The sequence below is a fragment of the Globicatella sulfidifaciens DSM 15739 genome (genome assembly GCF_900167405.1).
In the GTDB taxonomy this organism is placed as follows: Bacteria; Bacillota; Bacilli; order Lactobacillales; family Aerococcaceae; genus Globicatella; species Globicatella sulfidifaciens.
Genome location: NZ_FUWO01000008.1, coordinates 1 through 57,671 on the forward strand (window position 1 = coordinate 1; position 57,671 = coordinate 57,671).

Here is a 57,671-nt window from a genome sequence, read left to right on the forward strand (position 1 = left end):
GTTAAAAAATATATTGAAAATCAATTAACAGAATACAATGACGGTCGCCCTAGAACTTGATTCATCCATGTAATGAATGACACGGTTTTCTCAAGGGGCGACTGTAAATAAAAAATCATCTACCCTACTCAAAATATTCTTGAATAGCAAGTAGATGACATTGTATTATAATTTTTCTTTTTTATTAAAGATTACTAATAACAATCCCAGAACCAGTAGCGGTACCACTATCATCATAATAGCTCCTGATTTTTCACCCGTCAAAGGTAATTTACGACGATTATTATCTTGATTAGGAACAACAGCTTGTAAGTCCTCAATAGTTGTTTGTCTAGTCGTAACTGTATTTTCAGTACTGTATTGCGATTGAGTCAACTCAGTAGTTTCATTGGATGTTGCCATCTCAGGAATCGTTGGTTGTTCATCAACGCTAGGTGTTGTTGCCTCATGACTCATTTCAGTGACAGTATCGCTTTGCATATTCTCGTCCTGTACGGTAGTAGTTGTCATTGGCGCATTATCGGTTATGGTATTTTCTTGAAGAGTCTTTTCTCTATCCAAAGCAGTTTTAAGCTTATTTGTTAAGCGTCGATTATTTTCTTTCTCTTTTGGTGCTTCTGTTTTGGGAACGATATTTAAATGTAAATTATAAGGTGACTCTGTTAATGTAAAAGCACCTAAATAAATTGTATTAGTCTCATCTAAAACGTCTCCGTTAACTCCTACTTTATAAGGCATGGTTGCCCAATATTCTTGATTTTCCAACGAAATCGTTAGGATTTCAGCCGTCATATTACTAGGCTGATTAACAACCCAGCCACTAATATCAGGCTGTTCAATTGTAACGGTCTCTATTACAGGGTCACTTGCATCACTAATAATCATTCCCGAATTGGTAACAACCCCTTCATGGAAGACAGCTGAATAACCTATGACATCATCATAAATAAAAGTCAAGGTTTGATTCACTAATCTAAGTGACGCAACAGGTAAAGCATATTGACCATCACCAAGATCTATGTAGAGATGACTTGAAGTTTTCAATATTGCTTGTAATTTTTCTAAATCACTTTGAAGAAAAATCGCATCATCTTTTTGATAAACTACTTCGTCGGCAGTATTTTTAATAATGATTTGATAAAACTGATCCGCTACTAAATAATCGGCGACTTGTGCCCCTATTAGCCCTTCCGGTACCTCAACCATTGTACTGACGGTGGTCGACTCTTCAGTTGTAACCGTCGTTTCGCTATTAGTTGTTTCGGTACTAGTTTCATGGCGTACCGTGGTTGTTTCATTTGCTTTTACGGATATGTTCGGAAGACACATTACTTGGAAAAGGCAAATTAATCCAATGACTAATTTTTTCATAATTTTATCCTCCTAAAGTTATTACATTTATTATAACATGTTTGACATATTTTAAACAATAAAGAAATATTCGCAATGATTCGTCAGACTTTTTCGGCGCGATACTATTATCCTATATTAATGCCACTGACTGGCCAATATGCATAACCGTCTAGTAAGTCACTCACATAAAATAGTCTCTCTTCATAAGTGCGAGGTCTTCAATGGATGTAATATCAAAATATCGAAAATTATACTTAAGGTTCACCAAGATACATTCGTTGATTTAGGTTCTAAGGTAGCAATAAAAGTAGGTGTCACCTTTACAATTTCAGCTAGCTCTTTAGCAATTATTTTTTGGTCTTAACTCATTCACGCATTGTGCTACATCCCGTTTTTATCTCTATTTCAAATCTAGTCTATCACTTATATTACTACTTTTCAAACACCACTTAACCCTTAACAATTCTTGCATTTATAATGAACCAATAATTATTAAGTCGAAAACATATTTTTAAGCACAAAGCTACAACTGAACCATCAGCTGTAGCCTTGTAATTTATGCATTATTTAGGAGTAATACTCTCTATTATTTCCTCAAATTGTCATTAACTTTATTCTCTGTATCTTCTACAATATCTTACAACTCTTCAAAATTTTCTTAGCATCATTGGCTAAACTTTCATTATTCTAGCAAGATTTCTCGTCTTATCTTCAGCTACTCATTGGTGATTATTGACCGTTTCATTTAAAACTTCTTTTGCTTTTCCAGCCAATTGATCTTTTTTAGCATCTAATTTCCCTTCTGACATCATTATCTTCCTATCAAAATCAGTTACGGAGTGGACAACAAGTAGAAAATCAAATGATTTTCGTTTTGTCTGTCCACTCCCTGAAAAGTCGATTAAGTCTCAAACAAATCATTACAACACAGATTGAGACCACTAACCACAGCACTATTAATTAAAGTGTTGGATTCAAACATAATTATTATAGTTTTTGCCCACACCTTAATATAAACAACGAATCTTTCTGAAAAAAATTAGTTTGTTCTTAATTTATGAATACTAAATAAAGAATACTTCCGTGTAAGTTGTTTAATTCTCCTGATACAAGCCATAAGCCCCATGTACTGGAATTGTTAAATAGACTCCTTTATGCGCTTCATTCATTTTAGCTGACGATAAAATATCATGATAGGCTGCTTCAATCTTTTTCGTCGTATCGATAGTAAAGAGAATTTTCTTTTGTGGATTCACTGTAATATTAAAAATCTTCTCCATCATTTCTGGTGAAACCGATCCATGACCTTTCAAGCTAGTTCCACCATTCATGCGATGTTTTTTCATAATCTTAATATACTCTTCTTCTAATTCTTCACTGACAATCGATATTAGAATTTCTCTTTCAGAATCGGTCTTTAATGGTGTTAATGAGCGATTACGTGAAAAATTATGGATATCAATACTCAATACGGACATACCTTTAGTTTGAGTGCATTGATATGATTTTTCCATCACAGTGAAAACATCTGGTACTTGATCACTTTCAACCACACTTAAAATAACATCTTTTTGTGGTGCAAATACTAGGCCCATCATTTGTTGACGTTCCAGAATACTCTCACCTTTTCCAGTAAAAATCGTTGCGCCTGCAGTTGAAACTTGATTAATTTTTTGCACAATTTCTGAGGCACGACCGTGTTTAAAACTTAATACCATTAATTGATAATCAGCCTCTGTCTCATTCCAATCATTATTTTCTAGCATGTAGTCACGACTTAATTGGAAACCAGTTTTTAAAACAAAAACAATTCCATGATTCGGTAAATCCATTTTAAACGTATTTACCAAAGACTTTAAGGCTGGAATTAACACACTTTCTCTTTCAAAAATCATCACAAAATCACGACGGTCATGACGAATAGATAATAGATTCAATAATGGTGAGCCAATTAATCCCGTTGCAGGACTAACCACTCCTCCATTTAATCCTAATTTAATCGCTTCATTAATAAAGCGGGCACCTTCATTATGGTTCAGAACCGCTATTGCTAATAAAACAGGATCTTTTTTAATCGTTTTAGTCATATATACATTACTCCTCAAATTATTCCTGTTGGTTTTGTTCAATCTTAAGATAAACCCAACCTAATATTTCTATAAATAAAATAGGCACCATGGCCACTACCGCAATCATACCGAAACCATCAATAATGGGATCAGAGACCGGGCTAGCAATGGCGATTCCTTGAACATATGCAAAGATAAAGGTACCGGTCATTGGGCCACTGGCTACTCCACCAGAATCAAACCCCATCCCTACAAATAACTTTGGTACTTTATGTGACAGCAATATAATTAGTAGAAAACCTGGTAATAAAATATGCCATAATCTCATAGAAGGATTTAATATTCTTAAAACTGTTAAGGCAATGGCAACACCTACTCCTGAAGAAATAAGCACTAATACTAAATTCTTTGAAATAGAGCCCCCGGTTTCATCTTCGATTTGGTTAATTAAAACATAAATGGCTGGTTCTGCTAATATCGCCATCACACCCAATATAAAGCCAATTAACACTAGAACCCATTGTGCTTGCGTTTCATACAAAGCTCCGCCTAAATATTGACTTATAGGCATGAATCCTGCCGAAACCCCAGTTAAAAATAGTACGAGACCAAACATTAAATAACCTAATCCAACCATAATATCTTTAAAGGTTTGAGGTGTTTGCTTTTCAATAAAATAGTGGTAAATAAGAAAAATAACTAATAAGGGAATAACTCCGACTACAATTTGACCAATACTAGATTTTAAGGATTCCCATACAATTAGGGCAATCGATTGGTCTAATGGTTCTTGTTCAATAAACTGGCCTGCTAAAGACTGTCTCGAAAACAAACCCAAAATCAGCATTGCTAAAATCGGTCCAATGGAAGCAATCCCAACTAAACCAAAACTCATATCATCTTGTTCAATTTCTTCATTTGATAATGAAGAAATACCAGCACTTAATGCCAGTACGAAAGGAACCGTTAGAGCACCTGTCGTCGCTCCTGATGAGTCAAAGGCAAAAGTCACCATTGCTTCATCCACAAAAATAGCAAGAACAAAAATAAGTACATAAAAAATCGTCACTATTTTTGAAATATTCCAAGCAAAAACAATTCTAAGCATCCCTAAAGCCAGCAAAAACGCCACACCTAAAGATACGACGACGACGACTAATATCTGACTTAAACTTTGATTGGACATTGTCGCTATTTGATCCCCTAATATTGTCAGAGAAGGTTCGGCAATCGAGACAATAAAGCCAATCAAAATTCCACCTGCAACTAATAATTTGATATTTCCTGTTTTAGTTAAACCATGTCCTAAAATATGTCCCATTCTGGAAATACTAATATCAACACCAAGTAAAAATATGGCTAATCCGAACAGCACTAATACGACACCAATAGCAAATAGTGTAAATTGTTTTTGCGTTAATGGGGTTAAAAACAAATGAATAATAACAACTAAAATTGCGATGGGGATTACTGCCATCATAACCTCTTTTAACTTCTGAAGCATTCACATTCCTCCTTTTTTAAAAAAATTTACTAATAATATTATACCATCAATTTTATTCTATTCAAACAAACGGAAATATCCTTAAATACACACTGTTATAGATAATAGACTTTAACTGAGACTAAAATCGTAAATATCTATAGCAACATTTATTGACTCAAATGCTCTGCACCTTCATCGGTGTCTATCTTGATGGGTGCCATACAAATCCCGTTCGCAATATATTCTACTCGGTGCTATTCAATTTCAATGAATAGTTCGCTTACTACTTTTCCTAGTTTATTCATCGCTTTCAATTGTTGTTCTTTTTGGCCTTCTTGAGATAAGAAAACTAAGATGAAGGCACCATTTGGCGTCTCAATAATGGCCGCATCATTTTGCACACCATAGTCTTCAAAATTCCCTGTTTTTCCATAATAAGTAACGTCACTCGGCAGATTTCGCGCGAGCATTTGTCGATCTGTTTGCTGCTTTAAAACAGCTAACATTTTTTGTGAAGCTGACTTTGATACCAATTTTTCTTGATAAATATCTGCTAAAATTCGACCAACATCTTCTACCGTCACATAATTATCTTCCCCGGCTTTTAATGACTCAAGGTCAACCATCAACCGCTTTAATTGCACATCAGAATATCCCAGTTCCACAATTATGTTTTGAACTTTCTCTATACCACCTATTAAATTAATCAGAATATTAGTGGCGGTATTATCACTAATGATAATCATTTTCTCAGCTAAGGTTAATAAGGTTAATTCCGTACCATCTTGCATGTTTTGAATGTCCCCTGTTCCCGAGACCTTATCTTCTGCTTTTAAGACATATTGTTCTGTTAAATCCATTTCCCCTTTTTCTACTTGCTCAAATAGCGCCGCAAGGACAAAAAGTTTAATGATACTAGCTGATCGCATCGGTTGATTATTTAAGATTAAAGGTTGTGAACTAGTCTTATGATCAAGCGCTTGGTAATAGAGACTATATTCTCCGTCTAATGAATAAATTAACGGATTAAAAATACCTTCTACTTTAATATTCGGTAACCATTGTTGTTTATTTTTGTTTTCGACAATTTTAGGTTTTTCTTCATGTGAATCCCTAATAGTTGTTTGCGCAGATGTCGTTGTTAATATTGATTCTTCCGATTGAGTAGCTTCTTCAATAGAATGCTTAACCTCCTCTTCTGATTCTGCTAATGCTTCAGACTGGTGACTTTCAACTTGAGACTGAGAATTTTCTGCTTTCTTTGGTTCACTTTCACTCAAGGATGACATGTTGTAAGACTTTAATGGGTCATAATTAGTTTCTTCTGTATTGCTCGATTTATTAACCACTGATTCACTGATAGAAGTTTGCTTCTCTGAAAATAATTGCTTTATAGGGTTTTTCCCACTTGAATTCACTACTTGCATCGCCACTAATAGTACCGCAAGAAGCAATCCTGTCCCTAATAGAGGACTAAAGGACATTCGTAAATGTAACTTTTTTCGATTATGTTCTGATTTTTTATTCTGTTTCATTCTTCAATCCTCCTTGTAATACAATTATAAGTGAATTAGGAAATGGTATTCAATTAGAAACCATTATCTTCACACTATTTTCTTTCACTCATTTTTTATCAGTTGATCGAACGGATTAAATAAGCACGATAGACTGTTAAAAATATAATGCCAAACGTGTTACCCTAACTCTTTGATAACCAAGGTAATTCGCAGTTTTATTTTAACAATCTTAGAAGACATGTAGATTTCCCAGATGAATTTTGATTGCTAAGGTCAGTCGCACTCTTATTTTAACGGCCAGTGCTTCACTCTATTGAATAAAGTCAAAAAAAGAAAGATAGAACCATTAAAGTTGCTATCTTTCTTTTTATCTTCAATGTCTATTATTGTTTTACTATTCAACAGAGTGCGTCACCGCAAAGGTTGACGGCTTCAACTAAGCCAAACTCTATTCTGTCTCTATTTGTTTTAAATATTCAGATAACACACCACTAACAAAGCGACGCGATTTTTCATCACTGAATAATTTACTTAAGTCAATTGCCTCATTGACTGCCACTTTAGCTGGTACCGTTTCACGACTCACATACATTAATTCATATAGTGCGACTCTTAAGACTACTAAGTCAATCCGATTTAAACGATCAATTGTCCAATCAGATAAGTATTTTTCAATCGTTTGATCAATCTCATCACGATTTTCTTGGACCCCTTTGATTAACTCAAATAAGTATTGGTCTTCGACTTCGTCAAAACCCGCTTCTGGATCATTACCAGCTTCCAATGCAAATTCAGTTGCAACTTCTTCAGTTAAATAATCAGGCGCATCTACTAATTGAAATAAAATTTGGACCGCTTTTTCACGGACTTGGCGTCTTTTATTTAACTTATTCGTCAACTGTGTCACCATTTTCTTCATCTAAATGAAATAATTCAGATCCTGTTGTTTCAGCTTCTACTGAAATTACATGGACATTCACTTCATCAATCACTAAATCCGTCATAAATAAAATTTGTTCTTTAACACTTTCTTGAACATTCATCGCTACATCAGGTACCGAATAACCATATTTTACACGAATATCAATATCGACGGCAATATGATTGTCTTGACGCTTAATCTTTGCACCCGTTTTTTCACGTTCTAAACTAAAGAAACTCCCTGAAACCTTTTGGAAAGATTGTTTACTAACATAAACACCAGCTACTTTTTTAGTTGCTTGAGCGGCAATAGTTTCCAGTACCGATGTTGTAATGTTAATTTCACCCAATTGAGGGGTTCCGTGAGTATTCATTGAAGTATTTTCATGAGTTGTCATATGCTTTCCTCCTCTTTTTCTTTCTGCTATCCCCATTTTAACGGATATAACATCGAAATGCTATAAAATTATCAAGTTCTTAGGACTACGATTCAAACCATAGGCGCCATCTTCAGTGATAACCAAGTCATCTTCAATCCGAACACCGCCCAAACCTTCTACATATATTCCTGGTTCATTAGTAATCACTTGATTCACTAATAATGGTTGTTCATTACGGAAGTTTATACCTGGTTGTTCATGCACATCAAGCCCTAGTCCATGTCCGGTACTATGGCCAAATGCTGGTCCATATCCTTTTTCAGTAATATAATCGCGTGCTACGGCATCTAATTCTTTACCTGTCATCCCCGCTTTAGCTGCTCTATTGACACGTTCATGTGCTTCTAGGACGATATGATAAATTTCTTCCATTTTAGGCTCGATATGTCCGACCGCAATCGTTCTAGTCATATCGGAACTATAGCCGTGATAGTAACAACCAAAGTCTAATGTTACCACATCACCCTCTTCAATTACTTTATCACTCGCGACTCCATGTGGCATGGCTGAACGTAATCCGCTGGCAACAATCGTATCAAATGACATCGCAGAAGCTCCTTTAGATTTTAAGAAACGCTCCAATTCATTAGCTACTTCAATTTCTGTTACACCTGGTTTGATGAAGGTTAAAATATGCTCGAATGCTTGGTCCGTTATTTCACAAGCTTCTTTGATGATTTTAATTTCATCTTCTGATTTTACTGAACGAATTGTTTCTAATAATAATTCTGTTTCAATCATCTCAGCGTCAAATAAATCTTTTAATTTCAAGTAAGTTGCGACATTCATTTCATCTGCTTCAATAGCAACTGATTGAATATTTTCTTGCTCAATAATTTCTGCAACAGCATTAAACGCACCGTTTTTATGGATAATAATTTCGAAGCCTTTTGCTTGTTCGGCTGCTTGAGTATTATAACGAAAGTCTGTAATAAAATATTGTTGGGTAGGAGTAACGAATACCACTCCTGCTGAACCGGTGAAATTAGCTAAATAACGAACGTTTTTTAAATTCGTTACCAATATACTTTCGGCATTGTATTTCGTTAATTTTTGTCTTAATTGTTCAACTCTAGACATCTGAACACCCCTCTAAATAATTTAATTATATTGTATCAAAGAATTACCATTTTGTCGCTAATTAGATTATATCGTAATTCTATGACTTTTTGCATTGCTTAAAAAAAGATGTGAATGAACAGAGCAATTTCTGTTCACCCACACCCAAAAGTATAGAATCATAAAAAGCATCATCATCGATCTATTTTACTAAAAACTTTTAACATCTTATCACTTTTTTTTCGATGATTATACATTATTTAATAATGATATTATGGAGCTATCGCTTCTTCCAATATTATCACTTCCGATAGTATTAAAAAGCCTACTTTTTCATTTAATTGTTGTTGTTGATAAAGCTGATGTCCAGCTTGATCATAAACCGTAACTTGTCGACCATCCGCATTGTTTTTGACCTTAACTTGTCCGATATTAAAGTCAAACTGGGTATAAGGCGCTGGTTGAATGTTCAGTTGTCCTTGAAAATTACGTCTCTTGTTAGATTGTTGCTCCCACCCTAGTTCACTCAAAGAATGCAATAGTTCTTGCACTTGATTTTGAATCGGCGCTTCATCAAATACTTGGGGTAATTTATTAGATAGCACCACCCCTTCTACTAATAATTCATCTAATCCTCCATCATTTTCTATCTTTTGCATAGCTTGTTCTTCGATATAAATTTGATGAGAGATAATGTGGATTTGTTGCAGGTCTTGTTCTTCAACTTGAATCATTGTCAATTGTGAATAAAAGTTGGCTTCATCCATAACGACCCCGTGTCTAGGTAATAAATAAGTGGTTTGATGTTCGATTACTTCGTTTAACCGCTGAATTAATTGTTGAATACCATCCTTTTCTTTCAGGAAAGTATTACTAATCGTCAACATACTTTGTCCTTGATAGTAACCCGCAATATCTCGGTAACGCAATGATTGAATTTGGTTATAGTTCAATAAACTAATATAGGTTAAGTGAGATAAAAACATAAAGACTATCACAATGGGCAACGCCAATGCTTTATTATTCTTCATATTTTACTATTCCGAAAAATTTTTGTTGATTTTGATAGGTGACCATCACTTCAATCCAACTTCCCTTTTGATTTAGTTCCCATGATTGTACTTGATAAGCATAGGGATGATGTCCTGGCTTTTTATAAATTTTATTGTTTTCTAACACAATCTGATAATAGCCAGCCTCATTTTTCATCTTAATCGTATTATGCTTCACCTCTTCCACTTGATATTGTCGCAACTCTGCTTCCAATAATGATAAAAACTGGTGTCCATCGGCCGATAATTCTTGTGATTGAGCGAAACGAACCCTTTGATAACTGTTCATAATTTGATAGATACCATGCATCATTAGACTAATCACCATCAAACTAATTAATGCTTCAATCAAAATCATTCCTCGATTATTGTAAATTGAGCAATTGGACTTCATATTGATTGCCTCCATCAAATACAATTTGATAAACCCCATTATTGGCTTGCCATGTGACTCCTTCTTCATATAAAAGAGTGTAAGCCTCTATGCGCGTATCTAAATCCAACGATGTTTGTTGTTGCGACATTTGGATTAAATCATCAAATAGTTGCCATTGATTGGCAACTAACTTTAACTCCTCTAGTCGCTGTAATTCTCTATGATAAGCTGGTAAATACAACATCAACATTAAACTAAAGATAATAAAAGCAACCATACTATCAACTAAGGCGAATCCTTGATTATTCTGTTTGTACCACAAATTTACCACTTCCTAATTGAAAGACAATTTTAACATGGGGGCCTTCGTTAGTATATAATGTAACCGTTCGAAATTGATTGACTCGCCCATTTGCTAAATAATCAAAAATAAAAGTTTGATTAAAATATAATGTTTCGGGTAGTTGCAGGTTGCGATCATTAAAGCGAACCTCCTGTCGGGATTGATCAAAGGTTACCGTATAACGTTTATTATGAAAGAGTGCTTTCTGCTGGGTATAATTCAATTGTGCGACTAATTGATCCACAAACAGACGATTTTCAATTTGATTAGCTATTTGACAATGAGGGATTTTTATCATAAGTAATATTAGAAAGCTAATAATAATTAAATGAATCAACATCTCAACTAAAGTAAAACCCCTATTATTGTCCACTATCACTACTAATCGGAACGGTAATAACGGTGTCTGGACTTAAACCTAATAAACGTTCTGCTTCATCAGCTTGTTTTTGTGTCAAATAACCTTCACTAACTAATAGCGTTAAGGTCGCATCATCACTCTTTTCAACTAACTGATAGGTATTCACTTGTGTCTCCACAATTTCAGCAATATTCTCAGTTGCTTGGGTCTCAATCCGCTCTTTTTGTCCGGAAACATTTGGAATAATAATCGCCATCAATAATCCAACGATAATTAAGACAATTAACATTTCCAAAAGCGTAAATCCCTTGCGATTGCTGAAATGTTTGATAATTTTTCTTTTCATTTTTCTACCTCTTTCTTTTATAAACCTTCCATTGTTAAGATTGGTAACATCATCATCAAATACATTCCCATGACTAAAAGCGCAATCAAAACAAATAAAATAGGTTGCAAATAATTAATTTTTTTGGCGACATCTTCCATTAATTCGGTCACTAATTTATTTGAAAACAGTAGACACTTCGTGGATAGTTGACTGGTCAATTCACCTTGATAAACAATCATCCCTAATTCCGGTTGAAATAGTCTTAAAGCGTTTAAACTATCACTTAGCGCTTCTCCTTTCTTTAAATTTTCTGTTAAATAGGCCGCCACTTCTGTTAAAAAAGGATCAATCGGATATTGTACAATAAAATCAAAAGTCTGCTGTAAAGAAAAACCTCCTTCTAAAAAATAACCTAAATTTTGGGCCACTTTATATGTACAATAATATCGAATCCATTTATTTAACAGAGGAATTTTTAGTAATAGCTTATAACGATGCATCGCACTTTTTCGGAGTAAATAGACATCAATAAAAAAATATCCCAAAATACTAATAGCAAATAGACTGATTAATATTTGAGGTAAATAAGAAAAAAATAAAACTAATAAACGAATAAGTGGCGTGTTTTGATACACTTCAACTGAAATAAAACTAAGAATATGGGGAAGTAGAAATATTCTCATGCCTAATAATAACGCAATTAAAAAGACAAACATAACGATCGGATAAGTCAATGTCTTCACTATTTTTTGACGATAATCAGCTCGAAGCTTTAAAGACTCCGAACATTTTTGTAAAGCCGGATGAAACCGTCCCTGTTTTTGTCCATAAAAAATTTGCGCGACAATATCCAAAGAAAATCCAATTTGTCTAAGTCCTCTTTCTAGTCCTGCACCTTGTTCTAGTGATTGCACTATAATTTTAATCAGCTCTCGATATTGAGGCATCAGTAATTCCATAAAGACTAGCGCTTGATTTAATGAAAAGCCTTCTGATAATAACTCAAATAAATTTTGTAAAAAGAGTGCCTGGTCCTTGGTTTTCACTTTTTTAGGTAAAGGACGTTTAAACCACTTCAAACTGATGGTAGCTTTTACTGGTGATGTATCCATATGACCATGCCTTTCTTAAATAATCATTAATCTCTGGAAAACTCGCCTCCCCTTGTGATAAAACCTCTTGCAATGTTGAACCAGCTAACACCTCAAAAATAGCGGCTCGCCCTCCTAATTTGGGCTTAAGGACAGATGTGCAAGGCACCAATCGTTGGGAAATAACCCCGATTAAAGTTTGACGAATTTGTTCATTACTGACTGATAATTCTTGTAATCGACCAATCACGCCTAAAGTATTTTTGGCGTGAATCGTCGCAATCATTAAGTGGCCCGTTAATGCTCCTCTAATTACCATTCTGGCGGTTATCTCATCACGAATTTCACCAATTAACAAAACATCAGGATGATGACGTAAAGAAGCTTTAATTAAGACATCATAATCTATATCCGCTCTTAAATTGACTTCTGTTTGTAAAAAGGTCTCTTCGATAATCTCGACAGGGTCCTCCATGGTAATCACTTGCAGTGGTTCTTCTTTCATTCGCTCACGTAGTAATTGATAAATAGTCGTTGTTTTTCCTGAACCGACAGGCCCAGAAAATAATAACAATCCACTTTTTCTTCTCACTAATTGTCTTAGGTGTGCTAGTTCATTCGGAAAATAAGTCATCAGTGCTTGTTGATGATGCGTTACTTGTCGAATTAAACGAATCACCAGTGATTCCCATAAGTTCACATTAGTGATGGTCGATAAACGCAATTCTACTGCACCACCTGCTAGCTGATAATGAATCGAACCAGACTGTGGCTTACGCTTCTCACCTACATCCAAATTAGCTAAAAATTTAAAATAACTAATTAATTTACGGCCCCAAACTTCACTTTCATCTCTTTGAAATAACATTTCACCATTTACTCTAAAGTAAATGGCATACACTTGATGTCTTGGCAATATATGAATGTCGGATGTGTTTTCAGTTAATGCTTCTTCAATCATTATTTTCGCTTGTTGTTCAATCATTTCTTACCACCTCTTTGACCGGTCATCATTAAATACGCAAAATATTATCAAACACTTTTTAAGTAAGCCTTTTATTAAATTAAAGTTTCTATACTTAATCCACTTTGTATGATAAAATATTGATAGCATAGACCGTTTAAACAGTTTTTACCATTAAGTTCGTGTTCTTATGCGATCAATTCGCAATAAAATTTCATTGCAATGCACGTTTTGAAAGCTTTTAAACCCAGTAATAAAAAATAAAAGGAGATTCATATGATTTTTAAAGCAACATATCAAGAAACTAAAAACCAAGTTCCATTAAGAGAGAACACTAAATCACTTTATATCGAAGCAGATAATATTGTGGAAGCTCGCGCTAAATTTGATGAGAATACACCATACAATATTGAATATTTACAGGAGTTATCAGAAGCTCATTTAGAATATGAGCGCGAACATAATCCTGATTTCAAAATAATGGAGTTTTAGAATGTCTACGACACTTAAAAATAACGAAACAGGCATTTTTGCTCTAGGTGGATTAGGTGAAGTTGGAAAAAATATGTATGGTGTCCAATTTCAAGATGAGATTATCCTACTAGACTGCGGTGTGATGTTTCCGGAAGATGAATTATTGGGAATTGATTATGTCATTCCTGATTTTCAATATATTTTACAAAATAAACATAAAGTATCGGCATTAATTATTTCCCATGGTCACGAAGACCATATCGGAGGCGTTCCTTATTTGTTACAACAAATAAATGTTCCTATTTATGCCGGTAAATTAGCTAGTGCATTAATCCGTAACAAATTACAAGAACGCGGTTTGTTGAAAGATGCGAATATCACTGAAATTGACGAAAATACCGTTTTACGCTTTAGAAAAACGACCGTTAGTTTTTACCTGACAACCCATAGTATTCCCGAAGCATATGGCGTAGTAGTTAAGACACCTCCTGGCAATATTGTCTTTACAGGGGATTATAAATTTGACTTTACTCCTGTTGGCAAACCAGCCGATTTGCATCGCATGGCTCGCATCGGTGAAGAAGGAGTTTTAGTGTTATTAGGTGATTCCACTAACGCAGAAATCCCAACTTTCACTAAATCAGAAAAAATTGTGGGTCAATCAATTAAGAATATTATCCAAGGAGTTCAAGGACGAGTCATCTTCGCTACTTTTGCTTCGAATGTTTCACGACTTCAACAAGTAGTCGAAGTCGCCAAAGAAACTGATCGTAAAATCGCAGTCTTTGGACGCAGTATGGAATCGGCGATTAAAACCGGTCGCGAATTAGGCTATATCGAAACGGATGGTCAAGATCTATTTGTTGATGGTCGAAACATTGATTCCGTAGACGGTAATAAACTGATTATATTATGTACCGGATCTCAAGGTGAGCCGATGGCTGCTTTAAGTCGTATTGCTAATGGTACCCATCGTCAAATTTCGATTCAACCGGAAGATACAGTAATTTTTTCTAGTTCACCTATTCCAGGCAATACCATCAGTGTCAATCGTGTCATTAACCGTTTAACTGAATTAGGTGCCAATGTGATCCATGGTAAAATTAATAATATTCATACCTCAGGACATGGTGGGCAACAAGAACAACTGTTAATGTTACGTCTAATGAAACCTAAATATTTCATGCCTGTCCATGGTGAATATCGCATGCAAAGTATTCAAGCAGAATTAGCACAAGAAACCGGTATTCCAAAAGAAAACTGTTTTATTTTAGCCAATGGTGATATGCTAGCTGTCACTCAAAATAGTGCTCGTGTGGCGGGTAATTTTCAAGCACAAGATGTTTACGTTGATGGTAGTGGTATTGGTGATATCGGAAGTATCGTCTTACGTGATCGTCATACCTTGTCAGAAGATGGTTTAATCATCGTCACTGCGACAATTGACTATCAAAACCATGCGTTAATTAGTGGTCCTGATATTATGTCTCGTGGCTTTATTTATATGCGTGAATCCATTGATTTAATCAATGAAATGCAAAATCAATTACGTTCAGCCATTAATCGTGGATTAAACGAAAATGGTGCTGTGGTAACTGAAAAAATGATTCGCGATGTGATTTTTGATACGATTTATCCTCTCATTCACGAGAAAACGGAACGTAAACCAATGGTCTTACCAATCTTATTAGACATTAATAAAGGTGTCCGTAAACGGGTAACTTCTAATAATCAATCACAAAATTAATCATTTAGCTAAACGCTTTGAAAGATATTTAATAAAATAGACTCCCCTTAAAAGTAGCTACCAAAAATGGATACTACTTTTAAGGGGGTTTTTATATGCACGTGAGTGGTAACGGATAACTATCTATACTCTTTAAGAGTCATTTTATCTCTTATAAAGAGGCTGAGCATCAACTTGATAAACTTGGTAGAGTGAGTGCTCGATAATTAACAGCGCAGGAGGAGGACAGACGAAGCGAAAATTATTCGATTTTCTACTTCTTGCCCAATCCCTAAACATTTTAGCAAAGTAATAAATTTTTATACTGCTTAACTTATTGGTCGATTGTTCGAAATATAAAAAAGCGGACAAAAACTCGTCCGCTTCTTATTACGATTAGTAACTATTTTATTCTTTTAAAGACCCATTGTTGACTCACAAAATCTCCAGGAGGAAAATTCAATGAAATCCCCGCATACATTAATTCTGCACCAGAATAAATAATGTGTTCTTTTCCGACTAATTGATAATCAGCATTTAATTCTAAGTGTTTCAGTTTAACAACGGGTTCCATTTTCTCCATGGTTGACAATACTTTAACAACTGTTAATACAACTGTTTCATCATTATAATGTTGAACCGCTGTATAGTTTTGTGGTTGATTGCTTGAATCTAAAGGATTCATTAGACGTACTTGTTTCCCCAATTGAATAACGGGGCGAATTGTTTTATAGGTTGCCACTTGTTGGCTCACTTTCATTAATTGCGCTTCGGTCATAGAGGTAATATCTAATTCATAACCTAGATTCCCCATCATCGCTACATGCCCTCTCGTATTCAAGCTAGTCATACGCTTCATTTGATGGTTAGGTGCAGCTGAGACATGCGCCCCCATATGAATAGCCGGAAACAGCATCGAGGATCCATATTGAATATTTAAGCGTTCAATCGCATCGGTATTATCACTGGTCCACGTCTGGTCAAAGTAAGCCATCATGCCTAAATCATTGCGGCCACCACCACCTGAACAAGACTCAAAAAGAATATTAGGATATTTATTCGTTAAATAAGATGCTAACTCATATAATCCTAAAACATACTGATGTGACTGCTTCATCGTATCTAAATAAGTGGAGCCATTTCCAACATCTGAAATATTACGATTGCTATCCCATTTTATATAATCAATCTTATGATTAGCAAGTAGTTCATCAAAGGTCGCTTTCAAATACGATACTACTTCAGGATTTGCTAAATTTAATACTAATTGGCTTCTTGAATATGTATGACTGCGTCCTGGAACTTGAATAACCCAATCAGGATGCTGACGGTATAAATCCGAATCTTCAGATATCATCTCCGGTTCAATCCAAAGTCCAAATTGAAGCCCCAAATCATGAACATAATCGATTAATTCCGATAGCTCTCCCCCAAGTTTCTCGGTATTGACGACCCAATCACCTAATGAACTGAGGTCATTTTGCCGCTTACCAAACCATCCATCGTCTAAAACAAACAATTCTATACCCACTTCAGCTGCTTGTTTGGCAATGGCTTTTAATTTTTTAGAATTGAAATCAAAGTAAGTCGCTTCCCAATTATTGATTAAGATAGGACGCAATTGATATTGGTGCGGTTGCGGTAAAACTTGCGCTTGTATAAATTGATGACTCAATTGTGTTAGTGCATTTAGACCTTGATAAGTATGCTGATAAATCACGAAAGGTGTATCAAAACTCGCTCCCGGTGCTAAATCATAACTAAATTGTGTTTCGTTAATCCCTATCCCTAATCGCAACTCGCCTAATTGATTGGTTTGCGCAAATGCTTCAAAATTTCCACTATACATTAATTGTAAACTTAAAGCTTCACCATATTCTTCTTGCGTTAGATGATCTAATAAAATTAACGCGGGTGTTTGACCATGACCAGATGATCCTCTAATAGAGCCGATTTCTATTAAACCTTGCTGAAGTGGTTGTCGAACAACTTTACGTTCCATGCCATAATACCCTTGTAAGGTCATTAAATCATATTGGCCATTTGGTAAATCAATCATAGCACTAAGTAATTTGTGCACATTAACCGTTTCATCACCGATGTTTTCGATTTTGGTAAACTGTCCGATAGTAGAATACTCTGGATACGTAACATAATAAAGATGCAATTTAAGACTGGCCACTTCATCGATTAACTGTAAATGTAAAATTTCACTTTCAGCCGTTAAACGTGGCATCGGTAAGCCTTTAGGTCCATCAAATTCCTTTAAAACTTCTGCTGATTCAAATTTGAAATCAGTCACTTGATTTTGATGATGCTCAATAATAACAGATGGTTGACGAAAATCACTACGACCTAATTGTCCTACGACATGACGCTGGGTATCAGGTGAATAAGTACGATCATCACTATAAGGTCCACCCGAAAACGCATGGTCTTTTTCAACTAAGGGATTCGATTGACGATACTCGTCAATCGCTCCTCCAAGATGTTTAACCGTCACATAACCATGATGTACGCCAAGTATTAATGAAAACTGACCAGCAATAATATTAAATAATTGGTCTTGTACTTTAATCAATGGTTTAACCTCATTTCACAAATAAATTAAACTTAAATTCAAAATCATCATCTAAGCGATAATGTTCGAATAATTCTGGTCCACAGGCATTCGTCCCAATACCAGATTGTTGTGGATCTAGTTGGAGATAAGTCATATCCTCCAATACTAATTTATCACGATGCATCACTTCTGTTAATTGTTTAATTGAATAATGAGAAGCATTAAAATGCATGCCGTTCACAGAATGAACCGTCAATGATTGTTGACCATTCGTTAGCACGAGTTGGTTAATACTTCGATTACCATTTTCTTGTGGTGTAACATAAGGTTCATACATCTCTGTTACCTTCGTCGTAAAGTTCCCTTTATAGGATGCATGGTGTTTGTCACGATAGTTTTCTTCCGGTCCATAACCATGATAGTTGACGTTTTCGAAGCTCGCTAGTAACGGCAAGGTCATACCAAAGCGAGGTAAAAATGGAATCACTGGATTTTTAGCCACTTTTCCTGCCACTTCAATCAAACCATTGGCAAAGATAGTATACTCAAGGGTCATCTCCAAGAAGTTTTGTCTTGCGACAGCATGCATGACCGCATCAAAGGACACTTTTACTTGATTATCTGCTTGCGTAATATGCGTCTCATGTACTCTTGTTTGATGACGATTAAAATTGGCTTGTAGCCATTCGCGCTTAATGTTACGATCATTATCAGTCGGTGCACGCCAGATACTCCACTCTCCCGGTTGGTTTAAAAGTGTTTGTTCATTCACTTTTAATTGCTCAATCGCTGCGTTTGCTTTACTTAATACGACCTCACCAAAAGTAGTTGTAATGGACACGGTTGCATTCGTTTCCGCATAAGTAATATTGGTAGAAGATTCTGGTAATTCTAAAGTTAACTCAAATTCATTGACTTCAACCCAATCAAAACCAACAAAATTATCCGATAAATCGTGATAAACAAAACGGATAATACTAATTGTGGTTAAATCCGTCAATGTGTCCTTTAAATCAACTGTCAAACTGGCTTGTGGTGCAATATCTAGCCTTGGTAATTCGTGAGTTGCCACTATTGCTCCTGTTAAATCCGCTACTTCTAAAGTCACTTTAAAACGGTCTTTTGCATTAACAAAATCGAGACGATTTTTAAACGTAAACTGCTTTGCATTTAAATCAAGGTCTTCTAACAAGAAAGGTTTAAATAAGTTTTGGTGTTCTTTTACCAGGACATGCGGTGTTCGATCCGGATACATTAAACCGTCCATACAGAAATTACCTGCATGCGGATATTCACCAAAATCGCCACCATAACGATAAACCGGTGTTTTATCAGGTTCAAAACGATTCAGATTGACCGCATGGTCAGCCCATTCCCAAACATAAAGACCGACAAATTCTGGGTATTGGTAGAAAAGTTCATAATATTCTGTCAAATCCCCCGAACTATTCCCCATAGCATGGGCGTATTCACATAACATAAACGCTTTTTCAATATTTTCAATGTCTAAATAATATTCTTTAATTTCCGTAGGTGAAGCATACATACGACTCCAACTATCAAAATATTGAGTATCATATTCTTTACTGCGGTCATAGTACCAATACGCTTCATAATGCAATGGACGAGAAGGATCTAACTGGCGTGCATGTTTTAACATCGCTTCAATATTAGGCCCATAACCGGTCTCATTACCAGCTGACCACATTACAATGGAACTATTATTAAAGTATGGGATAATCGAAGCATCCATTCGGTCGACAAAAGCTTTTTCAAAGGCTGGATCTTCTGGTAAAACATTGTAATTATCATTACCACCCATTCCATATAGGTCTACCACCCCATGACCTTCTAAGTCCGCTTCACTCATAACATATAACCCAATTACGTCTGTCAATTCATAAAATTGGCCATTTTTTGGATAATGGGCTGTTCTTAAAGCATTAAATCCATATTGTTTAATTAACGTTAAATCTTTCCATTGATCATCAAGTGTCACGGTCGCTCCAGTGTTTGCATTCGTATCATGATGATTAACCCCTATTAATTTTACCGAACGATTATTCACATAGAATTGATTATTTTTCATTTCTACTAAGCGAATTCCTACTAATTGTTGAATATGTTCACTGCCTACGGTTAACAATAAGCGGTATAATTGAGGTTCTTCCGCATTCCATAAAACTGGATTCATCACTTCAATCGTAAAATCACTGTCTGATGTCGTTCCCTCATGGACCACCTCATTATTCGGCGCTAATAATTGGTACTTAACGTCTAAATTTTCGCATGTTTTGTTAAGCTCAACGGATAAAGTAGCTAATGATAAATCATCATTGAAACTTTGACGAACAAAGAAACTTTCTACTCGGTCAACCTCACGCTCTAAAACATACACATCACGGAAAATGCCACTATAACGGAATTTATCTTGATCCTCAAGATAAGTCGCATCCGACCATTTTAACACTAACACATGCAATGTATTCTCGCCATCTTGAAGAAATTGCGTAATGTCAAATTCTGAACTGGCATGAGAAATTTGGCTATAACCTACAAATTGATGATTGACCCAAACATAATAAGCAGAATCGACCCCTTCAAAGGTTAATTGATATTCTTTTTGTTCTTTTTTATTGATTTTAAAATGACGTCGATATAAACCAGCCGGATTTTCAAATGGGACATAAGGCGGATCAAACGGAATCGGATATTCAGTATTGGTATACATGATTTGGTCATAGCCATATAATTGCCAACAACTTGGCACAGGAATTTGGTCATAACTTAAATCAGTATCGTCTTCCCAATATGCTTTCTCAATTCGATTGACACTCGTAAAGTATTTAAAATCCCAATCGCTATTTAAATTATGGAAGTACTCACTTTTCGTACGATCGGTTAAGGTCTCAAACAATTCATCTGTATGGAATGGGACATAATAATTTTTCCTAGGCAAAGTATTTACATGAAATACCTCTAAATTTTCAAAATAATTAGGTAATAACACTTTTTTCTTCATCCTTTCTTATTTAACAGCACCTAACATACCCGCTACAAAATATTTTTGTAATACAAAGAAGATAATTAATGTCGGGATGGTGGCGATTAAAATCGCAATCATCATTAAGCCATAGTCCGGTGCATAACTTGATCCTAAATTAGATAATAGTAACGGTACTGTACGCATTTCATTAGTTTGTAAAGTAACCAATGGCCATAAGTAATTATTCCAAGCATTCATAAAAGTAATAATCGCTGCTGCTGCGTAGGTGTTTTTCATCGTCGGCATGTAAATTCTAAAGAATAAACCAATTTCAGATAAACCGTCAATCCGCCCAGCTTCTAACAATTCTTGTTGGAACATTTTAGTATTTTGACGGAAATAAAAGATTAAGAACGCCGTTGCAATATAAGGTAAATAAGCTGATGCATAAGTATTGAATCCAATCATAGGATTAATGGTTGATAAACGGCCAAAGAATTTAAATAATGGAATCATTAAGGCGGCAAATGGAATCATCATTGACATCAAAATAATATTAAAGACAATATCCGTCCATTTGGAACGATAGACTTCAAAAGCATAACCGGCAATAGAACTGATTATTAATGCTAAAACAGTTTGTGAGACAGCAATAATGGCAGAGTTTTTTAAAGCCGTAACCATATCTGTTTGCTCAAACACGTTTTTCAAATTGTTTAATAATTCTTTTCCTGGCAATAAAGAGCCGCTCGTTACATCGACACTGGCATTCGTCGCTGAAATAATCATGAAGTAAAACGGAAAGACAAATACAATCGACATCATCAATAAAAAGATATATATAAAAATATTATTTTTATTTTTCATCGCGATTACCTACTTTCAATTGAATAATAGAGAATATAATGACTAAAATAACTATCGCATAAGAAACCGCAGCGGCATAGCCAAAGTCTGGTGTATACTTAAACGAAAGATTATAGATATATTGTGAGATGGTCATCGTTGCATTACCCGGTCCACCTTGAGTAATGTTCATTGGTTCATCGAATAATTGCAAGGTCCCAATCGTTGAGGTAATTGATGTAAATAAAATAACTGGTTTTAATAATGGCAGCGTAATTTTAAAGAACTTATCAATAGGTGACGCACCATCTACATCCGCCGCTTCATAAATTTGGTCATCAATATTCTGTAAAGCGGAAAGGAAGAAAATCATATTATAACCTGTCCAACGCCAAGTAATAGCAATAATAATGACCACCTTTGCCCAAAATGGATGTGATAACCACATTATTGGCTTATCCAAAACATTGATTGCCATTAGTATTTGGTTTAAAACACCATTGTTTGCGAAAATATATTTAAAAATTAAAGAATACGCAACTAATGAAGTGACAGACGGTAAGAACACAATCGTTCTAAAAATCCCTTTGAACTTCAACGTTTTATTATTTAATAAAACCGAGAAGAAAATAGCTAGAACAACCATAATCGGCACTTGGAAAATCAAGAATATTAAGGTGTTTTTTAAAGATTGAATAAAGACTGGATCAGATAATAAACGCTTATAGTTAGTTAATCCTACAAAAGATAAATTCGCACCTTTTCCAGACTGCAATGACATGATAAAGGCTGATAGCATTGGATAAAAATAGAACAAAATGATTAAGGCCACTGGTGCAGCAATAAAAGCCCAACCTAATAATTTTCGCCTTTGAAAGACATTCATAATTCTCACTCCTATTTATAAAGGCTGTAGAAGTTTGACATTCTACAGCCCTTAATTTATTTTTTACACTGATATTAGTTATTTAATTGGTTTTCTGCTTGGGTTTGAGCATCTTGGAAGATTTGATCAATGTCGCCACCAGCTAAATACTGTTGTAAAGCTGCCACCATAATATCTTCAATTGCATAAGTATGAATACCATAGTTTAATGAAGGAATTTCAGCAGACCATTCAGCAAAATCTTTATAAATTTTTTGTCCGCCAAAAAATTCAACTTCAGTATCATAGGCATCTGATTCTAGTGCAGGTAAATACGTACCTAAAGCACCCATTTCCGTAATCAAATCACCATAAAATTCAACATTAGAACCAAATGTATTAGCTAAGAAATCAGCTGCCGCTTCTGAACCTTCCTTATTAATCACATAGAATGAAGAACCACCTAAGTTAGAAGAATGAGTTGCTCCTTCCACTTCTTGTTTAGGCCAAGGCACAACCGCCCACTTACCAGCTTGATCTGCTGCTTGAACAACTGATGGTGTAATCCAGTTTCCTTGCGGAACAGTCCAAACGACACCGGTGTTGAACGCTTCTAACATTTGAGCCCAGTCACTATGAACGTTCACTAAATCTTTTTCATACATTGATTTGAAAGTAGCAAAAGCTTCTTTTAAAGCAGCATTTTCAGCAATGTTTGGTGTGACTCCGTCTTCTGTCGTATACCAAGAACCAGATCCGTTAATCATCGCACGTAATAATCCAAGATCATTTAAATCCATTGATAAAGTTTTTAATCCAGTAGTTTCTTGCACTTTTAAGCCGATTTCTTCTAATTCTGTCCAAGTAATGTCTTGTAAATCATCTACTTTATATCCTGCTTCTTCTAAAATGTCAGTACGTACATATAGACCTGTTACCCCAGTATCGAATGGTACTGAGTAGAATTTATCTTCTACTGTACTTGCTTCAATTTTATAAGGTGCAAAATCTTCTGCTTTAATGTAATCATTTAACGGAATAAAAGTATCTGGATAAGCTGTTAAGAAACTTTGTGCACGATAGTCTTCAATTAAAACAATATTTGGTAAGCTATCTGTTACACCCGCACTCATTGCTGTATTTAATTTTTGAATAATATCATCTTGTGCATTTTCTTCAATTGTTACTTTTAAATCTGGGTTTTCTTTTGCATAATATTCCGTCGCAATATTTAAGGCTTTAATATTAAAGTTTGGATCCCATGCCCATACATTGATTTCTTCTTGAGCTGAAACACTTGGAACACCCGCTACTAAAGCTGAACCTAAAGTGCCGACTGCTAATAAACCGCTAAACTTTTTCATCCATTTTTTCATTCTTTTTTCCTCCTAATTTTTTAAACAAACCTGTAAACGTTTCCTACGCTTTAAATTATATGGTATAACTGTAGAATAATCTATGTTATAATGAATAAAAATACATAGACTAATGTTTCCATCATTCGGAGGGTGCAATGAGAAATCTATGGGTTTACTTTAATAATTCGGAATCCGACTTAAATATTGATGAGTGTGGCATCCAAACTTATGACGAAGTCGAGACTTATCAGTACAAAGTTTATCAAAATTATGTCCTCCATTTAGTAGTGGATGGGGAAGGTTTTTTTGAGATTGAGGGACAAGAATACCGTCTTAGCAAGGACGAAGGCTATATTATTCGCCACTCTGACGATGTTCTCTATTATCCTAATGCCAATAATCCATGGACTACTTATTGGATTGGACTAAAAGGAGACAAATTGGATGAATATCTTACCGGTACTTTGTTGAAAAATGAGCATGTAATAAAGTTCCATCCTAATGGTAAAACCCAAGACGTCATAAAAAATATATGCGAAACTACCTTAAAAAATGAATCAAATTTACCTAATGAATTTTGGTACAAGAGTCAATTGTATTTATTATTTAATTATATTAAAAAGGAATTTTCAGTTAAAAATACGACCAACTCGTTGGTCTCGAAAGAATTAGCCGAAGTGGCCTACCATTATATTTATACCAATTATATGAATGAGATTAGTATAGAAGAAGTCGCTGAATACCTAGCGGTCAGCCGCAGTTACTTATATAAACTTTTTAAGAAGAAATATAGCTTTTCGCCGCAACAATTCTTACTCGATCGACGACTCACAGTCGCTGCTTCTTTACTTTTAACCACCGATGACACAATTAGTGCGATAAGTCAAAAAGTCGGCTTTCGTGATCCACTTTATTTTTCAAAAAGCTTTTCTAATTATTATGATTTAAGTCCGAGCAAATTTCGCGAACAACATGACTATGATTCCTATTTAGAATCTTGGGAAAAATTTGGCGATTAAGTCTGAATAATCTATAACAACCTCAAAAAACGTCGACTGGTTTCATACCGGCCGACGCTTTTTCTATTCTTCATACCAACTTTTTGCAGGTAATTCTAACTTGAATCTTTCTAACAACCACGTTTCTAACAAATCCATCCATTTCGCTACATTTAAATTAATTTTGGATTGCGCATCCGATGACACTTGGGTTGCAACACTTAATCCATGCGGACCAGTTTCAAAAATATGACAAGCAAATGGGATTTCTTCAGCTGCTAATGCATTCGCCATCAAGGTAGTTTGTTCAATCGGTACTTGTTGATCACCAAAGGTTGACCATAAAAACATTGGTGGAGTATCCTTACTTACCTGACGCGCTGGACTTGCTAATAATAAAGTTTCATCACTCGGGGTGCAGGTGCCAAATAATACTGTGCTTGATTTACTAAAGAAAGCTTTTCCTTCTGGTCGCTTTTTATCCAAATAATCTCTCATTGCAAAATAATCTGAAATTGGATAACCGGCAATCACCAAAGCGGGTCGCAGTGCTTTCCCAACATTATCAAAGGCTTCTTGAATCAGATCATGATTCCAGTGAACACCGTAAGATAATACATTATGACCACCCGCAGAAAAACCACATATTCCAATTCGCTCAACATCAACCAACCACTCTTCGGAATGTTCACGAATTAATAGCATCGCTTTCGCAATATCATGCATTGGTTTTGGAAATTGAGTCCGTTCTTTTGGCTCTAATGTTTCACTTTGATGAACAATCATATAATCATCGTCTGGTTCTAAATAAATATTATATCTAAGAACAAAAGCATGGTAGCCCATACTATTTAATTTTAATGCAATTGGTTCACCTTCACGATCGGAACAATTAAAATATCCCCCACCTGGACATACGATAATGGCTGGTCTTTTCTTTCCATTTAATAATTCAGTTGAATCATCTAATAGATAAGTTGTTAAAGTAGCATGAACATCATTTTCGACTAAATTAATTTTTTTCACTAACAATTAAATCCCCTCCTGATTCTTGAGGTGTATGTTCTTTTTTAAAACGATAATATTTCAACATCATCGGTGTTAATGCCCCTATCCAAGCTAAGGGATTTGCGATAGTGGCGCCGATAAATCCAAAATATAGTGATAAAATAACAGCAGCAAACACTCTCATAGATAATTCGATAGTGCCGGCGATGGTCGGCGTCCTAGTCTCACCCACACCTTATAGCGTATAACGGTAAATAAACAACATAGCCAAGAAGAAATAAATAGAAGAATTTGTTAAGAAAAACCATTTTGAAAGTGCAAGCACTTCTGTCTGGCCTTTCCCTATAAAGATTTCAATTAAATGATGACTAAATAAATAAATTAATATCCCCTCAATAAAACTATATGTAACAGATATTTTTACTGTATCGCGAACTCCAACCCAAATGCGCTCATATTTTTTCGCACCATAATTTTGTGCTGCATACGTTACCATCGCCACGCCAAAGGACATCATCGGCATCGTAGCGACTTGATTGATTTTATTTGATGCTGTATAAGCCGCTACCGCGGTTGATCCCAAACGGTTTAAGGCGATTTGAATAGCAATAGCACCAATCGCAATAATTGACATTTGGAATCCCATAGGAAAGCCTATTCCTAAGTGATGGCGCACTTCTTCTTTAGTTGTTTTAAAAGATTCTCTTTTAAGATGTAACATTGGTAAATTACGCCATATATAAATTAAACATGCAATTGCTGAAAAACATTGTGAAACAACCGTTGCTATTGCTGCTCCATCAACGCCCATCTTTAACCGCACTATAAATAACAGATCTAAAGCAATATTGATAAAACTAGCAATGATTAAAAAAACAACGGTGTTCTAGAATCCCCAATGGCGCGCAAAATGTTAGATAGTAGATTATATAACATGGTCGCAAAGATTCCACTACAAATAATAAAAATATATTTAGCAGCATGTTCCATAATTTCAGGTGGAGTCTGCATGGCTTCTAACAACTTTCGACTTAACATCATACTGGCAATAGATAAAACACTACCGATACCAAAAGTTATCATCAAAGAGACACCAAATGATTTATTTAGCTGATGATATTCTTTAGCTCCATATTTTTGTGATAACGGAATTGCAAAGCCGGACGTTAAGCCATGAGCAAACCCTAAAATTAAAAATATAATACTCCCAGTAGAACCTACTGCAGCTAAAGCTTCCACCCCTATTGTACGGCTCACAATAAAAGTATCTGCCATATTATAAATTTGTTGAAAAATATTACCAATAAAAAGCGGAATTGCAAAAAGAAAAATAAGTTTTATTGGATTACCTTTAGTCATATCGTTTGCCATACATTTTACTCCCAAACACTCAAATCAATAGATTAAAAGTGAGATAACATTATTATCGAATAGTTATCTCACATTAATTAATAAATTCTCTTACTAAATCGTCAACAACCAGTTAACTTAAGATATCATCTACGGTCTCAAATTGATATTTTTTCTCAGTTAAATCTGTTAAGATTTCAGGTAATGCTATTACCGTTTGTTCAAAACAATGCAACAACAATATGTCGTTATTGGTAACATTTTTTTGAACGTTTTGGATTATTTCTGGTGCCTCAATTTTTGACCAATCCTTTGAATCTGCTGTCCACAAGACAATCTTTTTATCAATGATTTTTTCAACTTCTTCATTAACATATCCATATGGTGGTCTCAACAAATGTGGGATTTTATCGGTATAGCGTTTAATGACTTCATCAGCTTTTTCAACTTCTACTCTCACTTCATCGGCTGTTAATTTTGTTAGGTCCGGATGAGTGAAAGTATGGTTGCCAAGTTGATGTCCTTCCTCAACCATTCGTGTCATAACTGCTTGATGTTGCGCTTCCAATTCTGCCCAAATAAAGAAAGTTGCCTTAACCTCGAACTGACTTAATATATCTAATATTTCATTGGTGTATTCATTAGGTCCATCATCGAATGTAATGGCTAATTTCTTCATCTAAACTCACCTCATTAAAATCATCGATTGATTTGATGTGTGATATTATTTACTTTTAAGTAACCCTCTGATGGTTTATCTTCAGATATAGCAAAAACTCCTAAAGTACATCCCACAAATCCGCCTGCTACTTCTGTACTTAAATAGTGGGCATCCACTTTATCCGCTACTACTAATTCATCACCATCAAATAAGACTTTACCTGTTAATTGTTGTCCGTCCCCTTCAAAGATTAAGGTCATTGATGAGGATGGCACCGTTTGTTGACCTAAAATTGTCGTTTCACCATCTAATACTGATTCCATTAAAACCTGATAATCGGTTTGATTTTTCTCAACTCTTAATTGAATGTAATAAAGATTATTTTGTAACAACACAATCCCACCAGTCGAATTAGCTTCTAATCTGGCATCGATTTCGACAGCGAAGCGATAATACATTGATTTCTGTCTTAAACCAAGATAGGTTGGACTATCGATATCCTGTAAGCTTACTCGGCTAGGTATTAAGCTTACCGAATGGTCCGTTTCATTCCAACGATAGTTCTCTTCAATAGGGTTTCTTAAATATAAGAAAGCTGGATTATCTTTGGCAATGGCAAAGTGACTGACTTTCTCAGTTGGTAACAATGGTAATAAATGAGGGGCTTCGGTTAATAAACGGCCTTCGCCTGGATTCACCACCGGCCATCCATCTTCCCATTTCACTTCTGCTAAAAATGTTTCTCTTCCTAAATTACTATACCCATCAAAAATACGACTAGCTAAGCATGTCATATACCAATGGCCTTCCGGTGTCTCAACAAGGTCACCATGTCCAACATTACAAACTGGGAAATCTTTACCTAAATGTCGATGCGTTAAAATCGGATTGTTTTTATTGCCAATGTATGGACCATCCACTTTTTCTGAACGCGCAATGGTAATGGCATGATTAAAACTCGTTCCACCTTCAGCAATCATTAAGTAATAATAACCATCTTTTTTATAGATATGCGGTCCTTCTGGCCAAATTGCGTCTCGCAACGCTCCTTTCCATAAGGCTGTACTCACACCTACTAATTGATGCGTTTCTAAGTCTAATTCTTGTAACCAAACTTCCCAATCTCCATTGTAGGTGACCCCTTTGGGATTAGGTCTGGTACCAACGTAATAACATTTGCCATCTTCATCAAAGAATAAACTAGGATCAATGCCTGGTGCATTTTCTAAATAGTGTGGCTCTGACCAAGGCCCCGCTGGGTCTGTCGCCGTTACATAAAAGTTGCCTCCATTAGTAACATTGGTAGTGGTCATATAAAATATCCCATCATGATAGCGAATGCTTGGTGCAAAAATTCCTTGAGAATGTTCCGCATTTTGTAATGGTAATTGTTCGGGTCTATCTAAAATATTGCCAATCTGAGTCCAATTAACCAAATCTTTACTATGATAAATAGGAACGCCAGGAAAATAAGCAAAGGTTGACGTAACTAAATAATAATCATCCCCTACCGCACAAACAGATGGATCAGGAGAAAAACCTTCTAAAATTGGATTCTTGTATAAATTCATTATTCGCCTACTTTCTCGAATGCTCGGTAACGACCGCTTAATGCCATAAATGAGAATGCATATAAGAAGTTATCATAATATCTTCTCTCACCTTTACGGATAGGTGTCGCCCAGAATCGTTTGACAAATTCTTTCGCATTATCTGTTTCTTTATTAGCCAACGAAGCTGCAGCTAAAGTTGCTAATAACCCTACTGGGTGTAAGATTTCCTTATCGGTTGGCTCACCCTCAATGGTTAACTCATATTGATAACCTGGATTGTTTTCGTCGATAAAGAATTGTTGTAATGTTTTAAGTCTTTCCTGTAAAACAGGAATTTTTTCATTCCATTCCATATCAATCGCTACGTTCATGGCCGTACGATAGGCATCACTATAAAAATGTGGATGTTCACTATCATATTTCGGTGTCCCATCGTATAAACTATATTCAGGATTTAAGCCAGTTTCTGGATGGAAAGCAGTCGGTAAATATTCACGACTCGCTTGTGCAGCCTCTTTAAAAAATGCGCGATCTTCCTCGTAAGCATGAATCGCAAAATAATCATAAAAATGTGGCACATGATAGGATGGATCAGTAAAATCGCAATTCGGAACAAACTTAATTAACTTAGTTTCAGGATCAAACATTGGATCTCCTTCGAATTTACTACCTTTATGGACCATGTATTTCAGTAATTCTTGCGCTTCATGTAAATAATTATAGATTCCTTCGCCATCACCCCAGCGATTAGACGCAAAAATTAAATCAATTGCAAAGAACTCTTCTCCATCTGGAGCAGGTCCATATGAGTTTTTCTCACCTGAAGGGTCAACCGACCAAGCAAAATAATGTGCGTTTTCGCCAGCATCCATATACATGTATTTTTTAGTCCAGCCCCATAATTTATCAAAGTAATCTTTTTTATCATATTGAACGGCTAATAACATCGCATAGGACATTCCTTCAGTTCTGACATCGATATTCCCTGTATCAACGACGTAACCTAAACCTTCGTCGTTTTCAAAATATACTTTGTCTGGTCCTTCAAACATTTCATACCAAATATTATCAAGTCTTTCTTGAATTTCTTTTTCATCGTATCCATACTCTTGGAACAAATTTGTATATTTCTTCATCGCTTTCTCCTTGTTATTTTAATAATAATTCTTCAGATAATGGTGTTGGTTGATTTAGTTCAGCTAGACGGTCACATGGGAATCCGGTCGAAATGGTCAATAAGACTTTTTCACCATCTAAAATGCGTTCACCCGCATCATCCACCACTGTTAAATTCGAAACTGGCACGTCAAGCTTCACGGTTTCTATAGCACCTTTCGCTAAAGCAATACGCTTAAATCCAACTAATTTACCATTTAATGTTTCATGTTTTGAATCTGTCTTAGCATAAACTTGAATCACTTCTTCAATATCAAAGTCGCCCGTATTCTCAACGGTTACCTCAACGTTATAGCATTCATTTGCTTTATTCACCACTAAATCCTTAAGTTCCACTTTAGAATAATGTAAGCCATAGCCAAATGGATATAATGGTGTTTCTTCTAAGTAACGGTAAGTTCTATTTTTCATACCGTAATCTGAGAAATCAGGTAAGTTTTCTGCCGTTCGATAGAAGGTTAAAGGTAATTTTCCACTTGGACTAATCTCTCCAAAAATCATTTCAGCTAGAGCCGTTCCACCATGACTACCTGGATACCAAGTGTGAACAATCGCTTTAAGATTAGGGTGTTCTTCCAACCCATTTAATGAAATCGCAGAACCAGCTGATACCGCCAGTATTACCGGTTTACCAATGGCTAATACTTTTTCTAATAGACGACGTTGTACTTCTGGTAAGAAGAGATCATACTTATCTCCCGAACCGTATACATTACCAGAATCCCCTTGTTCCCCCTCAATAGTTGGATCTAATCCTAGACATAGAACCACCACATCCGAATGTTTCGCCGCAATTATCGCTTCCGATTCTCTTTCGAATGGACGAGACAAAGTAGACTCTGCATGTTCTTTAAATAAATGACCACCCGGAGCATAAAACACCCTGGCATCGTCGCCTAAATAATTTTGCAAGCCATCAACAAAGGTCGTATTTCTTTCCGCAATACCAAAATAGTTTCCTTGTAAGACTTCAACGCTACGAGCATTAGGTCCAATAACAGCAATTGCTCGAATATCTACTTTATTAAGTGGTAAGAAATTTTTATTTTCTAATAGAACCATTGATTTACGTGCTGCCTCTAGAGAAACATTTTGATGCTCCTTACTTGCATTCACTTCATAAGGAATTTGATCCAATTCGTTATCATCTGCAAACATTCCTAAGCGAGCACGTGTGGTATATAATTCAATAACCGAATTAGTAATATCTTCTTCGGTCACTAAACCTCGACCGTGTGCTTCATACAAGGCATCAGAAATATTACCGGCACATAAGTTACAACCTATTTGCATTGCTAATGCCATTGTTTCCGCTGCATTATTGGTATAATGATGGTTTAAATGTACGTCTTCTAACGCAGCATAATCAGACACGACATGCCCTTGGAAATTCCATTTTCCTCTTAATATTTCTTGCATTAATTCCGGATGCACACAAGCTGGAATGCCATTGACTGCATTATATGCACCCATAAAGCTTTCAACATCGGCTTCTTTAACAGCAGCTTCAAATGCTGGTAAATATGTTTCATACATATCTTTTTTAGAAACAACTGCATCAAAAGAATGGCGGTCGGCTTCAGGACCACTGTGTACCGCGAAATGCTTCGCACAAGCGGCTAATTTCATATAGGGTCCATCACCTTGTAACCCTTTAATAAACGCAACACCCATGCGTGCAGTTAAGTAAGGATCTTCACCATAGGTTTCTTGTCCTCTCCCCCAACGTGGATCACGGAAAATATTTATATTTGGTGACCAAAAAGTTAACCCTTTATAAATATCGTTGTCCGCTTCACCATGATATTGATTATATTTTGCACGTCCTTCAGTAGAAATAATATCCGCTACTTTTTCCATAAATGCTTCATCAAATATCGCCGCTAGGCCAATTGCTTGAGGGAATACCGTCGCAACCCCTGCTCGAGCGACACCATGTAGGGCTTCATTCCAATAGTTATAATCTGGAATGCCTAATCGTTCAATAGCTGGAGCTCTAAAATTAATTTGATCGATTTTTTCTTCCAATGTCATCTTTGCAACAATTTCTTTTGCTTGTACTCTTGCTTCCTTATGTGTTAACAAGGTTTAGTCACCTCTTGAATATATATTTTTAACTATTATTTGCTAATCTAAATTGAGCGAAAATACCCTCAATCATCTCTATCCCCTTCGAAATCATAAAGGGTGGTAAAATCATTCCTAAAATTGGGACTAACCAAATGCATACAGCAACTAACGCTGATCCTATCAGAAGTTTGATCGTTGTAACGATATTTAATAATAGAATGATCGTGGAATTTTTAAAGACTGTTTTAAGATTATCTGTGAATCTTGCAATATAACATAACATCAATAGAACTACCGGTGTTGCGAGAATAATCATTAAAATATGAAAAATCTGTAAGGCATCTTTTAATAAAGAATAACTGTCAATTAAAGACTGTCGATTTAATACAAAGGCTAAAATCAATAACAAATAGCCTAACCAAACGATGGTACTTTGTTTAAAACTATTAAGAAACGCTTTTACATATATGTGAATAAATTTTGGCTTTTCTTGAATTTTATACTCATAAATTGTCTTATACAAAGCAGAAATTGAAACGCCCACCGTCAATAACGGGATTGAAGTAAATAAAAACAGAATACCCATCAAAGCATAGTCGGCTAATTTATTTATTCCGTCTATCCGTTCTTGGCGCTCCTGAGCTCTTTTACTCTTGTGTTCCATTTTTATCACCCCTTTTTAGTATTATCCTTTAACCCCACCAATAGTTAATCCTGAAACAAAATATTTTTGTAAGAATGGATATAAACAAACAATTGGAAATGCCGTCACAATGGTGGTCGCAGCACGAACAGAAGCCGGTGTAACCATGCTTGAGTTACCAGCTTCAGCAGCATTACGCATACTATCCGCATTAGCACCCTGACTCATAACTGATGATAAGAGTTTCATTAACTCATACTGTAAGGTACTCAAATTGTCGTTAAAACCATTAAATAACATCGCATCGAACCAAGAGTTCCATTGCCAAACCGCAATAAATAAGGCAACCGTCGCAAGAACTGGTTTACATAATGGTAAAATAATACTCCAGAAAATACGGAGATGTCCTGCCCCATCCATTTTGGCACTTTCAACGAAACTATCTGGTAAACCGTTAATATAAGTACGAATTACTAAAAAGTTAAACGCACTAATAATACCAGGAATTACATATACCCAGAAGGTATTTAATAAACCTAATTTTTGAGTCCAAATATATCCCGGTATCATACCAGCATTTAGATACATTGTTAAAATAACCAATAAGGTAATGGGTACTCTAAAGATAAATTCTTTTCGACTCAAAATATATGCTAATAAAGCTGTTAAGAATGTTTGTGTCAGTGTTGCAATAACCGTTCTCGCTACTGAAATAAATGCAGCATTCATCAATGTTGGTCTTCTGAACACAGCTCTAAAATTATCTAATGTAAATTGTCTTGGTAATAAATAAATTCCGCCTCGCAATGTATCCATACCGTCGTTTAAAGCAACTGCCACAGTATTTAATATTGGATATAAAGTGGCTGCTATGAAAAACACTAAAAAAACCCACTTAAAAATATCAAATATTAAATCTGAAATAGAAATTTTTTTCATATAATCCACCTCCTAGAATAAACTTTCCTCACCAGCAGCTCTAGCTAACTTATTACCCAATGTTATTAAAATTATACTAACAAAAGAGTTAAAAATACCTGCAGCTGTCGCTAAAGAATAATTATTTAAGCTAATCCCAAACTTCAGGACAAAGATATCAATGGTTTGAGACACACTTTGTATTAAACCATTACCTAGTAGGTATTGTACTTCAAATCCAGCATTTAAAATATTCCCTAAATTAATTAGCAATAATATAAAGATGGTCGGTTTAATTCCCGGTAATGTAATATGCCAAATTTTTCTAACTCGGTTAGCTCCATCTATTTCAGCTGATTCATAAAGCTCTTCATTAATCGCTGACATGGCTGAAAGATAAATTATACTTCCCCAACCTGTACTTTTCCAAACATTAGCAAATCCCACTATCCACCAAAAATATTTAGGGTCTGAGAAGAAATTTATCGGTTGATTAATAAGATTAAATTTTAATAATAACTGATTAACAATCCCTGTCTCCGGACTTAATACATCCATGACAATTCCTGTTACGATTATCCAAGATAAAAAGTGAGGTAAATACGATACCGTTTGCATAAATTTTTTAGCATGTTTGTTTTTCACTTCATTAAGTAAGATCGCAAAACCAATTGAAAAGATGAATCCTAATGTTAAATTGATAATACTCATGGCTAATGTATTTCTTACAACCCGAAGGAAGGTAGCATCTTTAAATAAGAACATAAAGTTTTCTAGTCCAACCCACTCTTGATTAAAATATCCTTTTCCAGGTTTATAACGTTGAAAAGCCATTACCCACCCTATTAATGGAGCATAGTTAAATGTTAAAATATAAATGACAAATGGTAAGGATAATAGGACTAAATCTTTTTGATTCCAAACTTTTTCAAAAAATGTTTTTTTCTTTGCAACACGATGTGTTTTTACTTGATTAATAGCTGTATTCTCCATACAATAAACCTCCAATCTCTATTAATAAAAATTTAGCCGACGTGAATCTCAAAGATAACACTCGGCTAACATTTAAAGATGATTCTTTGATTAATTTTCGTTTTCCTCTGCTTTTTTAATTAATTCTTGTTCAAGATCATACCTTCTTTGAACTTCTTCTGTTAATGCACTTTCATAAGCTTCAACATCCACTTGAGCGTTATATGCATTCATATAATCTTCCCAGTTTTTTTCAAAACTATCTGGTCCATCCATAATTATTTTGGGTAGCCATTGCATCTTAACATCGTTCATATTTTGGAAAGCAATACCAGCAGGATGAGAGCTTGTCCATTTATTTCGAGCTGTATAAAGTGGGAACCATGGTTCAACAGGATCCTGTTTGCGCATCATTTGGTTGTAATTTTCAACACCATAGGCATCTAGAATTTCTTTATCTATTTCAGACAATGTTTTTCTATGTTCAGAAGGTTGCTCACCTGGTAAAACAGTGTTTTTACCATCAGGTAACAAACCTTTATATTGAGGCATGTATCCAAATGGTACTCCATTTTGTTGGACATAGTCAGGGTTTTTCCAATTTTCCCATTGTTCCTCAGTTCGGTAGAACATTCCATCTTCATCAACTAAATAATCTTCACCTTCAACACCCCAACCACGTAAAATCATCCCTTTTTCAGATACCATATCATCCCACATTTGTAAGATACCTTCTACGTCTTTAGCACTTACAGTGATACCAATACCACCTTGTGTAGATAAAACATCGCCTTCACGATACTGAGGTAGTACATCCGGATCCAATGTTAAACCTAATGGAGCATATGTTAATTCTTCTTTTCCTTGTGAATTTAAGGAATCTTCGGCTTGTCCGAAATTCCATCCTTGATCAACCATTCCTAAAACACGACCAGATGACAATTTCGCAATATATTGATCATATTTTGCTGTAAATGTTTCTGGGTCTATAATTCCTTTAGAATATTCCTCTGATAATTTTTGGAAATATTGTTTTGCTTCTGGAATTTGATCATAAACATGCGCTGTTTTTGTTTCAGCATCAACGATTGCAGCACCCTCATTTGGATGTCCCGCTAAGAACATTGGTGGATTTTCCAATGCAAATGCTCTCCAATCATCAGAAATGATTTCAAATCCAATATTTTTTTGCCCATCAGTTTCTGGATTTTCTGCCAAATAATCTTCGATTAATTTAAAATACTCATCAAGTGTTTTAATTTCAGGATAGTCAGCCCATTTTAAAATACGTTTTTGAATCCAGAATGCTTCACCATTATGTTCAGTTAATGTATCCACATTGCCTTCTCTAACTGCGAATTGAGGAATCGTATAAATATGGCCATCATTATCAGCTTTAATTTTTTCCCATTGAACATCACTTAAAATGCCTTTTAAATTTGGATAATCATCTAAATAATCTTCCAAAGGAATGAATGCTCCAGCATCGATCATAGCATTACGAGCATCTGATGGTTCTACAATATCTGGATACTCACCACCTGCTACCATTACCCCGATACGTTCTTTGGCTGTTTGACCAGTTAACCAAGTTACTTTCACACGCCAACCGAACTCTTCAGCAAACGCATCATTAATACGTGTGTTTTCTGAAATTTCAACACCAGGGTTCGCAATAAATGCTGTATAATGTCTTTCTTCCTGTGCTTTTACTGGAAGGGTACCACCAACTGATGCTGTAGTTAAAAGTGTCAATGCTGAAAGTGCTAATTTGTTCAATTTTTTCATCACATTTCCTCCTAAAAAAATTTGATTTGTAGGTTAGTTTAATAAACAAACTATAATTGCACAACAATCCGAGTAAAGACTTCCTCCTTTCGGGTCCTCGGTAGACTTACTTGAGCCTTAGATTGTTCTTAAGCTTCTGTTTATAGTTTATAATAAACCGTTTCCATTTAAAAGACACAAAACGCTGACAACTAGACAAAATCTGTCATGCTAAAAAACCTACTATTTTACTTCAAGCTTTGTGAAGCAAAAGCAACCCTTTACATATTTCTCTTTCTGAATTATATTATAGACATAAGCAAGAAAGGGGTTTATCATGACAGGCTTAGAGAATTATCATTTCGGTCAAGAGATGCAACATCGTGAATATCACCCAACTGACTTAGATTTCGAAAAACATATTCATCGAAGTTTTGAACTCTGGTTTTGTGAATACGGCGAGTTTCAAATTTCAATCGATGATCACATTTATACCTTAAAAACAAATCAAATGCTTTTAATATTACCCTTCCAATCGCATGGCGTCCAATCATTTGTAAAAAATCAAGGACATATTTGGATCTTTTCTCCTGAATATATTGTTGATTTTTTCCAACAAGTACAAGGTAAAAAATTTGCTTACCCTATTATTCAATTGTCGGAAAATGACGTATCAGATCTAATGGACAAATTATTTCAAAACGATTCTATTTTTTCTCATAAATGGGCACTGTATCAAATATTGTCTCTTTACGAAAAACATACGGATCTTATTGACTCACAATTGAAAGATTCCATTACAGAAAAAATTGCATCATGGTTTTCTGAAAATTTCGATAAAAACAAGACATTATCCGATTTAAGTGAAGATATTGGGTATAGTAACGATTATTTATCTAAAATTATTTCTTCTACTTTTGAATCGAACTTTTCTCATATTATGAATCAACACCGGATTAATCGTGCATGTTATTTATTATCTAATTCTAGTTATCCTATTACTGAAATTTCAAATCTCGCTGGCTTCCAAAATGTTCGTACATTCAATCGCAACTTTTCAAAAATGATGGATATTACACCACGTGAATATCGCAATAGTACCTTTAACTTAGAACATACCAACGCTAAAACAGACTTTTATACAGAAGCTTTCTTAAGAACTAATCAAATAAAAGGAAAATAATTTAAGGCTAGGTAAAGAACAAATTACTTGTTGTTACCTAGCCGTATTTTTTTGAGTTGGTTTATAATATAAGTTAAATTATCATTATTTCCAACTTTAGTTTCATTATATTCTATCAATATAAAAGCCACGATCACTCTTAATCTTTACTGATTTTAAGGTTATTAAGCCAATTTCATGTGATTTAATTTCCACTTCAAAATCACCGTCTTTTAGTAAATCAGATATTAATTTTGGCTGTGCTCCTTGTTTTATCAAAGTAAGATGTTCTTTATTCAATGAAGCTGGCTCACCTAAATCATGCCAAACTTTTCTTGGATTAGTTGTTTTGGGACTGACCACCTGGTGAATCATGGATTGCGTTCCTTTCATCCCATTAATCTTAAAATGTATTTTTAAACTTTCTTCTGCAAAATTCCAGTAAACAATTCGTACATTTTTGTCTTTATCAGTAGTAATAATCACATTGTTATCACGGTATATACAATTAGGATAAAGTTGTTTAAAGAAATAAAAAGTCCAATAAGTTGGTTTCGGTATATTGCCATTTGCAACAAGACCGAATCCTCCATGAAACGGGGTAAAGGGCACCCCCATCTCTTCAAAGACATCTCCAAAAGTCCAATATGAATACAACTGAGATGTATCCCCTAATTGCGACAACAAATAAGCAACATAAGCAGCATTTAGATTAGTATCATGTAATGGTGTGTCTGGTCGATATGAGGTATTAAATTCTGTAATATGAATTGGTAATCCTTTAAATTCCTCAAAGCTTTCAATTGTTTGACGGGTAACTGACAATTCTTCCAATGATTCATCGGGGTTTCTTAATGTGGTATAACTATAATGCCCATCCACAGTTGGTTGATCAATGGTATAAAAATGACGAGTAAAATAATCCAATGCAATCTCGCGTTCACGACAGAACTCTAAAAATTTAGGATGCCAAGTCTCTTCTACACCGCCACACACTGCGGGACCCCCTACTTTAAATTTTGGATTAAAAGCTTTTATTGCTTTAAAAGTCACTTCAAATAATTTGAAGTACTCTTCCATATCGGCATTTTCCCAAAAACCAGGTAAATTAGGTTCATTCCAAACTTCAATTGGCCAGCTTAAAACTTCATCTTCTCCATATCGCTCCATTAAATGTTGTAAAGTTACAACAACTAAATCGGTCCATTTTTGATAATCTTTGGGCGGTGTCACTTGGCCTTTCCAATAGAAGACTGTTTGGGTACCAGAAGCTAATTCTTCGGGCATAAATCCTAATTCAAGATAAGGTTTTAAACCTATCTCTTGATAAAAGTCCATGACTAAGTCTAAGTAGGTAAAATTATATTCAACGTGAGTTTTGCCGTCTTTATCTTGATATTCATGATAAATCGCCATATCATCTAAAAAAAGACCATGGCCACGAATATACTTAAATCCAATTGTTTCTTGAACATATCTTAATTGCTTTTGATAATTTTCTTGTAGTGCTAGTCCCATCCGCCCGGTTCCAATACATAAATCACTATGATTATTAAATTGGATACCTTCTGACTTCATATCCAGTTCTATCTTCATGAAATTCTCCTCTCAAAAATTTAATTCGATAATGCAAACGGCATCAGGGGGTGATGTAATTCGTTGTATATATTCACTTCATAAAAAGCCGTTTTAGCAAAATTGATTTTAATATCACGCAAAGGTGCTATTGCTGGTGATTCGATAATCATTTGATTGCCACTTAAGTTTACTTTTACTTCTTTATCAGTTATGCCATCAACTATTATTTCTAGTCCATTGATACCATCCGTTATTGGAGGGATAAAAGTATCCGGTATTTCTGCTAATTCAAATCCATTATAACTTTCAAAATCACGTTCTTCTTTGACTAATTGTTGACAATTTTCGATTATAACAATTGCTTTTCCGTCTTCAACATTCAACTTTTTAGCTCGTGGAGCATAAGCAGGTGCAGGATTTCCAAAATCAATGTGGTCAACTAATTGATACAATCTTTCCGCTAATACCTTTTTATTTTTTGGATGAATATCAAAAATATTGCCAACATCTGATGAACTGATTAAGTAATTATCCGGAACGGAATCAGCAATGAGTTCTTGTTCCTCACGTATTTTAACAAACTTGGAACCCTCATTGCCTAACCATTCACCAAACGGCGCAATTTGTACAACATAGAACGGAAGGTATGTTTGCTTTTTATTACGTTCTAACCATGCCTCACGCCACGACTGCACCATCTGTTTGAATAAATTATGATAATGTTCGGCTAAATCACAATCACTCTCACCCTGATACCATAAAACACCTTTAATGCTAAATCCCGCTATAGGGGCTATCATTTGTTCAAATAAACCCCCTGGCTCTTTTACATCTTGAGGACCCACTTCGGTCATTTCTTCATAGGTCAATTCTGATATATTAATCTTTTCACCATTGATTTCAATCCAATTAGCCGACTTAGGTTGGGACGCTTCATCTGCCTGAATTTTTTCTAGAACACTTGGTAAATAGGTATTTTTAATCACATGACTAAAACCCTCATAGCTTTCTTGACTTGATAAAAGTGGTCGGACAGCCTCTTTAATACCATAGTAACGCTCTAAATCTAAGTTAGACACAATTTCATTAAAATTATCCATGTAAAATTTTAATTGCGGATTCTTACTTAGGGCTGCTTTCGGGGTCCAACTAACAGCACTCGTTCCGCCCCAATTACTTGAAACTATCCCTACTGGAATGCCTTTTTCACGCATTTTTTTAGCGAAATAATATCCAATGGCACACATCTCAGGAATGGTTGAAGGTTCAGCACTCACCCAACGATCCCATTGATTCCATTGCTTAAATCCTAATTCACGTTCTCCTTCAAACGAATATTGTCCGACTGTATACATTCTTAAATGTGGGTCCGTATTCGTTATTTCTTCCTCCAGATGTTGTTCATAACGCATCCAAAATTCCATATTGCTTTGCCCACCTGCTAACCAAATCTCGCCTATATCCACATTCTTTAACTCAATGTCATTTACTTTCAATGTAACATTCACTTGTGCAGGCTGCTCAGGAATTAGGATAGAAAAGCTTCCTTTCAAAACTTGCTCTTGATGGATCAATTCTTCATTTAAATGGACAGATACCGTCTCATCTTGGTCACTCGTTCCAAAGATAGCAATTGGTTTTTCTCTTTGCAGAACCATATTATCTGTAAAAATACTGGCTAATGTTATCAAATTATCACCTCATTTAATGCACGAAGGTAAGTGGACTAGGAGTATAGGCATGGTCACTCCATTGGTCCACTTACCGACGCTAATTTATCCTATTTTTCGATTGAATTTTTTAAATTCAAATAAGGCATCTATTTCTTGCTCTATCTCAGGTGTTATTTCAACTGCTAACGCTTTTAAATTATTCTCTAACCGCTCAGGTTTAGTTGCACCGGTAATCAAACATGAGATAGCTGATTTTCTTAAAGCCCACGCAAGAGAAACGCTTGCTAAATCCGTGTCCAAGCGGTCGAAAGTTTTTATTAGAGCTTCCACTTTTTCTAAATTTTCTTCAGTCAACATCGCTTGTATTTTGTCTTGATAGGTAGCCCGTGAACCTTCAGGTATTGCTTGACCTTGACGGTATTTACCTGTTAAGAGCCCTTGTGATAAGGGAGAAAATGACACAATCCCAACCCCATGGCGTTCGCACACATCCATCACCTCTTTTTCAATATAACATCAAAAATATTATATTGTGGTTGAATCACAGAAATTGGATGTAATCCCATTTCCTTTATTATGATGAGTGCTTCTAATAATTGAACTGGCGTCCATTCACTCACTCCATAATACCACACTTTGCCTTGATCAACTAAATCACTCAATGATTGTAGTGTTTCTTCTAAAGGTGTTTCATGATCAAACCGATGGCAAAAATACATATCTAAATAAGTCGTTTGCATATTTACTAATGACTGCTCAATGGTTTCAAAGAGATGTTTTCTTGATAATCCCCTTCCATTAGCATCTTTTCCTGCTGGGAAAAACACCTTGCTGGACAATACTAACTCTTTACGTGGATACTTTTGTTAAATTTGCCCTAAAAATCGTTCAGCTGCACCGCCACTATAAGCATCGGCACAATCAATAAAATTTACGCCCTTCGAAATTGCTTAATCAATAGTCGCTTCAGCAACATCTTGAGTTTTTTGGTCACTAACATCAGTCATCCAACTACCAATCGCAATTTCACTAACTTTTAGGCCAATTTTTCCTAAACGACGATATCTCATACTTTTCCCCTTTACTTCCTACCATTTACCTACCGGACAACGCTTATGATTTAATGCTGAACGAAACTGATAAAAGCAACCACATTTACTACACGTTTCTTGATTGCGAAATGGACAATTTAGACAGATCTGTTGTCTTTGTAGCCAAACCTCATCTGAGACACGATCCAATTCAAGTGCTAACTGATCTTCAATCAGTTGTGATACATCAATCTTCATTAGTTCTTCTTTGGTTTCACATCCAAAACACGGTCGTTTTTCCATAGGCTAGATCGCTACTTGGACTGTCACAACCGACATTGGCGCTACTTTAACTTCTAATGTTTGATCAAAGATTTGTACTTCTTCCACATCTTGAATTGTAACTGTCTCTGGGTGAGAAAAATCATTATAATCATCCATTTTTTCGCCTTTTATTCCTTTTGCAGAAAGGATTGACTTCGCATTGATATTATCAATGCTAATGGTTTCATTTTCAGTCAATGAAAAATTACAGATAGAAATAGTCATCACTTGGTCTTTTTTTGAAATGGTATAGGTGATCGTTTCACTTTCGTCACCAAAACTTTCAACAAACTCAGCCTCATGATGTTCTTTATATAAATCAAAAACATGATAAGTAGGTGTTTTAACCATTTCGGCACCTTCTGTCAATACCATTGATTGCAACACATTGACTGTTTGAGCGATATTTGCCATATGTACTCGTTCAGCATGTTTATGGAAAATATTGAATGTAATGGCTGCCACCATAGCATCACGAATTGAATTTTGTTGATATAAGAATCCCGGGTTTGTACCTGGTTCAACCGCTAACCAAGTTCCCCATTCATCCACAATTAATCCTACTCGTTTTTCTGGATCATATTGGTCCATAATTGCGGAATGACGTGTAATTAATTCATCCATATATTGAGCATGTTTAATTAATGACCACCATTCTTTTTCCTCAAAACCAGTTGCTGGACCTTTATCTTCCCACGCACCCGTCATTGCATAATGGTGCAGACTAAGACCGTCCATAAAACGCCCCGCGTTTTTCATTAATACTTCTGTCCAATAATAATCATCTACAGTTGGGCCACAAGCAATTTTATAAATCGGTTGTTCTCCATACTGACGAACATAAGTTTGGTAACGGCGATACTCATCGGCATAATACTCAGCGCGCATATTACCACCACATCCCCAACTTTCATTACCGACACCAAAGAATTTCATTTTCCAAGGTTCATCTTGTCCATTTTCACGTCTTTGGTTAGCCATTGGCGATTCTCCAGCCATGGTGATATATTCCACCCACTCTTGCATTTCTTGAACTGTGCCACTGCCCACATTGCCATTAACATAAGCATCACATTCTAATTGCTTAATCAATTCAAAAAACTCATGTGTTCCAAAATGGTTATTCTCTGTTACACCGCCCCAATGGGTATTCACCATTTTATTACGAGTTTCCTTTGGACCAATACCATCTTTCCAATGATACTCATCCGCAAAACATCCTCCTGGCCAACGCAATACTGGTATTTTAATATTTTTTAGTGCTTCAACGACATCTTGTCGCATTCCGTTCACATTTGGAATTTCAGAATCTTCGCCTACATAAATGCCTCCATAAATACAACGTCCTAAATGTTCAGCAAAATGACCATAGATATATTTCGAAATTTTTGGTCCCTTTTTATTAATAACTGTAACTTTCATGTTACGCCTCCTCTTTTATTTTTTGATAAATTCATATGAATCTTCTAAAGTAGCAAATGGTCCTGGATACGGTGTTAAGTCACGATGATTGCCATAGAAATCTTGATTGAAAATAATATCTGTTTCATCGGCACTTTCAAAACGTTGTTCTGGTTCAAAAGCAACTCCTAGCATTTCAGTTTGAATTAAATTTACCTTAAATGCATTCAGATACTCCGCAATATTGGTTTCTAAAGTGTAATGTCCGTCATGCTCGATTAGTTCCAATTTAATGGATTCTTCTAAAGTTAATTGATTTTCTTCTTTAGCAAAGGCTTCCGCGCCATTTAAATAAACATTACCATTAATCCAAACTGGTAACTTGCCAAAATGAGCATTATGCATTTTCATCATGCTAGGAAACTCATTTTCTAATTCAAAATCTTTTATCCAGTCTTCATATAAAGGATATTCATTAAATAGCGAAGTGCCTGTAACAGCCTCATTTTTATCTTGTCCCCATTTTTGAATAAAGATATTATTGTAAATACGATGATCCCCATGCAAGAAAGTCATAAACCCTGCCACTTCTGTACGATGCTGAATATGATAAGGGGTATAACGCATATCAGTACGTCCATCCTCTAAAGTTGAATCGGTGCCCCCTCCAATAGATATAAATGGTCCCGAACACAAGTTATGAATAATCGCACATCCTTGGGAGGCAATACGCATTGAATGTTTTGATAAGCAAACATTATTGTCAATAATCGTTGGTCCATGACTTACTTCAACAAAAATATCTTGATTTAATTGTCCTTTTTCAATATCACCTTTTGGTGGATGATTATCATGTAAGAAGTTTTGAGTTAAACGCGTTCCTTGAGCTTGCCAATCACACCAAATCCCCATAAAACAATGATGAATATGATTGCGTCTCATTAGAACATCAATGGCCGCATGAATTTTAATACCTGCGACTTCTGCCCCAATTAATTCCTGCATGATATTTATATGGTGAATGTGATTATCTTCAATTGTTGAGAAGACTGCTCCCATACGTCCTACAATACCGGCTTGCTCACAATGATGAATATGATTACGTCGAACAAGATGGTGTCCGATATTTTCTTTGGTCCATCCATGATATTGACCACGGCAAACAGCATCTCTTTCCATTTGAGTTGGTGTTTTAAGATGACGATGCGTGAAATACTGGTCATTCTCCGGATCACGATATTTACCTAAGGAAATGCCTACACATTTACTATGACTCACTTCACAGTCTTCAATGACCCACCCTTTAGACCAATGCGGGCCAATTAAGCCATCTTGGAAGGATGCCGGTGGAGCCCAAGTGGTAGCCGCCATTATTAATTTAAATCCAGATACTTGAATATAATTTCGCCCTGTTTCTTTAGGCATGAAGACTCTTCGTCTAACATTTATTTCAACATTTTCCTCATTAGGATTCTTGCCATGAAAATTTGCGTAAATTTCAGTATATTCCCCATTTTGTTTTGTATACCATTTGTAAATTGATTTTTCAGGTTCCCAAGAACGTTCGTCCACTTCACCTTTAAGACAATCTTCTAGACTTTGAACTTCATAGAAAGTGAGATCATTCATATAAACAGCTCCGGTATGATTAATTGCAGGTCCGAAATACCAATCTCCCCAAACTAATGTCGTATATGGATTATAGTCACCAAACGTATCATTATGAATGGATACTTTCCAAACATTATCTTGATAGGGTTCCCAGTTTGTAATACGTTCAGCACCTGAAATAATAGCACCTAAGGGTTCGGTTGAGCGATAGATGATGGGATTACCCTCTTCGCCACCATTAACGGGACTAACATATTCACGATATAATCCAGGAGCCACTAAAACCTCATCGCCAGCAACCGCAATTTTAGCAGCATCGTTAATATGCTTGAATGGTTTTTCTTTCGAACCATCCCCATCATATTTTGCTCTAGCATTGACATAAATTAACAAGTTATTCCTCCTAACATTTTATTACTATACAACTCATCATCTTTATACTATAATAAATGAAAGCGTATAAAAATATCCATTTTGAACAACTTGGAGGAAATATGTATCCTAAACAAACTCAATTAAACAATTTGTTATTTAGTCAACTTAATCCAGATGCCGTTCCATCATCTGAAAATTCACATCTGCATCTTAGTCACAAATCTAATACTGATTTAGTTATTTATGATATTTCGATGCCCTATTTAATTTTATACCAGGCTTTATATCCAACATTAAATCGAAGTATCTATTTTGAATTTAGCGAACAACACAAAAAGCAGTTCATTTCAACCTATGAAGCTACTACTCAAACCGAGATGCCCATGCATTCACACGACTTTTATGAGTTAACGATTGTCTTGTCTGGAGAATGTAAAATGAAAATCGAAAATGAAATTGTCAGTTTTAAAGCTGGAGATTGCTGGTTTGGTAATAAGAATATTCATCATAAGGAATTCATGGATTGTGAACTGGAAATTGTCCAATTTCTGTTTAAGGAAGAGTATATCATCGAAATTTTTGATAATAACTTAGCCTATAATGAAGAAAATATTCCCTCATCTTTAAGTTCATTTTTTTCGAAATTATTCCATCGAAATAATAAAAATCCATTTTATAATAGTAAAGAATATGTTGACATTCGTATTAAAGATTTTCAGCATTTGACAATAATTCATCAATTTATTAATGAATTGATGACAGAACTATTGTTTGGTTATCATGGTAAAAGCCATATTATGAAGGGACTAATATGTAAATTATTTTATTTTTTAGAAGATAAAGCTGTTTTTAATATTGAAACCCATCTAGCGCAATTAACTACGGAAGAACACATTTTGTTTACGATAGCTTCTGCCTATAAAGATAAAATGGGCTTATTTTCTCGTAAAGAAATAGAAGAGTTAACGGGGTATAATGGTAATTATGTCGCTAGAATTGTCAAAAAAAATACCGGGATGAATTTATTAGATTACGGGAAAATCTTTTTATTAGAACACGCTCGACAGCTCTTAATTAACACCAACCTTAGTGTTCAAGAAATTGTAGAAAAATTAGGTTACTCGAATCGTTATTATTTTAATCGTATCTTTATTGAGCGCTATCAGGTCACACCATCTGAATTTAGAAAACTCAACCGCATGAAGAGTAATTAATATATACCATATATATTAAAAAACGCCGACTGGTTGAATCCAGTCGACGCTTAATAGTGATTGATAATTAAATTATGCTAATGCTTTTTTAGCTTCTTCAACTAAAGCTGTAAATGCTTCAGCATCGTTGATTGCTAATTCTGATAACATTTTACGGTTTACTTCAATACCTGCTTTTTTCAAGCCATTCATTAATACTGAGTAGCTAATACCGTTCATACGAGCAGCTGCATTGATACGAGTAATCCATAAGCGACGGAAGTCACGTTTCTTTTGACGACGGTCACGGTATGCATAAGAGTATGATTTCATTACTTGCTGTTTAGCAGTTTTGAATAATACACTTTTCGCTCCATAGTAACCTTTTGCTAATTTTAATGTACGTTTACGACGTTGACGGGTAACTGATCCACCTTTAACACGTGCCATGTTTCATTCCTCCTTAGTTCTTCTAGAATATTATAATGCTGAGATTTGATGTTTGATACGTTTCATGTCAGACGGATGTACCAAAGTTGCTTTTGCTAATTGACGACGTTGTTTTTTAGTTTTTCCGTGGAAACGGTGACTAGTAAAAGCACGCGAACGTTTTAATTTCCCTGAACCTGTACGTTTTACACGTTTAGCTAATCCACGGTGAGTTTTTTGTTTTGGCATGATTATTCCTCCTGAAATCTATTATTCTGCTGATTTTACTGGTGAAAGCATAATAAACATGCTTCGACCATCCATTTTAGGTTGAGATTCAACAACAGCAAATTCTTTTGTATCTTCAATAAAATCTTCTAAAACTTCACGACCTAAATCTTTATGCGTAATGGCACGTCCTCTAAAACGAATACTCGCTTTAACTTTATCACCATTACCTAAGAATTTAATCGCTTGACGTAATTTAGTATTGTAGTCGTGGTCTTCAATAGAAGGACTCAAACGAACTTCTTTAACTGTAATTGTCTTTTGATTTTTACGTTGTTCTTTTTCGTTCTTTTGCATTTCGTATCGATACTTACCGTAATCCATAATTCTGGCAACAGGTGGCTGTGCAGATGGTGATACTAATACTAAGTCTAGACCGAATGTTTCAGCAATTGTCAATGCATCATCTAATGATTTTACTCCGATTTGTTCGCCATTGTCTCCAATTACGCGTACCTCATTAGCTCGGATTTCTTCGTTAATTGGTAATTCTTTAACGATAATTTCCACCTCCATAATAGTTTGAGCGGCAAGTAGGATCCGTCATACAATAAAAAAGCAAGTTTACATAATAAACTTGCCGCAATAATAGACGTACAATGAATAACCATTGAAGTCTTCTTATTTGCCACACACCTACTAGTGTTGGCGAGAAACGGCAGTTTCTACTTGTTTTCTCAACTTTTATATAGTACCATAGATAATCTACTTACGCAACCCTTAAACGTGATTATTTTTATTTAGTTCTTTTCTAATCAAACTTCGATAGCTTTATTTTGATTAAATACTTCTGTACAACAACAATCAAACGCACTTTTCTTATTATAACCAATATAGACAATGGTTGTCCACTCCTATTTACAAAATTCAAATCACACAGTATCTGACAAAGAGCCACCCTTTAGAATGCGACTGTGTTCTCTTTATATTGATACTGTGCAACGATCACTTAATCCTTGTTTCCTTTTTAATAACAACATAACTGTGTAAAAAACATTGCTACCATATAAAGATAGACTAAAGTATACAAGTGATAGTTTCCAAAGAAACCATCTTAACATCATGTATGATTGATTTATCTTTCCATAATTAAGACAATCCGATAATTGTGCCTTCCTCGGTAATATCCATATGGTTGGCAGCAGGTACTTTAGGTAAACCGGGCATGGTCATAATATCGCCCGTTAATGCTACAATAAAGCCGGCACCTGCATACACTTTTAAGTGACGAACGGTTACTTCAAAATCAGTTGGCGCTCCTAATAATTTTGGATTATCAGTAAATGAATATTGTGTTTTCGCCATACAAATAGGCAATTTGTCGAACCCTAAGGTCGTTAATTGACGAGCTTGACGACGAGCTTGTGGGGTTAACTTCACTTGACGTCCACCATAAATCTTTTGAACGATTGCTTGCAATTTTTCTTCAATCGTATCCTCTAATTGATAAACATATTGCAATTTTGATTCTTTTTCGGCAACAGCAACAACTTTTTCTGCTAGTTCCATTGTTCCTTTACCGCCATTAGCCCAACCATCTGATAAAGCCACTTCGACTCCCAATTCGTGACACACTTTCTGCACTACCGCAAATTCAGCCTCCGTGTCGGTAGCAAATTTATTAATCGCCACCACGACTGGTTTGCCAAATTGTTCAGTCACATTTTGTACGTGACGACGTAAGTTGGCCACACCCTTTTCAAGTGCTATCACATTTTCTTTAGATAAATCTTCGCGTTTAACACCTCCATGCATTTTCAAAGCACGGATAGTCGCCACCACAACGACAGCATCAGGTTCTATTTCGCCAAGGCGACATTTAATGTCCATAAATTTTTCTGCACCTAAATCTGCACCAAAGCCTGCTTCGGTAACGGTGTAATCTGCTAATTTCATTGCTGTCTTCGTAGCGATGATTGAATTACAACCATGCGCGATATTGGCAAAAGGACCACCATGAATAAAGGCTGGTGTGCCTTCTAATGTTTGTACTAAATTCGGATTAATGGCATCTTTCATTAATATAGCTAACGCACCTGATATTTGAAGGTCTTCCACCGTAACAGGTTCACCACTATTGTTATAAGCAACAATGATTCGGCCTAATTTGGACTTTAAGTCGGTCATGTTTTCCGCTAAACATAAAATAGACATGATTTCTGAAGCCACAGTAATATCAAAACCATCTTCATGTGGAAAGCCATCTGATTTTTTACCTAATCCTGAAACAATATTACGAAGTTGGCGATCATTCATATCAACGACACGTTTCCAAGTAATGGAACGAGCATCAATATCTAATTCATTACCATGATGAATATGATTATCTAAAGCAGCTGCCACTAAATTATTGGTTGCGGAAATTGCGTGGAAATCTCCTGTAAAATGAAGATTGATATCTTCCATCGGAATAACTTGCGAGTAACCTCCACCAGCAGCACCACCTTTCATCCCAAAGACTGGACCTAAAGAAGGTTCACGTAAAGCAACCATTGCATTCTTACCAATCTGTCTAAGACCATCGGCTAATCCAACTGAAACGGTTGTTTTACCCTCACCGGCCGGCGTTGGCGAAATGGCTGTCACTAAAATCAGTTTACCGTTTTGACGTTCGTCTAAATCAGCTATTTGGTTGACTAAAACCTTTGCTTTATCATGACCATAAGGGGATAACTCGGTTGGTTGAATACCTAATTTATCCGCAATGACTTGAATTGGTAATGGTTGGATGCTATGTGCAATTTCAATATCAGTTAAATGTGACAAAAATTCTTACTCTCCTTCTCTTATTGGCCAATATCTTGACGATAACTTAAATTTGAACTTTTAATTTGTTTAACCAACTCATAGGCTCTTTCTCTAGCCATCGCTCGACTACTTCCCAAGCCCACTGCAGTTAATACTCGCCCGCCGATATTCACAATGGTATCTTCTATTTTTTTGGTTCCATTATGAAATAATAGTTGATCCGAAGCTATTGATGGCGGTAATTCAATCGGATGGTTTTTATCAAACGTTTGTGGATATCCTTTAGAATGAAGCACCACCCCAACTGAATGTTGGGGAGACCACTGAAGGTCATGCTCATTCAAATTATTTGCAACGGCCTTTTGAATTAATTCAACTAAATCCGATTCAAGTCTTGGTAAAAGCACTTGCGTTTCAGGATCGCCAAAACGAACATTAAATTCCAAGACTTTGGGTTGGTGATGATCGACCATTAATCCAACAAATAATACCCCTGTGAAATCAAACCCTTCTGACTCTAATCCATATTCAATTTGTGCTAAAAGAGTTTGAATCCCTTGATGCAAATCAGTGGCAAGACTATTAGCTGGAGAATAGCCACCTAAACCGCCGGTATTAAGTCCTTGATCGCCTTCTTCGGCTTTTTTATAATCATGGGCCATATCTAATGGAAATAATTTATTATGGGAAACCAAACATAAGAGTGATATTTCCTCACCCGTTAAATATTCTTCAATAACCACTTGATGGCCTGCTGCACCAAATTGGTGATGATTCATCATCGAGTCAAGCGTCTCTTTTACTTCTTCTCTTGTCTGAGCAATCACAACCCCTTTTCCTAGTGCTAAACCATCTGCTTTTAAAACGATTGGCAAAGATAACGATTCAGTCACGCGGATTCCTTCTTCATAAGAGGTTACCGTTTCATAGGTAGCAGTTGGAATTTGATGGCGGACTAAAAACTGTTTGGTGAAATCTTTTGAGCCTTCAAACTGAGCACAGTGACGATTCGGTCCAAAGATAACGAGCCCTGCAGCTTCAAAAGCATCAACTACACCTAGACATAGTGGTTCCTCAGGACCCACTATGGTCAGGTCTATCGCTCTCTCTTGAGCAAAAGCCACTAAAGCTGGAATATCTGTTGGTTCTATTTCAACTTGAGTCGCAATTGAGGATATACCAGCGTTGCCTTTCGCTACAAACACTCCTTCAACTTGTGGCGATTGTGACACTTTCCAAGCTAGCGCATGTTCACGGCCACCATTTCCGATAATCAATATTTTCACAGATTGCCTCCTAATGTTTGAAATGACGCATGCCAGTAAAGATAACCGAGATGTCTTGTTGATTAGCGGCTTCAATCACTTCCGCGTCTTTAACTGAACCACCCGGTTGGATAATCACTTTAATGCCATAATCGACTAATGTATCAATAGTATCTTTAAAGAAGAAGGCATCTGATGCTACAACAGCCCCTTCTAATGGAAATTCTGATCGTTCAAGCGATTTTTCTAAAGCCCAAACGCGTTTCACTTCGCCATGACCTAAGCCATAGGTTTGGCCATTTTTAGCTACTACCATTGCATTAGATGCAATATGTTTGCACACTTTCCAAGCAAAAATCAAATCTTGTTTCTCTTCTTCGGTAATCGCACGTTCAGTCATTAACTCCCATTTTTCAAAAAGTTTACGGTCAGTCTCTTGTAATAATAAACCATCGACTGTTTCTTTGAATTGTAAATTATTGGGTTTAATGTCTCCTAAAGTCGGTATTTCTAACAAACGGATGTTTTTCTTCGCTTGCAATACAGCTAATGCTTCCTCCGAAAATTCAGGCGCTGCCACAATTTCTAAAAAGGTTTTGCTTAGTAATTGTGCCGTTTCTAAATCGACTGGACGATTAAGGCCAATAATACCGCCAAAAATAGAATTCGGATCACAGTCATGCGCTTTTTGATACGCTTCTGCTAATGTTGCACCAATCGCAACACCACATGGGTTCGCGTGTTTAACTGCTACAGCAGTTGGTTCTTCAAATTCTAATAATAAATCCAAACAAGCTTTTAAATCATTTAAATTATTATAGGATAATTCCTTGCCATGTAATTGCTTAAAGTTATATTTCTTTTGACTACTTGAATAATATGCAGCTTGTTGATGTGGATTTTCGCCATAACGTAAGGATTGTGATGTCTTATAAGCTAAGGTTAAATATTCAGGGAAAGCTACTTCATTAGTACGATTAAAGTAAGCTGCTATTTGTGCATCGTAGTAGGCTGTCAAATTAAACGCTTTGCCAGCTAAGGTCTGACGCTCCGCTAAACTTAAGCTCCCGTTTTCTTGTAATCGGCTTAATACCCAATCATAATCCGCTTGTTCCACGATAATAGTGACATCTTGATAGTTTTTAGCTGCCGCACGAATCATCGATGGACCGCCTACATCAATTTTTTCAATAATATCAGCATGAGTCGCATCGACTTTAGCAACCGTCTCTTCAAATGGATATAAACTATTCACGACCATATCAATACCTTGAATATCATGTTCTGCTAAGGTTTGGCGATGTTCTTCATTATCTCGTTTAAATAAAATTCCTCCATGAATAGCAGGGTGGAGTGTTTTTACTCTTCCGCCTAACATATCCGGATAAGAGGTAACATCCTCAACGGGAGTGACCGCAATCCCAGCCTCTTCTAAACATTTTTGAGTACCACCAGTCGATAATATTTCCCAACCAAGGTCAACTAAACCTTGAGTGAACTCGACAATACCTGTTTTATCATATACTGAAATTAATGCACGCACGATGAATTTCCTCCTATTAAGTCTTTAATACTTTCAATTAAAATATGATGTTCGATTTCTAATACACGTTGTTGTAAGCTTTCAGGGGTATCTTCTGGCAATACATGAACCACTTCTTGACGAATGATAGGTCCCTCATCTAACTCTGCGTTAACCAAATGAGTAGTCGCACCCGTTATTTTCACCCCACGTTTAATCACCGCTTCATGAACTTTTAAACCATAAAATCCTTTACCGCTAAATGCCGGAATTAAAGAAGGATGAATATTTAAAATTTGAGTTGGATAGGCCGCTAATAGTTCTGGCCCTATTTTTCTTAAATAACCTGCTAATATTACGTAATCTACTTGGGCTGATTGTAAGGCAGAGGTTATATCACCCTCTAAGCGGCTGGTCAGGGTCTTAATCCCAGCCAAGCGCGCTCTTTCCAAACCATAAGCTGTAGCATCTGATGAAATGACGATAGCTATTTCAGCATCTAAAACCTGCTGTTGACAAGCGTCGATAATGGCTTGAAGATTGGTGCCCCCTCCTGAAATTAATACACCTAACTTTGTCTTTTTCATGATAAATGGACACCTGCAAAGTCATCGGTAATGGTTCCTAAAACAAAGGCCGAGCTATCGATAGACGTTAAACTATTAAGTGCGGTTTCTACCTCAGTTGGTGAGACCACAATCACTAGTCCAACGCCCATATTAAAGGTGCCAAACATTTCATCACGATCGATTTGTCCCCATTCTTGTAACAATTTAAAAATGGCTTGTTCAGGAATCGCTTGGGTATCGATTGTAATCCCTAGATTATCGGAAAGGATGCGAGGTAGATTTTCTTCTAAACCGCCACCAGTTATATGGGCAATTCCTTTTACCTCAACATATTCGAATAAGGTTGCTACTTCTTTGGCATAAATACGTGTTGGTGTTAATAAGATTTCGCCAACTGTTTTATCTAATCCCGAAACATTATCTTCATAGTTAATATTGGCTTTATTTAAGATTGCTCGTACCAATGAAAAACCATTAGAGTGGACCCCCGATGAAGCTAGCCCAATTGCCACATCACCGGCTTTGATATTGGCACCGGTAATTACTTTTTCTTCATCTACCAAACCTACCACGAATCCCGCCAAATCATATTCATCTTCTGAATACATTCCGGGCATTTCAGCTGTCTCGCCACCAATTAATGCTGCTCCGGCTTGTTGACAACCATTAACCACACCTTCGACAATGGCTGCCATCTTTTCGGGAACCAATTTCCCGGTTGCAATATAATCTAAGAAGAATAATGGTTTTGCACCTTGACATAAAATGTCATTGACACACATTGCCACACAATCAATACCAATTGTATGGTGAATATTTAAGGTTTGCGCAATCATCAACTTGGTGCCTACCCCATCAGTACCTGAGACTAACACCGGTTTTTTAATCCCCATTAAATCAGGTTTGAAAACACCAGAAAAACCTCCTAAATTGGTTAGTACTTCCGGACCATGTGTTTTTTTAACCATATCTTTCATTAATGCAACTTGCTCATAACCAGCTGCTTTATTGACGCCAGCTGTTTTATAATCTAACCCCACATTATGCCTCCGTTCTTTCAAAGTAGTCGCCATACATTTGTTGACGTCCTATCGCTTTGTATAAACCATTTAGCGATAAGAAAGCTAATGAATCACAGCCAATGATGGCTTTCATTTCTTCAATATTATGTTCATAAGCAATTAATTCGTCATTATCAGGAATATCTACCGTTAAATTATTCGAGCTAACAATTTGCGGTGCCGCGATTCTGACATGTACTTTATTAGCTCCTTTTTCTTTTAAATTCTTTACAATTCGTTTAATAGTAGTGCCTCGAACAATTGAATCGTCAATTAATATAATGTCACGATTCATAATGTTGCCACGAATCGGCGTTAACTTAATCTGAATGCCACGTTCGCGTTCGACTTGCGTTTCTTCGATAAATGTACGGCCGACATAGCGATTACGGACAAACCCCTCTTGGAAAGGAATGCCGGATTCTTTGGCATAACCTAAAGCAGCAATCACGCCAGAATCCGGAGCACCAATCACAATATCAGCTTCAACTGGTGCCTCTAAGCTCAACATTTTTCCTAAACGGTAACGCGCATCATAAACTGAAATATTATCAATTACCGAATCTGGACGAGCGGTATAAATAAATTCAAATGCACAAATATTAGACGTTTCATTTGAAAGGTAATAAGATGTTTGCCCATTTGCGGTATGAATAAAAATCTCACCCGGTTGCAAGTCGCGAACAAAACGTGCACCAATCGACTCAATGGCACATGATTCAGTCGCAACAATCGTCGCTTGTGAATCATAACCGATACATAAAGGTTTAATGCCCTTCATATCGCGGTAGGCGATCATCTTGTCATCATTCACATAAATAAAACTAAACGCACCTGCAAGACTCAATAAGTACTCTCTTAAGTCTGCACATTCACCTTCAAGGCGATCCCATAAATCGTCAAAAACAGAACCTTCATTGGTAACCACACCATCAAAAACCATCACCGCCCCATTTCGTTGGATTGGCATATCCGGTGTGTGGTCATAACGGAACTTATATTTTACAAAGCCAACGCCCTTTGATCCTTTCAAATCATCATTTTTTCCACGGGCAAAGCTTCGCTTAATAAGTCCCGGTCCAACACAAAGGTCCACTTCTCCGTCATGCACGGTCGCAATACCAGATGATTGTTGCCCTCTATGTTGTAAGGCATAAATACCAAAATAAATGGAAGTAAAAACATCTTTGGGCTCTGTTGAAAAGTATCCAAATAATCCACTCATGGTAAGCCCCTTATAGGTCGGTAATGTCATCAGCCATCTTGATAACATTTTGTTTCATTTGTTGTTTATAGGCTAATAATTTTGCAGCGATGTCTTTATCATGAACCGCTAAAATTTGAGCTGCTAAAATCGCAGCATTAGCTCCACCATCAATCGCAACCGTTGCGACTGGAACACCTGAAGGCATTTGCACAGTTGATAATAATGCATCAAGACCATCAAGCGTTGATGATTTAACCGGAATTCCGATTACTGGTTTAATCGTCGCACCAGCTAATACCCCCGCTAAATGGGCTGCTTTTCCAGCCATCGCAATGTACACATCTGCCTCATCACGTTCCACTTCTTCCAGTAATAAATCTAAGGCACGGTGAGCAGAAATCACTAATACTTTGTAAGGTAAACCAAATTCTTTTAATTGTTCTACGACTTTTTGAGCAATTCCTTTATCGGAGGAAGATCCCATAATAATTGTTATCATTGCTATATCCTTTCTATATTTAAAGTTTTTAATTAAAATATTGACGAGCTGACTGAATAAATGGCGGTAAAGCTTCAATTTCAATATTGACGTATAAATCCTTATCCATTCTTTCAGGGTTTGAAACGGAAGCAAAGACTAAGCCATCTGGACTGGTCATCGCATCCACTGCGGGTGCATGATGGTACTCATTAAATACCGATAACACTTGCCCATTAGCAAATAATTCATCTGCTTTATCCCCTAAATCAATTTGTCCCCAAGCAGTCGCTACTGCGGTTGAGAATATTGGCGATGTCGCTTTGTTCGCCCATGCTGAATAATTAGACACTAGGGTGCTTGGAATAATGTCTGCCATAAATTTGCCATATGGGTTTTGGTTGACTTGAATCTTGGTTCCTGGTTGGAAACGTCCGAATTCAATTAAACCGGCACGAATTA

The 57,671-nt window shown here is 35.9% G+C and carries 51 protein-coding genes and 1 pseudogene (1 of these 52 running past the window's edge); 5 read left to right on the forward strand and 47 right to left on the reverse strand.

The genetic code is table 11. The features are described 5' to 3' along the window. Positions 1–165: 165 nt before the first annotated feature. The 14 genes from B5D12_RS05345 to comGA form a co-directional block, all read right to left on the reverse strand. Complete coding sequence (locus tag B5D12_RS05345; protein ID WP_078755833.1) at positions 166–1,371, reverse strand: LPXTG cell wall anchor domain-containing protein; 1,206 nt, start codon at positions 1,369–1,371, stop codon at positions 166–168. Positions 1,372–2,447: 1,076 nt separating this feature from the next. Continuing rightward, a complete protein-coding gene (locus tag B5D12_RS05350; RefSeq protein ID WP_078755834.1) occupies positions 2,448–3,440 on the reverse strand; it encodes a hypothetical protein in 993 nt (330 codons plus the stop codon). Positions 3,441–3,459: 19 nt separating this feature from the next. Then, positions 3,460–4,926, reverse strand: coding sequence for a DUF1538 domain-containing protein (locus B5D12_RS05355; protein WP_078755835.1), 1,467 nt, complete (start codon positions 4,924–4,926; stop codon positions 3,460–3,462). Positions 4,927–5,162: 236 nt separating this feature from the next. Next, a complete protein-coding gene (locus tag B5D12_RS05360) occupies positions 5,163–6,443 on the reverse strand; it encodes a serine hydrolase (protein ID WP_078755836.1) in 1,281 nt (426 codons plus the stop codon). A gap of 430 nt (positions 6,444–6,873) precedes the next feature. Next, positions 6,874–7,323, reverse strand: coding sequence for a transcription antitermination factor NusB (nusB, locus tag B5D12_RS05365; RefSeq protein WP_234982918.1), 450 nt, complete (start codon positions 7,321–7,323; stop codon positions 6,874–6,876). Further along, positions 7,313–7,744: an Asp23/Gls24 family envelope stress response protein gene (locus B5D12_RS05370; RefSeq protein WP_159443868.1), complete on the reverse strand. Its 432-nt coding sequence runs from the start codon at positions 7,742–7,744 to the stop codon at positions 7,313–7,315. Before B5D12_RS05370 ends, nusB begins: the two co-directional genes overlap by 11 nt. A gap of 60 nt (positions 7,745–7,804) precedes the next feature. Beyond that, the gene (locus B5D12_RS05375) at positions 7,805–8,866 is read right to left on the reverse strand and encodes an aminopeptidase P family protein (protein ID WP_078755839.1); all 1,062 of its coding nucleotides are present in this window, start codon (positions 8,864–8,866) and stop codon (positions 7,805–7,807) included. 251 nt (positions 8,867–9,117) lie between these two features. Further along, positions 9,118–9,876 carry a hypothetical protein gene (locus tag B5D12_RS05380; RefSeq protein ID WP_078755840.1) on the reverse strand — a complete coding sequence of 253 codons (759 nt, stop codon included), beginning with the start codon at positions 9,874–9,876 and terminating at the stop codon, positions 9,118–9,120. Beyond that, entirely contained in the window at positions 9,866–10,291 is a 426-nt protein-coding gene (locus B5D12_RS05385; protein ID WP_159443869.1) for a competence type IV pilus minor pilin ComGF, read from the reverse strand. Before B5D12_RS05385 ends, B5D12_RS05380 begins: the two co-directional genes overlap by 11 nt. Beyond that, positions 10,263–10,595, reverse strand: a complete 333-nt coding sequence (locus tag B5D12_RS10055) for a type II secretion system protein (RefSeq protein WP_143412045.1) — start codon at positions 10,593–10,595, stop codon at positions 10,263–10,265. The genes B5D12_RS05385 and B5D12_RS10055 overlap by 29 nt, the downstream gene beginning before the upstream one ends. After that, the gene (gene comGD, locus B5D12_RS05390; RefSeq protein WP_159443870.1) at positions 10,576–10,989 is read right to left on the reverse strand and encodes a competence type IV pilus minor pilin ComGD; all 414 of its coding nucleotides are present in this window, start codon (positions 10,987–10,989) and stop codon (positions 10,576–10,578) included. The genes B5D12_RS10055 and comGD overlap by 20 nt, the downstream gene beginning before the upstream one ends. Further along, positions 10,979–11,323: a competence type IV pilus major pilin ComGC gene (gene comGC / locus B5D12_RS05395; RefSeq protein WP_078755843.1), complete on the reverse strand. Its 345-nt coding sequence runs from the start codon at positions 11,321–11,323 to the stop codon at positions 10,979–10,981. Before comGC ends, comGD begins: the two co-directional genes overlap by 11 nt. Before the next feature lie 17 nt (positions 11,324–11,340). Further along, positions 11,341–12,417: a competence type IV pilus assembly protein ComGB gene (gene comGB / locus B5D12_RS05400; RefSeq protein ID WP_078755844.1), complete on the reverse strand. Its 1,077-nt coding sequence runs from the start codon at positions 12,415–12,417 to the stop codon at positions 11,341–11,343. Then, a complete protein-coding gene (gene comGA / locus B5D12_RS05405) occupies positions 12,371–13,381 on the reverse strand; it encodes a competence type IV pilus ATPase ComGA (RefSeq protein ID WP_078755845.1) in 1,011 nt (336 codons plus the stop codon). Before comGA ends, comGB begins: the two co-directional genes overlap by 47 nt. A gap of 255 nt (positions 13,382–13,636) precedes the next feature. On the opposite strand from comGA, the gene B5D12_RS05410 reads away from it, so the two are divergent. Beyond that, positions 13,637–13,852 carry a DNA-directed RNA polymerase subunit epsilon gene (locus B5D12_RS05410; RefSeq protein ID WP_066125911.1) on the forward strand — a complete coding sequence of 72 codons (216 nt, stop codon included), beginning with the start codon at positions 13,637–13,639 and terminating at the stop codon, positions 13,850–13,852. 1 nt (position 13,853) lies between these two features. Beyond that, a complete protein-coding gene (rnjA, locus tag B5D12_RS05415) occupies positions 13,854–15,581 on the forward strand; it encodes a ribonuclease J1 (RefSeq protein ID WP_078755846.1) in 1,728 nt (575 codons plus the stop codon). Between the two features lie 382 nt (positions 15,582–15,963). Here rnjA and B5D12_RS05420 read toward each other — a convergent pair whose 3' ends face one another. The 5 genes from B5D12_RS05420 to B5D12_RS05440 all read right to left on the reverse strand — a co-directional run bounded on the left by B5D12_RS05420 (position 15,964) and on the right by B5D12_RS05440 (position 24,196). Next, a complete protein-coding gene (locus tag B5D12_RS05420; RefSeq protein WP_078755847.1) occupies positions 15,964–18,141 on the reverse strand; it encodes an alpha-galactosidase in 2,178 nt (725 codons plus the stop codon). A 10-nt stretch (positions 18,142–18,151) separates the two neighbouring features. Next, positions 18,152–21,133 (reverse strand): glycoside hydrolase family 2 TIM barrel-domain containing protein, encoded by a 2,982-nt coding sequence (locus B5D12_RS05425; protein WP_078755848.1) that lies wholly within the window; start codon positions 21,131–21,133, stop codon positions 18,152–18,154. 18 nt (positions 21,134–21,151) lie between these two features. Then, positions 21,152–21,976 carry a carbohydrate ABC transporter permease gene (locus tag B5D12_RS05430; RefSeq protein WP_078755849.1) on the reverse strand — a complete coding sequence of 275 codons (825 nt, stop codon included), beginning with the start codon at positions 21,974–21,976 and terminating at the stop codon, positions 21,152–21,154. Then, positions 21,966–22,841 carry a carbohydrate ABC transporter permease gene (locus B5D12_RS05435; RefSeq protein ID WP_078755850.1) on the reverse strand — a complete coding sequence of 292 codons (876 nt, stop codon included), beginning with the start codon at positions 22,839–22,841 and terminating at the stop codon, positions 21,966–21,968. The genes B5D12_RS05430 and B5D12_RS05435 overlap by 11 nt, the downstream gene beginning before the upstream one ends. A gap of 74 nt (positions 22,842–22,915) precedes the next feature. Then, positions 22,916–24,196 carry an ABC transporter substrate-binding protein gene (locus tag B5D12_RS05440; RefSeq protein ID WP_078755851.1) on the reverse strand — a complete coding sequence of 427 codons (1,281 nt, stop codon included), beginning with the start codon at positions 24,194–24,196 and terminating at the stop codon, positions 22,916–22,918. A gap of 137 nt (positions 24,197–24,333) precedes the next feature. Here B5D12_RS05440 and B5D12_RS05445 point away from each other — a divergent pair, with 137 nt between their 5' ends. After that, entirely contained in the window at positions 24,334–25,197 is an 864-nt protein-coding gene (locus B5D12_RS05445; RefSeq protein WP_078755852.1) for an AraC family transcriptional regulator, read from the forward strand. A gap of 63 nt (positions 25,198–25,260) precedes the next feature. Here B5D12_RS05445 and B5D12_RS05450 read toward each other — a convergent pair whose 3' ends face one another. From B5D12_RS05450 to B5D12_RS05495, 10 genes and pseudogenes are all read right to left on the reverse strand, one after another. Next, a complete protein-coding gene (locus B5D12_RS05450; RefSeq protein ID WP_234982923.1) occupies positions 25,261–26,202 on the reverse strand; it encodes an alpha/beta hydrolase in 942 nt (313 codons plus the stop codon). Beyond that, positions 26,189–27,555 (reverse strand): annotated as a pseudogene (locus B5D12_RS10645) (MATE family efflux transporter). The gene B5D12_RS05450 and the pseudogene B5D12_RS10645 overlap by 14 nt, the downstream one beginning before the upstream one ends. A 112-nt stretch (positions 27,556–27,667) precedes the next feature. Beyond that, positions 27,668–28,213: a polysaccharide deacetylase family protein gene (locus B5D12_RS05460; protein ID WP_078755854.1), complete on the reverse strand. Its 546-nt coding sequence runs from the start codon at positions 28,211–28,213 to the stop codon at positions 27,668–27,670. 20 nt (positions 28,214–28,233) lie between these two features. Further along, positions 28,234–29,766, reverse strand: a complete 1,533-nt coding sequence (locus tag B5D12_RS05465) for a glycoside hydrolase family 43 protein (RefSeq protein WP_078755855.1) — start codon at positions 29,764–29,766, stop codon at positions 28,234–28,236. Then, positions 29,766–30,884: a family 8 glycosyl hydrolase gene (locus B5D12_RS05470; RefSeq protein ID WP_078755856.1), complete on the reverse strand. Its 1,119-nt coding sequence runs from the start codon at positions 30,882–30,884 to the stop codon at positions 29,766–29,768. The genes B5D12_RS05465 and B5D12_RS05470 overlap by 1 nt, the downstream gene beginning before the upstream one ends. A gap of 13 nt (positions 30,885–30,897) precedes the next feature. Continuing rightward, positions 30,898–33,009 (reverse strand): glycoside hydrolase family 3 C-terminal domain-containing protein, encoded by a 2,112-nt coding sequence (locus tag B5D12_RS05475; protein WP_234982921.1) that lies wholly within the window; start codon positions 33,007–33,009, stop codon positions 30,898–30,900. Positions 33,010–33,037: 28 nt separating this feature from the next. Then, positions 33,038–33,658 carry a DUF624 domain-containing protein gene (locus B5D12_RS05480; RefSeq protein WP_078755857.1) on the reverse strand — a complete coding sequence of 207 codons (621 nt, stop codon included), beginning with the start codon at positions 33,656–33,658 and terminating at the stop codon, positions 33,038–33,040. Positions 33,659–33,679: 21 nt separating this feature from the next. Further along, entirely contained in the window at positions 33,680–34,576 is an 897-nt protein-coding gene (locus tag B5D12_RS05485) for a carbohydrate ABC transporter permease (RefSeq protein WP_078755858.1), read from the reverse strand. 12 nt (positions 34,577–34,588) lie between these two features. Then, positions 34,589–35,548, reverse strand: a complete 960-nt coding sequence (locus B5D12_RS05490) for an ABC transporter permease (protein WP_078755859.1) — start codon at positions 35,546–35,548, stop codon at positions 34,589–34,591. A 90-nt stretch (positions 35,549–35,638) separates the two neighbouring features. Further along, complete coding sequence (locus tag B5D12_RS05495; RefSeq protein WP_078755860.1) at positions 35,639–37,315, reverse strand: extracellular solute-binding protein; 1,677 nt, start codon at positions 37,313–37,315, stop codon at positions 35,639–35,641. Between the two features lie 316 nt (positions 37,316–37,631). Here B5D12_RS05495 and B5D12_RS05500 point away from each other — a divergent pair, with 316 nt between their 5' ends. Then, on the forward strand, positions 37,632–38,477 hold the full coding sequence (locus tag B5D12_RS05500; RefSeq protein WP_078755861.1) for a helix-turn-helix domain-containing protein: 846 nt from the start codon (positions 37,632–37,634) through the stop codon (positions 38,475–38,477). A gap of 105 nt (positions 38,478–38,582) precedes the next feature. Here B5D12_RS05500 and B5D12_RS05505 read toward each other — a convergent pair whose 3' ends face one another. The 7 genes from B5D12_RS05505 to B5D12_RS05530 form a co-directional block, all read right to left on the reverse strand. Continuing rightward, positions 38,583–40,052 (reverse strand): GH39 family glycosyl hydrolase, encoded by a 1,470-nt coding sequence (locus tag B5D12_RS05505; RefSeq protein WP_078755862.1) that lies wholly within the window; start codon positions 40,050–40,052, stop codon positions 38,583–38,585. A 20-nt stretch (positions 40,053–40,072) separates the two neighbouring features. After that, entirely contained in the window at positions 40,073–41,725 is a 1,653-nt protein-coding gene (locus B5D12_RS05510) for a sialate O-acetylesterase (RefSeq protein WP_078755863.1), read from the reverse strand. A gap of 84 nt (positions 41,726–41,809) precedes the next feature. After that, the gene (locus B5D12_RS10545) at positions 41,810–42,196 is read right to left on the reverse strand and encodes an aldo/keto reductase (protein WP_268762615.1); all 387 of its coding nucleotides are present in this window, start codon (positions 42,194–42,196) and stop codon (positions 41,810–41,812) included. A 5-nt stretch (positions 42,197–42,201) separates the two neighbouring features. After that, entirely contained in the window at positions 42,202–42,546 is a 345-nt protein-coding gene (locus B5D12_RS10550; RefSeq protein WP_268762616.1) for an aldo/keto reductase, read from the reverse strand. A 249-nt stretch (positions 42,547–42,795) separates the two neighbouring features. Next, complete coding sequence (locus tag B5D12_RS05520) at positions 42,796–43,041, reverse strand: DUF6171 family protein (protein ID WP_078755864.1); 246 nt, start codon at positions 43,039–43,041, stop codon at positions 42,796–42,798. 3 nt (positions 43,042–43,044) lie between these two features. Next, positions 43,045–44,484, reverse strand: a complete 1,440-nt coding sequence (locus B5D12_RS05525; protein ID WP_078755865.1) for an alpha-N-arabinofuranosidase — start codon at positions 44,482–44,484, stop codon at positions 43,045–43,047. 15 nt (positions 44,485–44,499) lie between these two features. Next, on the reverse strand, positions 44,500–46,467 hold the full coding sequence (locus tag B5D12_RS05530) for a right-handed parallel beta-helix repeat-containing protein (RefSeq protein ID WP_078755866.1): 1,968 nt from the start codon (positions 46,465–46,467) through the stop codon (positions 44,500–44,502). A 101-nt stretch (positions 46,468–46,568) separates the two neighbouring features. Between B5D12_RS05530 and B5D12_RS05535 the strand changes: the two genes are divergently transcribed. After that, complete coding sequence (locus B5D12_RS05535) at positions 46,569–47,663, forward strand: helix-turn-helix domain-containing protein (RefSeq protein ID WP_159443871.1); 1,095 nt, start codon at positions 46,569–46,571, stop codon at positions 47,661–47,663. Positions 47,664–47,735: 72 nt separating this feature from the next. Here the strand turns inward: B5D12_RS05535 and rplT are convergent, their stop codons facing one another. The 11 genes from rplT to B5D12_RS05590 all read right to left on the reverse strand — a co-directional run. Next, positions 47,736–48,092: a 50S ribosomal protein L20 gene (gene rplT / locus B5D12_RS05540; RefSeq protein WP_066124251.1), complete on the reverse strand. Its 357-nt coding sequence runs from the start codon at positions 48,090–48,092 to the stop codon at positions 47,736–47,738. Positions 48,093–48,122: 30 nt separating this feature from the next. Further along, positions 48,123–48,320, reverse strand: a complete 198-nt coding sequence (gene rpmI / locus B5D12_RS05545) for a 50S ribosomal protein L35 (protein WP_066124248.1) — start codon at positions 48,318–48,320, stop codon at positions 48,123–48,125. A 21-nt stretch (positions 48,321–48,341) separates the two neighbouring features. Continuing rightward, complete coding sequence (gene infC, locus B5D12_RS05550) at positions 48,342–48,875, reverse strand: translation initiation factor IF-3 (RefSeq protein WP_078755868.1); 534 nt, start codon at positions 48,873–48,875, stop codon at positions 48,342–48,344. A 573-nt stretch (positions 48,876–49,448) separates the two neighbouring features. Further along, positions 49,449–51,125, reverse strand: coding sequence for a formate--tetrahydrofolate ligase (locus tag B5D12_RS05555; RefSeq protein ID WP_078755869.1), 1,677 nt, complete (start codon positions 51,123–51,125; stop codon positions 49,449–49,451). Between the two features lie 20 nt (positions 51,126–51,145). Next, positions 51,146–52,393, reverse strand: coding sequence for a phosphoribosylamine--glycine ligase (gene purD, locus B5D12_RS05560; protein ID WP_078755870.1), 1,248 nt, complete (start codon positions 52,391–52,393; stop codon positions 51,146–51,148). Positions 52,394–52,403: 10 nt separating this feature from the next. Continuing rightward, complete coding sequence (gene purH / locus B5D12_RS05565) at positions 52,404–53,918, reverse strand: bifunctional phosphoribosylaminoimidazolecarboxamide formyltransferase/IMP cyclohydrolase (protein ID WP_078755871.1); 1,515 nt, start codon at positions 53,916–53,918, stop codon at positions 52,404–52,406. After that, the gene (purN, locus tag B5D12_RS05570; RefSeq protein WP_078755872.1) at positions 53,903–54,481 is read right to left on the reverse strand and encodes a phosphoribosylglycinamide formyltransferase; all 579 of its coding nucleotides are present in this window, start codon (positions 54,479–54,481) and stop codon (positions 53,903–53,905) included. The genes purH and purN overlap by 16 nt, the downstream gene beginning before the upstream one ends. Next, on the reverse strand, positions 54,478–55,503 hold the full coding sequence (gene purM / locus B5D12_RS05575; protein ID WP_078755873.1) for a phosphoribosylformylglycinamidine cyclo-ligase: 1,026 nt from the start codon (positions 55,501–55,503) through the stop codon (positions 54,478–54,480). The genes purN and purM overlap by 4 nt, the downstream gene beginning before the upstream one ends. A gap of 1 nt (position 55,504) precedes the next feature. Then, complete coding sequence (locus tag B5D12_RS05580) at positions 55,505–56,749, reverse strand: amidophosphoribosyltransferase (RefSeq protein ID WP_078755874.1); 1,245 nt, start codon at positions 56,747–56,749, stop codon at positions 55,505–55,507. A gap of 10 nt (positions 56,750–56,759) precedes the next feature. Then, positions 56,760–57,230, reverse strand: coding sequence for a 5-(carboxyamino)imidazole ribonucleotide mutase (purE, locus tag B5D12_RS05585; protein ID WP_066126011.1), 471 nt, complete (start codon positions 57,228–57,230; stop codon positions 56,760–56,762). Between the two features lie 28 nt (positions 57,231–57,258). Continuing rightward, positions 57,259–57,671, reverse strand: the end of a protein-coding gene (locus B5D12_RS05590; protein ID WP_078755875.1) for a phosphoribosylformylglycinamidine synthase. Its footprint extends 3,220 nt past the window's final position; only the last 413 of its 3,633 coding nucleotides appear in the window; the start codon falls outside the window, past its right edge — the gene reads right to left on this strand; the stop codon is at positions 57,259–57,261.

Bases quoted from the DNA above. Each gene is read 5' to 3' on its own strand.
- B5D12_RS05375 (WP_078755839.1), bottom strand. From the start codon at position 8,866: ATGTCTAGAGTTGAACAATTAAGACAAAAATTAACGAAATACAATGCC.
- B5D12_RS05370 (WP_159443868.1), bottom strand. From the start codon at position 7,744: ATGACAACTCATGAAAATACTTCAATGAATACTCACGGAACCCCTCAA.
- B5D12_RS05490 (WP_078755859.1), bottom strand. From the start codon at position 35,548: ATGGAGAATACAGCTATTAATCAAGTAAAAACACATCGTGTTGCAAAG.
- B5D12_RS05360 (WP_078755836.1), bottom strand. From the start codon at position 6,443: ATGAAACAGAATAAAAAATCAGAACATAATCGAAAAAAGTTACATTTA.
- rplT (WP_066124251.1), bottom strand. From the start codon at position 48,092: ATGGCACGTGTTAAAGGTGGATCAGTTACCCGTCAACGTCGTAAACGT.
- rnjA (WP_078755846.1), top strand. From the start codon at position 13,854: ATGTCTACGACACTTAAAAATAACGAAACAGGCATTTTTGCTCTAGGT.
- comGB (WP_078755844.1), bottom strand. From the start codon at position 12,417: ATGGATACATCACCAGTAAAAGCTACCATCAGTTTGAAGTGGTTTAAA.
- B5D12_RS05460 (WP_078755854.1), bottom strand. From the start codon at position 28,213: ATGAAGAAATTAGCCATTACATTCGATGATGGACCTAATGAATACACC.
- B5D12_RS05495 (WP_078755860.1), bottom strand. From the start codon at position 37,315: ATGAAAAAATTGAACAAATTAGCACTTTCAGCATTGACACTTTTAACT.
- B5D12_RS05345 (WP_078755833.1), bottom strand. From the start codon at position 1,371: ATGAAAAAATTAGTCATTGGATTAATTTGCCTTTTCCAAGTAATGTGT.
- comGA (WP_078755845.1), bottom strand. From the start codon at position 13,381: ATGATTGAACAACAAGCGAAAATAATGATTGAAGAAGCATTAACTGAA.
- B5D12_RS05465 (WP_078755855.1), bottom strand. From the start codon at position 29,766: ATGAATTTATACAAGAATCCAATTTTAGAAGGTTTTTCTCCTGATCCA.
- B5D12_RS05485 (WP_078755858.1), bottom strand. From the start codon at position 34,576: ATGAAAAAAATTTCTATTTCAGATTTAATATTTGATATTTTTAAGTGG.
- B5D12_RS05380 (WP_078755840.1), bottom strand. From the start codon at position 9,876: ATGAAGAATAATAAAGCATTGGCGTTGCCCATTGTGATAGTCTTTATG.
- B5D12_RS05410 (WP_066125911.1), top strand. From the start codon at position 13,637: ATGATTTTTAAAGCAACATATCAAGAAACTAAAAACCAAGTTCCATTA.
- B5D12_RS05535 (WP_159443871.1), top strand. From the start codon at position 46,569: ATGTATCCTAAACAAACTCAATTAAACAATTTGTTATTTAGTCAACTT.
- B5D12_RS05470 (WP_078755856.1), bottom strand. From the start codon at position 30,884: ATGAAGAAATATACAAATTTGTTCCAAGAGTATGGATACGATGAAAAA.
- purE (WP_066126011.1), bottom strand. From the start codon at position 57,230: ATGATAACAATTATTATGGGATCTTCCTCCGATAAAGGAATTGCTCAA.
- B5D12_RS05525 (WP_078755865.1), bottom strand. From the start codon at position 44,484: ATGAAAGTTACAGTTATTAATAAAAAGGGACCAAAAATTTCGAAATAT.
- B5D12_RS05520 (WP_078755864.1), bottom strand. From the start codon at position 43,041: ATGGAAAAACGACCGTGTTTTGGATGTGAAACCAAAGAAGAACTAATG.
- B5D12_RS05505 (WP_078755862.1), bottom strand. From the start codon at position 40,052: ATGAAGATAGAACTGGATATGAAGTCAGAAGGTATCCAATTTAATAAT.
- rpmI (WP_066124248.1), bottom strand. From the start codon at position 48,320: ATGCCAAAACAAAAAACTCACCGTGGATTAGCTAAACGTGTAAAACGT.
- B5D12_RS05355 (WP_078755835.1), bottom strand. From the start codon at position 4,926: ATGCTTCAGAAGTTAAAAGAGGTTATGATGGCAGTAATCCCCATCGCA.
- purN (WP_078755872.1), bottom strand. From the start codon at position 54,481: ATGAAAAAGACAAAGTTAGGTGTATTAATTTCAGGAGGGGGCACCAAT.
- B5D12_RS05430 (WP_078755849.1), bottom strand. From the start codon at position 21,976: ATGAAAAATAAAAATAATATTTTTATATATATCTTTTTATTGATGATG.
- B5D12_RS05440 (WP_078755851.1), bottom strand. From the start codon at position 24,196: ATGAAAAAATGGATGAAAAAGTTTAGCGGTTTATTAGCAGTCGGCACT.
- infC (WP_078755868.1), bottom strand. From the start codon at position 48,875: ATGGAGGTGGAAATTATCGTTAAAGAATTACCAATTAACGAAGAAATC.
- B5D12_RS05350 (WP_078755834.1), bottom strand. From the start codon at position 3,440: ATGACTAAAACGATTAAAAAAGATCCTGTTTTATTAGCAATAGCGGTT.
- B5D12_RS05435 (WP_078755850.1), bottom strand. From the start codon at position 22,841: ATGAATGTCTTTCAAAGGCGAAAATTATTAGGTTGGGCTTTTATTGCT.
- B5D12_RS05445 (WP_078755852.1), top strand. From the start codon at position 24,334: ATGAGAAATCTATGGGTTTACTTTAATAATTCGGAATCCGACTTAAAT.
- B5D12_RS05480 (WP_078755857.1), bottom strand. From the start codon at position 33,658: ATGGAACACAAGAGTAAAAGAGCTCAGGAGCGCCAAGAACGGATAGAC.
- B5D12_RS05500 (WP_078755861.1), top strand. From the start codon at position 37,632: ATGACAGGCTTAGAGAATTATCATTTCGGTCAAGAGATGCAACATCGT.
- B5D12_RS05385 (WP_159443869.1), bottom strand. From the start codon at position 10,291: ATGAAGTCCAATTGCTCAATTTACAATAATCGAGGAATGATTTTGATT.
- comGC (WP_078755843.1), bottom strand. From the start codon at position 11,323: ATGAAAAGAAAAATTATCAAACATTTCAGCAATCGCAAGGGATTTACG.
- B5D12_RS05580 (WP_078755874.1), bottom strand. From the start codon at position 56,749: ATGAGTGGATTATTTGGATACTTTTCAACAGAGCCCAAAGATGTTTTT.